This is a genomic window from Edaphobacter sp., from assembly GCF_028283685.1.
In the GTDB taxonomy this organism is placed as follows: Bacteria; Acidobacteriota; Terriglobia; order Terriglobales; family Acidobacteriaceae; genus Edaphobacter.
On record NZ_JAPWKF010000008.1, the window covers coordinates 401241 to 458911 of the forward strand.

Annotated in this window: 34 protein-coding genes (2 of these 34 cut by a window edge); 22 read left to right on the plus strand and 12 right to left on the minus strand. The window is 55.5% G+C overall.

Translation table 11 applies throughout. From position 1 onward, the window contains the following. From PW789_RS16675 to PW789_RS16685, 3 genes are all read right to left on the minus strand, one after another. A protein-coding gene (locus tag PW789_RS16675) for a cobaltochelatase subunit CobN (RefSeq protein ID WP_299378674.1) crosses the window boundary here: on the minus strand, window positions 1–1053 show its 5' portion. The gene continues 2934 nt to the left of window position 1, outside the view; the window shows 1053 of its 3987 coding nt (coding positions 1–1053); its start codon is at window positions 1051–1053; the stop codon falls past the left edge of the window. A 10-nt stretch (window positions 1054–1063) separates the two neighbouring features. Then, a complete protein-coding gene (locus PW789_RS16680) occupies window positions 1064–3295 on the minus strand; it encodes a TonB-dependent receptor (RefSeq protein ID WP_299378676.1) in 2232 nt (743 codons plus the stop codon). Window positions 3296–3993: 698 nt separating this feature from the next. Next, window positions 3994–5496: a hypothetical protein gene (locus PW789_RS16685; protein ID WP_299378678.1), complete on the minus strand. Its 1503-nt coding sequence runs from the start codon at window positions 5494–5496 to the stop codon at window positions 3994–3996. A 343-nt stretch (window positions 5497–5839) separates the two neighbouring features. On the opposite strand from PW789_RS16685, the gene PW789_RS16690 reads away from it, so the two are divergent. Beyond that, a complete protein-coding gene (locus PW789_RS16690) occupies window positions 5840–9490 on the plus strand; it encodes a carboxypeptidase regulatory-like domain-containing protein (RefSeq protein WP_299378680.1) in 3651 nt (1216 codons plus the stop codon). Between the two features lie 259 nt (window positions 9491–9749). Here PW789_RS16690 and PW789_RS16695 read toward each other — a convergent pair whose 3' ends face one another. Further along, window positions 9750–10676 (minus strand): aldo/keto reductase, encoded by a 927-nt coding sequence (locus PW789_RS16695; protein ID WP_299378682.1) that lies wholly within the window; start codon window positions 10674–10676, stop codon window positions 9750–9752. A 532-nt stretch (window positions 10677–11208) separates the two neighbouring features. Between PW789_RS16695 and PW789_RS16700 the strand changes: the two genes are divergently transcribed. From PW789_RS16700 to PW789_RS16730, 7 genes are all read left to right on the plus strand, one after another. After that, a complete protein-coding gene (locus tag PW789_RS16700; RefSeq protein WP_299378684.1) occupies window positions 11209–12543 on the plus strand; it encodes a hypothetical protein in 1335 nt (444 codons plus the stop codon). Between the two features lie 89 nt (window positions 12544–12632). Further along, window positions 12633–15977 (plus strand): TonB-dependent receptor, encoded by a 3345-nt coding sequence (locus PW789_RS16705; RefSeq protein ID WP_299378686.1) that lies wholly within the window; start codon window positions 12633–12635, stop codon window positions 15975–15977. A gap of 70 nt (window positions 15978–16047) precedes the next feature. After that, the gene (locus PW789_RS16710) at window positions 16048–17220 is read left to right on the plus strand and encodes an exo-alpha-sialidase (protein WP_299378689.1); all 1173 of its coding nucleotides are present in this window, start codon (window positions 16048–16050) and stop codon (window positions 17218–17220) included. 27 nt (window positions 17221–17247) lie between these two features. Continuing rightward, complete coding sequence (locus tag PW789_RS16715; protein ID WP_299378691.1) at window positions 17248–17919, plus strand: GDSL-type esterase/lipase family protein; 672 nt, start codon at window positions 17248–17250, stop codon at window positions 17917–17919. Continuing rightward, a complete protein-coding gene (locus tag PW789_RS16720; protein WP_299378693.1) occupies window positions 17840–19360 on the plus strand; it encodes a sialate O-acetylesterase in 1521 nt (506 codons plus the stop codon). The genes PW789_RS16715 and PW789_RS16720 overlap by 80 nt, the downstream gene beginning before the upstream one ends. A 246-nt stretch (window positions 19361–19606) precedes the next feature. After that, window positions 19607–20746 carry a carboxypeptidase-like regulatory domain-containing protein gene (locus PW789_RS16725; protein WP_299378695.1) on the plus strand — a complete coding sequence of 380 codons (1140 nt, stop codon included), beginning with the start codon at window positions 19607–19609 and terminating at the stop codon, window positions 20744–20746. Then, window positions 20712–22862, plus strand: a complete 2151-nt coding sequence (locus PW789_RS16730; protein ID WP_299378697.1) for a TonB-dependent receptor — start codon at window positions 20712–20714, stop codon at window positions 22860–22862. Before PW789_RS16725 ends, PW789_RS16730 begins: the two co-directional genes overlap by 35 nt. 89 nt (window positions 22863–22951) lie before the next feature. On the opposite strand, the gene PW789_RS16735 is transcribed toward PW789_RS16730, so the two are convergent. The 3 genes from PW789_RS16735 to PW789_RS16745 all read right to left on the minus strand — a co-directional run bounded on the left by PW789_RS16735 (window position 22952) and on the right by PW789_RS16745 (window position 25823). After that, window positions 22952–23611 carry a GntR family transcriptional regulator gene (locus tag PW789_RS16735; RefSeq protein ID WP_299378699.1) on the minus strand — a complete coding sequence of 220 codons (660 nt, stop codon included), beginning with the start codon at window positions 23609–23611 and terminating at the stop codon, window positions 22952–22954. A 98-nt stretch (window positions 23612–23709) separates the two neighbouring features. Then, complete coding sequence (locus PW789_RS16740; RefSeq protein WP_299378701.1) at window positions 23710–24930, minus strand: MFS transporter; 1221 nt, start codon at window positions 24928–24930, stop codon at window positions 23710–23712. Then, window positions 24927–25823, minus strand: a complete 897-nt coding sequence (locus PW789_RS16745) for a dihydrodipicolinate synthase family protein (protein ID WP_299378703.1) — start codon at window positions 25821–25823, stop codon at window positions 24927–24929. Before PW789_RS16745 ends, PW789_RS16740 begins: the two co-directional genes overlap by 4 nt. Window positions 25824–25997: 174 nt before the next feature. Between PW789_RS16745 and PW789_RS16750 the strand changes: the two genes are divergently transcribed. Continuing rightward, the gene (locus PW789_RS16750; protein ID WP_299378705.1) at window positions 25998–27167 is read left to right on the plus strand and encodes an AGE family epimerase/isomerase; all 1170 of its coding nucleotides are present in this window, start codon (window positions 25998–26000) and stop codon (window positions 27165–27167) included. Between the two features lie 73 nt (window positions 27168–27240). Here PW789_RS16750 and PW789_RS16755 read toward each other — a convergent pair whose 3' ends face one another. Further along, window positions 27241–28818, minus strand: a complete 1578-nt coding sequence (locus PW789_RS16755) for a DHA2 family efflux MFS transporter permease subunit (RefSeq protein ID WP_299378707.1) — start codon at window positions 28816–28818, stop codon at window positions 27241–27243. An 89-nt stretch (window positions 28819–28907) separates the two neighbouring features. Here PW789_RS16755 and PW789_RS16760 point away from each other — a divergent pair, with 89 nt between their 5' ends. Further along, the gene (locus PW789_RS16760) at window positions 28908–29648 is read left to right on the plus strand and encodes a helix-turn-helix transcriptional regulator (RefSeq protein ID WP_299378708.1); all 741 of its coding nucleotides are present in this window, start codon (window positions 28908–28910) and stop codon (window positions 29646–29648) included. A gap of 190 nt (window positions 29649–29838) precedes the next feature. Here the strand turns inward: PW789_RS16760 and PW789_RS16765 are convergent, their stop codons facing one another. Beyond that, window positions 29839–33267 (minus strand): SMP-30/gluconolactonase/LRE family protein, encoded by a 3429-nt coding sequence (locus PW789_RS16765; protein ID WP_299378710.1) that lies wholly within the window; start codon window positions 33265–33267, stop codon window positions 29839–29841. 539 nt (window positions 33268–33806) lie between these two features. Here PW789_RS16765 and PW789_RS16770 point away from each other — a divergent pair. The 4 genes from PW789_RS16770 to PW789_RS16785 all read left to right on the plus strand — a co-directional run bounded on the left by PW789_RS16770 (window position 33807) and on the right by PW789_RS16785 (window position 39185). Next, the gene (locus PW789_RS16770) at window positions 33807–35069 is read left to right on the plus strand and encodes a M20 family metallopeptidase (RefSeq protein ID WP_299378712.1); all 1263 of its coding nucleotides are present in this window, start codon (window positions 33807–33809) and stop codon (window positions 35067–35069) included. Next, complete coding sequence (locus PW789_RS16775) at window positions 35066–35722, plus strand: trimeric intracellular cation channel family protein (RefSeq protein ID WP_299378714.1); 657 nt, start codon at window positions 35066–35068, stop codon at window positions 35720–35722. Before PW789_RS16770 ends, PW789_RS16775 begins: the two co-directional genes overlap by 4 nt. A 371-nt stretch (window positions 35723–36093) precedes the next feature. Continuing rightward, window positions 36094–37029, plus strand: coding sequence for a substrate-binding domain-containing protein (locus PW789_RS16780; RefSeq protein ID WP_299378869.1), 936 nt, complete (start codon window positions 36094–36096; stop codon window positions 37027–37029). Between the two features lie 215 nt (window positions 37030–37244). Next, entirely contained in the window at window positions 37245–39185 is a 1941-nt protein-coding gene (locus PW789_RS16785; RefSeq protein ID WP_367182580.1) for a sensor histidine kinase, read from the plus strand. Here the strand turns inward: PW789_RS16785 and PW789_RS16790 are convergent. Beyond that, on the minus strand, window positions 39169–39813 hold the full coding sequence (locus PW789_RS16790) for a response regulator transcription factor (RefSeq protein WP_299378719.1): 645 nt from the start codon (window positions 39811–39813) through the stop codon (window positions 39169–39171). The two genes, PW789_RS16785 and PW789_RS16790, sit on opposite strands and share 17 nt — an antisense overlap. A 318-nt stretch (window positions 39814–40131) precedes the next feature. Between PW789_RS16790 and PW789_RS16795 the strand changes: the two genes are divergently transcribed. The 4 genes from PW789_RS16795 to PW789_RS16810 all read left to right on the plus strand — a co-directional run bounded on the left by PW789_RS16795 (window position 40132) and on the right by PW789_RS16810 (window position 48490). After that, a complete protein-coding gene (locus tag PW789_RS16795; protein WP_299378721.1) occupies window positions 40132–43710 on the plus strand; it encodes a TonB-dependent receptor in 3579 nt (1192 codons plus the stop codon). 137 nt (window positions 43711–43847) lie between these two features. Then, entirely contained in the window at window positions 43848–44795 is a 948-nt protein-coding gene (locus PW789_RS16800; protein ID WP_299378723.1) for a glycoside hydrolase family 43 protein, read from the plus strand. Between the two features lie 148 nt (window positions 44796–44943). After that, window positions 44944–46194 (plus strand): sialidase family protein, encoded by a 1251-nt coding sequence (locus tag PW789_RS16805; protein WP_299378725.1) that lies wholly within the window; start codon window positions 44944–44946, stop codon window positions 46192–46194. 127 nt (window positions 46195–46321) lie between these two features. Then, window positions 46322–48490, plus strand: coding sequence for a hypothetical protein (locus PW789_RS16810; RefSeq protein WP_299378727.1), 2169 nt, complete (start codon window positions 46322–46324; stop codon window positions 48488–48490). Between the two features lie 206 nt (window positions 48491–48696). Here PW789_RS16810 and PW789_RS16815 read toward each other — a convergent pair whose 3' ends face one another. Then, complete coding sequence (locus PW789_RS16815) at window positions 48697–49818, minus strand: histidinol-phosphate transaminase (protein ID WP_299378729.1); 1122 nt, start codon at window positions 49816–49818, stop codon at window positions 48697–48699. 145 nt (window positions 49819–49963) lie between these two features. Here PW789_RS16815 and PW789_RS16820 point away from each other — a divergent pair, with 145 nt between their 5' ends. Next, window positions 49964–50176, plus strand: coding sequence for a hypothetical protein (locus PW789_RS16820; RefSeq protein ID WP_299378731.1), 213 nt, complete (start codon window positions 49964–49966; stop codon window positions 50174–50176). 509 nt (window positions 50177–50685) lie between these two features. Here the strand turns inward: PW789_RS16820 and PW789_RS16825 are convergent. Further along, on the minus strand, window positions 50686–50931 hold the full coding sequence (locus PW789_RS16825; protein ID WP_299378876.1) for a hypothetical protein: 246 nt from the start codon (window positions 50929–50931) through the stop codon (window positions 50686–50688). On the opposite strand from PW789_RS16825, the gene PW789_RS16830 reads away from it, so the two are divergent. The 3 genes in view from PW789_RS16830 to PW789_RS16840 are tightly spaced (at most 24 nt apart) and all read left to right on the plus strand, a layout consistent with a single transcriptional unit that may run on beyond the window. After that, window positions 50818–55524, plus strand: coding sequence for a protein kinase (locus PW789_RS16830; protein ID WP_299378871.1), 4707 nt, complete (start codon window positions 50818–50820; stop codon window positions 55522–55524). The genes PW789_RS16825 and PW789_RS16830 overlap by 114 nt on opposite strands. Before the next feature lie 24 nt (window positions 55525–55548). Continuing rightward, window positions 55549–57144, plus strand: coding sequence for a phage baseplate assembly protein V (locus PW789_RS16835; RefSeq protein WP_299378733.1), 1596 nt, complete (start codon window positions 55549–55551; stop codon window positions 57142–57144). A gap of 12 nt (window positions 57145–57156) precedes the next feature. Then, window positions 57157–57671, plus strand: partial view of a hypothetical protein gene (locus PW789_RS16840; RefSeq protein WP_299378735.1) — the 5' portion only. The gene runs 676 nt beyond the window's last position; 515 of the gene's 1191 nt are visible here — the first part of the coding sequence; its start codon is at window positions 57157–57159; its stop codon lies beyond the right edge, outside the window.

A 57671-nucleotide genomic window follows, 5' to 3' on the forward strand; every position in this document is an offset into this window, starting at 1 on the left:
CCAGCGCTTGGCGCGCAGGGCGGCCGCATGAACCCGCTCCGGTATCGGCTCAAGATGGGATGGAACTCCCTTCGCACCGCCTTCAGTGGTTCCTATCATCATGGGCTCGGTTGCTCCGTATGCTTCGGGCGACGAGAGCATTGTGGTGATGCGGTCCGGCGTGACGCCTCTGTCCGTCGCCTCCCACTCGGAACGTGTCTGACGGCTCAGCATCAGGTTCATCACGTGGATGTTTTGTCTTTCGAGCATCGCGCGATCATCGGGCTTCGCGAGCGCAAGCGTGAACATCATCATCACTCGGATCGGATCATCCGCTGGTTGATTGAAGACAGAAACCAGACTTGAATGAGGCGAACCAACGATGCCAGCCGCCGCCATTCCTTGATGCTCCAGTTCGCGAATGAGGGAATCGACCACGGCAGTGTCGTTGTCTTTGAGATAGGTATAGAAGAAGTTGACCGTAACCAGACGGCCCTGGTTTGGTTTTGACTTGCGATACCACGCAAGATACTCGGCCATCGTCGGAAACAGATGCGGAGCGTCAGGATGATAGACGCCCTTGTTTGCCATCCGCACGGGGGGAGGAATCGAGATGCCTTTACCTCCGGCTGCGCTATAAAGCACCAGCAGGAAACTCAGCATGTTGTCTTCGCCACCGTTGTTCCAGTACGGCATCAGCCTGGTCGTCAGACGCATGGTCGGCTCTACGCTCCAGTTCCGCACGATGAACTCCGGGACATCCGTCGCCACCTGCAGGCCATTCTTCATGGCCTCGAGCGCTACGGGTTTCAGGTTGTCCAGCATCTCCTGAGAGGGATGTTGCATAAAGACGACCTTCGCCTGCTTGAGACGCTCCGGCGTCATGTCCTCCTCGCGCAGTACGGAGCATATGCACGCATCCCTGCCGACCATGGTTTGAAAACGGTCCATGGCGGCGGGCAGCGTCTGCGAACTGTGCAGCACAATCACAACGTTGGGCTTCTCTTGTTGTGCGATGGCAATGCCACTCACCGTAAGAAGCATGACGATGGAACTCTTGATGAAGTTCTTCATGGAACCCTTCCTAGAAGTGCAGGCGTATGCCGGCGAAGAGCGAGCGCCCCAGGCTGCGGTAGTAGAGGTAGTAATGACGATCGAGCATGTTGTCGGCGTTGGCGACAAACGTCACATTCTTTGTCGCGCGATAACTCACGGTCCCGTCCATTTCGAAGAACAGGTTGTAGCTCCCCGGAACTCCACGCACCGTGTCCGTGTTGGTGTCGGTGGAGTAGACCGGACTCACGTACCGGCCCGACCAGTTCACGATGAACTTCTTCGGGGTGGCATTCACCTGATAGCTCAGCATGTGAGCCGGCACGTATGGAAGCGTCTTGCCAATCGTGGCAGGCAGGCTCGGGTTTTCAAGGATGATCGAGTTTGTGTAGGTATAGCCTTGCCGCAACTCAAGCCACGGCATAATGCGTTCGCGGGTTGAGAACTCTGTACCCCAGGTACGACTCTTGCCTGCATTCACGAGGATCTTCGTGTTTCCCGTAGGATCTGTTGCGAAGTCGCTGGTGCGATAGATGAGGTCGGAGACGCGATTTGTGTACCCGGTGGCTTCGATCGAATATCGGTCCTTGAAGGTGTGCTGTACGCCCGCTTCGTATGCAAGCAGGTGTTCCGGTTTCTCATCCGGGTTCGCCACATACTTCGTCGTCGTGATTACGAAGTTGTAATAGAGTTCATAAACCGAGGGACCACGAAAGGCGTTTCCAATGCTTGCCCGCAGGTGCCAGTCGCCGGGAAGACGATAGTTGGCAGCGATCTTTCCGGTGAACGCATGAGCCGAGCGATCTCCATAACTCAACGGGCTGGCAGTCGCACTGGCTACGTTCCCGCCGTCATAGGTCTTCCAGTAGTCGAACCGCCCGCCGCCGACCAGATTGAGGCGCTCTTTCATTGCGACTTGATATTGGACGTAGCCCGACTGATCAATCGTCTTGCCGTGCGCCGAGAGCGTCGCGTTCGTCTGCGTGGATCGGTCCAACCAGCTCGTCAGATTTCTGGTGGTGGTGCTCGCGCGGTCGGCACGCGTCTCGCTTCCGAAGATCAGTGTGCCGAAGCGATCTATATGGCTGACGAGGATGTTGCCGTAGATCGATTGGCCGAACTGTTTCGACCACGTGCCGGGCCCGCTCGTGAGTGTCGAACCTGTTCCAGGCGTTACGTACCAGAACGTTGGATTTACATTCAGACCACTGGTGACACGCGCATCCCAGTGCGACGCTGGCGTGAAGACCACCTGCCCGTGGTAATAGTTCGTTGTCGCCCCGGAAGGACCACCGAGAAACGTCGTAGGCGTGAAGGTCAGTTTGCGGGTCGCACCCGACGCATCGACGAGGCTCACCAGGCCTGTATCAACGGTAGAACCGGAGCCGCTTCGAAGGTCATTGCTGTAGGGCCCGTAACCATCACCGCGGTGCATATGCAGATATTGCAGATAGGCAAATAACTTTGGGTTAAACGTGTACTCTGCGCGGGCCCGGAAGTCTTCGCTCTTGAACCACTGCGCACCACGCGAGCCGATCTGGTACTGCGTGCCACCAGTGCTTGTCGCCCACTGGTGAACTCCTGTGGCCGGAGTTGCGGCAGCGGGGGATGTCGAGACGGCTCCAAAGACCTCCTGCGGAGAGTAGCCGCCCGTCTTGTACCGGCTATACCCGAGGGTCAGGCCGAGCTTGTCAAAGTAGCGGTCCGAGACATGCGCGCTGAAGTTGTCGGTCGCTCGGCTTCCGTACTGGTAGAAGAAATCGCCGTGTCTTCCTTCCGGGCGTCGGCTGATCAGATTAATGACTCCGCCCATTGCGTTGCCGCCGTACAGCGACGAGAACGGTCCTCGGGCAACTTCGATGCGCTGGAGATCGGCAGGAGAGAAGATCGCCCAGTTGATTGAACCGTTGAAGGAGTTATTGATGGGTTGGTCGTCCAGCAGGATGAGCGTACGTACCTGGCCTCCTCGTCCAGCAAACCCGCGCAATCCGAGACCGAAGTCGTTGTCGGAGGCGCCGCGGGCACGAAGGCTGATGACGCCCGGCGTTTGCTCAAGGGCCTTATCGATCAGGCGAATATCGCGGTTCTCGATCTCCTGGCGCGAAACAATTGCCTGTGAAACAGGCGACGACTCCAACTCGATGGGGGTACGTGTTCCAGTTACGGTTACTTCGGTCTTGACCGGTGCGATCACTGTTTGCTGTTTCGGGTCAGGCGTTTGAGGCTGCGTGGCAGCCTGCGAGTGAACACGAACGGGCGACATCAAGAATCCGGAGAGAGTGAGTACAGAGACAGCAAAGCGAGCGCTTCGCGCCAATGGCAGGCGTGGCATATGTGTTCCTTTTCGTTTTTACGTAGAGACGAGGACGCTCAGAACATCCAAACCAATACCTCGATAAACGGGACTTAACGCCCGGCGCAGAGCAGATTAAAAGCAGCGATCTGCACTTCTATCGAAGAGGAAGAGGAGATGTTCGGGTATCGGGCTAAACGAAGAGGAAAGGAGGAGGGGGACGGACTTGCGGAACCGATGGCTTCCAGAGTGCGAGACGGATGTGCTTCTCGACAGAGCTTTGAAGTGAGACCGTCAGGCCCAGGAGAATAGCGACAACAGCCACACAAACTGCTATCAGCCCGGATGCAAGCTGGCACATCGAGCAGTGATCGTGCGCAAGCTGTTTCTCGGGGTGAATGTGCGATGCAGAGGCCACCATGGCCGCTATCACACACACGAGCACGACGAGCCATAGGAATTGGCTCAGCCTGCTATTTCGTTGGAAAGCGTTTTGCATCGATTTCTTCAGCATGACTTGGTAGCTGCACGCTGTCAAGGGACCGTTGGGCCTGAGAGTATTCCCGCTCGCTGGGAGGCGCGTCAGTAATCATTAGCTGGCTGCAGGAGTCACTACAAGAGGTGAGTTGGAGGTATAACCGCGCCTCGACATCTTCGACCGTTTACCGTTACCACACCTGAACGGCGACAACCTGCGGAGGGCCAGCCTTCCACCCGATGACATCAGTCGAAATAACAATTTGCAGGTTCTTCGTATCCCAATGCGGAGGTAAACTGCGAACCACGTTTTCCATCATCTTAGGATTGGTTACGAGCTCGCAGGCTGCTTCAGTTCCGCCATCTTGCAGGCCTGCTATTTTGACGAGGAATTCGCCAGTAGTGCCTTTTGGTTCGCGTGTGATCAAACCATAGTCTTTCGCTCCGCGCTCAGTGTATTCCGTTCGCCAGGTACGATTTGTCCCTTTCTCCTGGATGTACTGATAGGAGTTGTTATCGTGGATGCCGAAGTGAAAATCGCTGTCGAGATCGGCGGTCCAGCGGTTGTTCATGGCTCCTACGATGATTGAAGGTGAGTCGCGCAATTCGAGGAAGGAACCTTCGTCTCCAAATCGCACAGCGAACGGCTTGCCGATCTTCCCCATAAATGAAGCCAGAGTGAGACCTGCCCTTACGCCGCCGACCGCTGGACCTGAATTGCTCACGGCAGTCATGTCAGACCACTGGATGAATGTCTTGCCGTCCAGTGGCAGGAGTCTGTTATGTCGATCGACCCCTTTTGAGAAGGCTCCTGGGTGGCTATTCGCATATTCTTCGAATAAATGTGCGGACGGCGCATAGACGAAAGGTTTGCCGAAGTTAACGACAACGGGTTTCGGGTTCGACATAATCGGACCCCAGAACTCCGGCACTGCTTCTGCGGCGTGTTGCGGTGCTCGAGCCAGATAACCTATTGCGCCGCCGATCAGAAGCAGGGACAAGCAAAAAGCAATTGTCCTCCAAGAAAACACAGGTCTTGCCGATGCCGCAATCTCTGGTAAAACGAACACATGTCGAGAGGTCATCTCGGGCAGTGAATCGGGCAGCGGAGGGGGGCTGTTATTGGGAACGATAGCGACCGCATCCGTGGACTTCGGAGGTACCTCGGAGAAAACCTCTTGAGGTTTCTCTGGGATATCGGCGGCTGATTCTACCGCTTCTGATACTTGGCGGGTGCGAAAGACCGGGACATACGTTCCGATCGGGAGTTCCAGCCAGATATCTTCCTTCTCGTATTCGGCCCGGTACAGTTCCAACCGGCGGCGAACCTCGCCTGCCTGAACCCTGACAACGGGGTCATCGCCCGTAGCATAGTTAGACTCCCGCCCGAAGACCTCAATCCCTATCAGTCGTTCTTTAATGGACGATTCGTTTCCTTGAAGCTTCTGTTCGACAACATACAGGAGAAATTGCTGGCTCCGCTTACTGGAGCGGAAGTGTCGACTGGCGATGATTCGTCGCAGTTCGGCGCGCACGGCTTCTGGAGTGACGCCGAGCGACTCCGCGGACGGCTCATTCTCCTGTGCATGAACAGTAATCATTAGCTGCAAAAGTGTACCCCCGCGCGAATTCAATACGCAATTCATCTCGCGTATGTCTAAAAGCCCTCTTCTGTCGATGGGAGCGTTGTTCATTCCAAACAACTTATGGATTTTCCTTACCGTAAGAAACTGTGTTCAACCATGACAAGCATCAACGTGCCGCCATAGGAATTGATGGCTCGAAAAAACAGACGTAGATCGTGCTGCCGGTGTCGGGATCAACTCCGAGCAGGCGGAGGAACTTGAGAGGCGCTCCCAAGAGGGCGCGAAGAGTCCTCTGCGGAACGGCTGTTTAGCGGTGCATTGAATTGGGAGGCACGACCGAATGAGAACAAAACAACAGAACAAGACCCGGCTGGCAAGGATCGGTCTTTGCCAAGGGGCCAGACGTGCGCATCGTTTATTTTTTCTTTCATTTGGTATCGCCTGCCTCTTGATGGGCGGTAGCAGGCCAATATGGTCGCAGGGCAGCAACGCAACATTGGGAGGCCGGGTAACGGATCAGCACCAGGATGTAATCCCCGGTGCCGACGTGGCGGTGATTTCGGAGGAGACGGGTGTCACGACGCACGCGCGTACGAATGGTGCCGGACTCTGGCAGATCAACTCTCTCGTTCCCGGTCACTATCGGTTCACGGTTACCTCCGAGGGTTTTGCAAAGTTGGAACATTCCGCTGTCGATCTCCAGATCGCGGATGTAAAGTCCGTTGATGTCGCGATGAAGGTCGGCAGTGTGAATCAGGAGGTGGTGGTGAGCGCGGAGACGCCGCTGATTGACACGACGGCGGCGGTGTCGGGCGTCGTGCTCAACTCAAAGGATCTCGAGGAGCTGCCCACGATGACCAATTCTCCAACAGAGCTTGCATCGCTGGCGCCCGGTGTGTTCCTGGCTGCTCCAACCGGAGGAGCCGCCTCTCTCTGGTCGAACTCTTCGCTGTCGGGCATCAAGGTGAACGGCTCGGGTTCGGGCAACAACGCTGTGAATTATGTCCTTGACGGTGCGACGGACACGATCGTGTCGAGCGGTAATATTGCGTTCATCCCGCCCAATGATGCGGTCAGCCAGGTTCGCGTGATGACAAACTCATATGACGCTTCCATCGGACGTACGGCTGCCGGCACGATCAATATGTCGCTGAAATCCGGAACGGAGAAGTTCCACGGTGTTCTGTACGAGCGCAATCAAAACAACTTTCTGAATGCAAACTACGTGCAATACAAGGCCACAGGGACGCCAACTCCTACGATTCGCTTCAATGAATGGGGTGGAACGATAGGAGGCCCGGTGTGGATCCCGAAGGTGTACGACGGCCGGAAGCACGGCACCTTCTTTTTCTTTTCATATGATGGCGTTCATAACGTCTCTCCGGCCAAGACGAGTTTCCTCAGCATTCCGAATGAGGCGGAACGCAAAGGTGACTACAGCCAGTCTTTCAACGTTGTGAATGGTGTGTCATATCCCATCTCCATCTATGATCCCAAAACGATCGATTCGACAGGCAATCGCCAAAAGTTCCCCAATTCGATCATCCCTCAGGACCGCATCAGTCCAACGGCGAAGGCGCTCGTCGCTCTCCTGCCGTTGCCAAACGTACCCCACGATGCGGGCGGTTCCGATTCCAATAATTACCTCGAGACCAACCCGAAGATAGACAACTTTTATAGCTGGCTCATACGCGTCGACCAGGCATGGAACAACAATCACCATAGCTATGTCGATTGGCGACGCAACCAGCTCAGGGAGTTTACGAACGACAATTACGGGCCCAACAACCTACTGGCGGGTGAGAATCTGAATCGAGACAACTATGGTCTCACCGTAAACCATACGTGGGTCGTTAATCCGAATGTCATCGTCACCCTCAATGCGAATGCCACCGCATACAAGACCACCGACGGATCGCCTGCAGCCTCGGTCGATCCGACTCAGTATGGCTTCTCAGAGAATTTTGCAAATAGCCAGCCTCTGCGAGGACTTCCGCAGCTTACGAATGTTCTGGGACTAAGCAAGATTGGAACTACGGTCGGGCCGCTCTATGAGAACGATTATCAGTGGGAGGGTCGCGGTTTCGTGACACAGATCCTGGGGAGGCATACCCTCCGCTACGGCGCCGAGTATCTATTGCAACAGGAAGCAGACGGAAATAATTCTGGGGCGACAGGTATCTTTAATTTCAGCTCAATATGGACCTCGCCCAATCCCAACACCACAGCGCCTGCAGGGGCGGATACGGTAAATCCGTCCTTCCTGCTGGGCCTGCCAAGTTCGGGGTCCATCGCACAGAACGCGACCGCATTCTGGTCGCAGCCGTTCACTGGCGCTTTCGTGCAGGACGACTGGCGCGTCACTCCAAATCTTTCGCTGGATCTGGGCCTTCGCTGGGACATCCAGTTAGGTCTGAAGGAACGTCATGATCGCTACTATGCTCGCTTTGATCCCAATGCCAACATTGCACCCGTAACAAATTATGCTCAGCCGCAATATGCAAATCTGCTGGCAGGATCTTCGACGAGCTCAGGTGTCGCATTTCTGCAGCAGTACCGGAGCGATGCTTCGAGCTTCCAGGCCAGAGGCGCTATTCAATATGCGGGGCTCAATGGCACCGATCGCTCTCTGACGGATCTGCAGTATAAGTACTTCCAGCCCAGAATAGGTTTTGCCTACCAGTTCGGTCCACAGTCTGTGCTGCGTGGTGGCGTAGGTCGATTCGTACAGGCAAACTTCGTGGCAAATCACGGAGATCAACTTGGCTACAGCACGACAACACCGTTTACCGCATCGGATGACAACTATCGCACCTCCTCGGCAACGCTTGATAGTCCTTTTCCAAACGGCCTTGTGGCCCCTACGGGAAACTCTCTTGGAGCGCTAACCAGCGTGGGCTCTGTCTCAAGCTTCTATACCTCCAATGTGAAGCGACAGTATACGGATGATGTAAGCCTTCGCCTGCAACAACAGGTTCGCAACTATCTGTTTGAAATAGGGGGCGTCTTCGATCGGACCACGGGTCTTGGCGTCGGCTATCAGATTAATGATCCAAGCGTCGATGTCTGGCATGGGGCATTTGATCCAAAGTTTGATGCCAACGGCCGCCCTGTCGATACTCTGCCTGGCAATGTGGTCGTGGCTAATCCGTTCAAGGGAGCCCCGTATATTACATCGAGCCTGGAAACCAACTCGACGGTAAGCGCGTATCAGCTCGCTCGTCCGAATCCCCTTGTGGGCAACGCTACGAGCGGACTGACAGAGAATCTTTACAACGGCACTTCGCAGAATTATGCCTTACAGGCGCGCGTGCAACGGCGTTATAAGGATGGATTCGGCATCATCGCAAACTTCACCTGGGGCAAGCAGATGGATAAGACGGGCTACTTTACACCCTCTGCTTATTCGCAAGCCCTGCATCGCCAACTCAGCCCTGGAGACCGCCGTTTCCAGATCACCATCAGCCCGACCTACATTCTTCCATTCGGCCAGGGCAAGCTGATTGGAAGCCATGTCAATCATTTCGTGGATGGATTGATTGGAGGATGGGAGATCTCCGCAATCTACAAGTTCTACTCCGGAACACCGATCACACTGCCGACGAATACGGCCTTCTTCGAGGGAAGTGATCCTGCGGACGGAATCAACAAAAGCAAATCGAAATGGTTCAACACCGATAAGTTCCGAGCGTTCCCAAATCGCAGTACCACTGTCGCGCAACTGGCAGGCTATCCGTCATGGACCGGAGTACGGAATCTGCCTGGCTATAATTGGTCACCGACATCGTCTTCGGACCAATCGAGGAACGGTGTCTACAACGACTTCAAGACCTGGATCAGCGATAGGCCGACCACCTTCGGCTCAGTGCGCAACCCGTACACGAATAACTGGGACATCGGCTTGCGTAAAAACTTTCCGATCCATGAAAGCGTGCGACTGCAGCTGCGCATGGATGCATTCAATGCCCTTAATCACCCACAATTTGGCAATGTGGATACGAACCCGTCTGACACCTATTTCGGATGGGTGGGCGGATCGCCCATTCCGTCCCAGGTCAATACACCGAGAGCGATTCAGTTACAGGGCAAGCTCTACTTCTGAGTCCTTTATGTCGGCCAGCGGAGCGTATAGGCTTGCTCGCATGTCTGAGCAAGCCTATATGTCCTATCTCTTGCCCACAAAACTCGATCTGCGAGTTCCTATTGCAATTGCCATCTGGCAAGCGGACTAAGCGCCTTGATCGCAGGCCGGTCATGTATTGGTCGTGTGCGATCCCAAATGATTGAGCCCCTCCAATGACATCGTGAAAATGCCATGGTTGAAACATTGGTTGTGATGCTGCGGATGCATTCCAATTCGTTCAATCGATCCGGGCGCTAAGTTCATCGAGTTTAGTAATCAACTTCGGATCGAGCTCAGACTGCAATGCTTCGAGTGCATTTTGGATGTGCGCGACTGACGTTCCTCCCACCAATACTGAATCCACATCCTCATTGCGAAGAACCCATCCGAGCGCGAGCCGGGATGTTGGAATCCCGACTTGAGCTGACAGAAGCTTAAGTCCTTCGAGTATGGAGAAATTGGTGGGGGTGAAGTAGATGTCACGATGACCTGGCACGACATCGAATCGTGATCCTCGAGAGACCATGTTTGTATCACGCGAATATTTACCAGTCAGGAAGCCGGCGCCAAGCGGGCTATAGCTTGTCACTCCGATGCGGTTTTCACGGCAGTAAGGCAAGAGGTCGGCTTCAATCTGCCTTGCTACAAGGTTATACATCGGCTGCACCACTTCAAATCGAAAAGGTGCATTGTGGTTTTCGATGGTGCGGGCTGTCTGCATTTGTTCGATCGTGAAATTACTGCAGCCCGCGACCCCTATTTTTCCTGACCGGATAGACAGGGTCAAAGCATGCATTGTTTCTTCAAGCGGCGTCAACGAATCGAACTCGTGAAGCATATAGACGTCAATGTGGTCGACAGCCAATCTCGCGAGGCTTTCTTCAAGCGAAGCTCGAATGTGTTCGCGAGTATATCTGGGCTTTAACTTCGACTGAAGAACGATCCGGTCGCGACAACCTCGATCCCGAAGCCAGCGCCCGATAATTCGTTCCGATTCGCCACCGCCGTACGATCCAGCAGTATCGAAGAGGTTGATTCCTTGAGAGGTGGCATAGTCCATGATCTCAAACGAAGTCTTTTCATCGATCTCTCGTCCGAACGTGACGCACCCCAGCCCGATGCGGCTGACAGAAAGGTCCGATCTCCCTAAAGGCCTCTGATTCATAGGCTCGATCCGAGCATTAAAAATGCTTGACAGAAGTGTTATCGCTATATAAAAGATATTATCAATAAACTATAAAGAAGCGTGGTGCTCGAGATTGTCGTAGCAGGGCAACCTTCGGAAGGGATGCAGCGTGAGGAAAGACCGCACATTATGTTGTCTCTTGCTTCTTCTGTGTATTTCTGGGCATGCGCATGGACAAGGTCACGAAGATTCGCGGATCACTGCCGCGCTGAGTACATCGAATGAGCCCGTCTCTGCTCCTCAAGCAGTCAACGAGCAACGAGACCAAAGTGACACTCTTTACAACGGCATCCAAATCCCTGCGGTCTGGCCACCGCGAGATGAAGAACTCACGCGAGCACCTCAAGTAGTCCCATACCTTGTCTCGCCTCCTCGAGTCATTCCGATCGATCTTGGGAGGCAGCTCTTTGTCGATGATTTCCTTATCGAAAGCACTACGCTGACTCGCACCTTTCACTACCCTGAGCCGTATGCGGCCAACCCCGTTCTTTCCGCAAACAAGCCATGGGAGATGGGCAATCACTATCCAATGGCTGCTCCGTTCAGCGATGGTGTCTGGTTCGATTCCCATGACCACCTATTCAAGATGTGGTATCAGTGTGCGTCTCCTTCTCCCGCGCCGAAAAAAGCAATCTTCTACACCTGTTATGCGACGTCGACCGATGGCAAGCGTTGGGAAAAGCCTCTCCTGGACGTGATCCCGGGGACGAATATCGTTTTTCCCGTTGAGCACGACTCAACAGTCGTCTGGGTTGATGCAGACGAGCATGATTCCGAGCAACGATATAAGCTTTTTGTCTCTAAAGCGGACGGAGCCGTATCAACCTATTCGTCAAACGATGGAATCCACTGGAGCGCGACATCTGCCGAGCATCGTTACTCGTGGGTGGGCGATCGGAATACTGTCTTCTACAACCCCTTCCGCGGGGTTTGGGTCTACAGCATTCGGGATAAAAAACCATACCCTGGCCTGGGTCGTATTCGCTACTACAGCGAGAGTCCTGGCCTCTCCGCGGGGCTTGATCATTGGCAGCCACTCGCGTGGATAGGCGCGGATAATCGCGATCTCAGAAATCCGCACTATCCGGAGATTGAACCACAGCTCTACGCGCTCGACGCGGTAGCTTACGAGAGTGTCATGGTGGGTCTCTTCTCGATCTGGGAAGGCCCTGAAAACAAGGTCGCCGCAGCAAATCATATTCAAAAACGCAACCAGATTATGCTTGGCTTCAGCCGAGATGGCTACCACTGGGATCGACCAGACCGTCACCCCTTCCTCAAGGTCAACGAGACCGAAGGAGCATGGAACTGGGGAAATATGCAGTCAGTCGGCGGCGGATTTCTGGTTGTTGGTGACCAGCTCTACTTTTATTCAAGTGGCCGTCAGCGCAACGACGAGGAGTGGGACAGCCATTCCAGTTCCGGGCTGTTCTTTCTAAGACGAGACGGCTTTGCATCCATGGACGCGGACGCGCGGAAGGGTGTGTTGACGACGCGCTTGCTGACTTTCTCCGGGAGTCAACTCTTCGTTAATTTCGCCACCAGCGGTGGTGAAATGCGAGTTGAAGCGCTTGATGAGGAAGGAAGAGTGATCCCTTCTCTCGCGGCAAGCGACTGTATTCCCATCCAAACTGATTCAACTCACCATCTCGTTCGGTGGAAAGACCATGCTGATCTCTCGATGCTCTCCGGGAAAAAAGTGCGCTTTCGCTTTTTGGTGGAGCGAGGCGAACTCTATTCATTTTGGGTTAGTCCGGATCGTTCGGGAGCCAGCAGAGGCTTTGTAGCAGCTGGCGGACCGGGCTTTGAAGGATACAAGGACATTCCCTCGGCCAAACAAAGATAGCCCTATCTCGGGGCAGACTCTTGTCGCCGAAACATCATTCGATCGCATTGCAGCGCTTAGATCTGAACGCGGAAAATCAGGAGGACGTGATGAAAAATGCAATTGCCGTACGGAACGGGAAGACGTCGTGTCTCAAGTGTTTCATCTCAGCTCTGCTATTGTTTCTCGGTCTTTCCATGTCTCAGGTACTGCAGGCCCAGGTCCTTTATGGCTCGCTGTCCGGCACGGTTACGGATGCAAGCGGCGCAGTTGTGCCCAATGTCGTGGTGTTGATCACAAACACAGGGACTGGACAGATCATCACGGTCACCAGCAATTCTTCAGGTTCCTATCTGGCTTCAAACCTGCAGGAAGGCCAGTATGAGCTGAAGGTCACGGCAAGCGGATTCAGGACGTATATCAAACAGGCAATCGCAATATCTGTGAACGCGAACAGGCGTGAAGATATCAGCCTGGTCCTGGGACAAACGAGCGACAAGGTTACAGTGTCGGCGGACGCGCTGGAGCTTCAGACCGATAAGACAGACCTGCATACGGATTTGACGGCGAAAGATGTGACGGATCTCCCGTTGGGACACTACCGCAACTTTCAAAGCCTGATCAACCTGGTTCCCGGAGCGACCCCGGGAGTCATCGTGAACTCGATGCAGACGACGCCGGAGCGTTCACTGGATGTAAACGTCAACGGAGTGAATAAGAACAATAACGATACGAGGATCGACGGCATTCAGAGCGTTTATCTCTGGCTGCCCGATCATGTCGCGTATGTTCCTCCCGCCGAATCGATTCAGACAGTCAACATCTCGACCAATAACTTCGATGCGGAACAGGGAATGGCGGGTGGAGTTGTCACGAATGTGATTACCAAATCCGGCACGAATCAACTGCATGGGTCGCTCTTTGAGCTCGCGAACAATTCTGCCGTCGGCGCAAGGAATTTTTTCAATCGAACGGGATCGAAGAAGCCGCTGACGAATATCAACATCTTTGGAGGAACGATCGGCGGCCCGATCAAGAAGGACAAGCTGTTCTTCTTTCAAAGCTGGGAGAGCACGCGCGAGGTGCAGGGCTACACTGCGGTCATGACCGTGCCGACGGCCGATCAGCGGGCCGGCAATTTCAGCGCGTACAGCACCGTCATCTATGACCCGAGCACAGGAAACTCCGATGGATCGGGACGCTCACAGATCAAGAGCGGCACGACACCGAATGTGATTCCTGCGAGCAGAATCAGCCCAATCGCACAAGCTATTCAGTCGCAGATTCCTCTTCCAAACGGTCCTGGTGTCGCCAATAACTACACCAACTCCGGGTCACAGGTTTTGAATCGCGACAACTTCGATACCAAGGTGAACTATAACTACTCCAACGCCACGTCCTACTGGGTGAAGTACAGCCTCTCGCGGGCATCGACTGAGTGTCCTGCAGGACTGGGCGCGGCGGGTGGAGTTCCGCTGTGCTCGGGAAATATTGGCGTGTCCGACGGAATGACACAGGCCGCCGATATCGGCTATACCAAGGTCTTCACGCCGAACGTCGTGGCGGACGGAACCCTTGGTTATCTCCGCATGGGACAAAATGTCTATGGCTTCGGTTACGGACAGTCAATCCCTTTGACGAACCTGGGAATTCCGGGGACGAACGGCGGCAACTCCGCCATCACAAACAGCGGCGCACCGCAATTTATTATTGGTGGCTACTCGCAGGTTGGTGGCGACACCGACACACGCCCTTATCTTTACCACCAGGACACCTACGGCTTCACGCAGAATATCGGCTGGAGCAAGTCGAAGCACTACTTCCGGTTTGGCGTGGAAGGAATCCGGCACCACATGAACTTCTACGAGCCTGATGGCGGTGGCGGTGGTGGTCCGCAGGGGCAGTTCAACTTTACCGGCGGCCTCACCGCTCTTAATGGTGGCGCATCGCCAAATCAGTACAACGGATACGCCGACTTCCTGTTGGGTCTTTCGCAGACGAACAAGGAAACTCTCCAGTTCAGGCCGTATACCACATACAACTATGCGTGGGGCGCATACGCACAGGATCGTTGGCAGGTGTCGCCGGCATTGACGCTCTCGCTGGGCGTTCGGTATGAGCTCTATCCAATGATGACGCGTTCGGCTCCCGGCGGCATCGAGCAGTACAACCCCACGACCAACATTGTTACTCTGGGCGGTGTCGGCGGTAATCCGAGAGATCTGGGCATCACCAACAGCCGTAAGCTCTTCGCTCCGCGTCTTGGCCTTGCTTACAAGGTCACGTCCACCACTGTGCTTCGCGCCGGTTATGGCATCAGTTATGATCCATTGCCATTGGCCAGGCCGCTGCGTGGCTGGTATCCGCTGACAGTCACGTCTCTCTATACTGCTCCCAACTCTTTTTCGGCTTATGGAACCCTTGCGCAGGGAATTCCGACAATTGTGGCGCCTGACTTAACTCAGCCGTCGCTCACCGTTCCACTCAATGCCCAGGAACGCTATATTGATGGAAATCAGATCAAGAGAGGCTACGCTGAATCCTGGAATGTCGTCGTTCAGCAGGAACTACCGTGGCATTTCCTGACCTCGATTGCTTACGTTGGCACGCAGACGATTCATCAGTTTGTCGATCTTGATGTCAACGCTGGAGTTCCCGGCGGTGGTCTTGCGGGACAGCCTCTCTATGCTGCCTATAAACGTACAGCGATTACATGGGCATGGAATGGCAGGTTCAACGCGAACTACAACGGTCTGCAGGTCTCGCTCGACCGTCGCGTCAGTGCAGACCTGACGGTGAAGGGCGCCTACACGTTCTCGAAGTTTCTCAACTACACCGACTCGGATGGCTGGGCGCAGTTGATCTTTAACTCTCCGGGTTTTATCGAGAAGAACCACTCGGTGGCAGACCAGAATGTCCCGCACAATCTGCAGCTCGCCACGATGTACACGCTCCCCTTCGGAAGGGGAAAGAAGTTCTTTACGTCGGGAGCATCGAGTTGGTTGTTGGGCGGATGGCAGTGGAACAGTATCTTCTCTGCGCATAGCGGGCTGCCGTTTACCGTGACGGCCTCGGCGACCTCTCTTAACGCTCCGAACAATACACAGGTCGCAGACGTCGTCGGTCCCATCAAGAAGCTCGGAGGAAGCGGACCGGGAGAGCATCTCTACGATCCAACATCCTTTGCGGCTGTTACCACGGCACGATTCGGAACCTCCGGCAGAAACATGCTCTACGGTTCGCGCTGGGTAAATTTCGACACCAGCCTGTTCAGGACCTTTCCGATCAAAGACAGGCTTCAGGCCCAGTTCCGGGCTGAAGCGTTCAATTCGACCAATTCGCCGCACTTCAACGCTCCTAATGCAAACGTGAGTACACCCACGAGCTTTATGACGACCAGCAGCGCTAACCAGGACCAGCGCAATCTCCGCTTTGGTCTTCGGTTGGATTGGTAATTCGCGGATAGCTTGTCGCACGGAGGGGCCTTTGTAGAGGCCTCTCTAACCGATTAACAAGAGTTGTTGCATGCTCAAACCTAAAGAGGTGATTCATGATGAGTGGAGAGAGTCCTACCCGATGAAGACAAGTTTCAAGCTGCATATCTTCGTGATAGCCCTGGCCATGCTCTCTCTTCCAGTTGCCGCTCAACCGGGCGTCGCCGAGTTTGCGCAGATCGATCTGTTTCGCCAGGGAGATGGTGGAATCAATACCTATCGCATCCCTGCACTGGTGGAGACGGAGAAGGGAACCCTGCTCGCTGTTGCCGACGCGCGCTACGATAGCTCGCGTGATCTGCCCGGTCATATTGCTCTGGCGATGCGCCGAAGTTTTAACGGCGGCAGAGACTGGGAGCCGATGCGGATTATTCTGGCGGTCAAGAGTGGAGGTGTCGGCGATGCCTCTCTTCTGGTGGACCGTTCTACGGGACGCATATGGTGCTTCCACACGTATGGCCCTCCAGGAATCGGATTCCAGACAGCCAAATCCGGCGCGAAGACCGGCCCAGCGACACTGCAGTTTCACGCGATGTACAGCGATGACGATGGATCGACCTGGTCGGAGCCAATTGATCTGACGCCACAGGTCAAAGACCCATCGTGGCAGGCGATGTTCTCAACCTCAGGCACTGATATTCAGACAAGAAGCGGCCGCTTTCTTGTTCCGCTGGTGGTGCGCGACGACAAGGGAGTTATTCGTTCGCGCAATGCCTATAGCGACGACCATGGAAAGACCTGGAAGAGCGGCGAAGCGATCGGAGACGGAACCGACGAGAGCCATAATGTGGAGTTGAAGGACGGCATCATCCTGCAAAATATGCGCAACGGAAAGACGAGAGCGGTTGCTCAATCCAACGACGGCGGCGTGTCGTTCGGTCCCGTAGGCCATGATGCAGCGCTAATCGACCCGAGCTGCAATGCAGGAATTGCGCGTTACCGCAATGGCAAGACGGATGTGCTGCTCTTTACCAATGCTGCCAGTACACGGCGCGAAAACCTTACGATCAAGGTTAGCTATGACGAGGGTCTAACCTGGTCGCTTGATCGAACCATCAATCCCGGTCCGTCGAGCTATTCAACGGTGATTGCATTGCACGATGGAAGCATTGGAGTTCTTTATGAGCGGGGAGATACGTACGCCGCTGAGCGTATAACCTTTGCTCGCTTCAACTTCGATTGGATAGCTCAGTCGCATAAATAAATATTTTCCGGGAGCTAAGTGTTGCACATGACGAGGAGTCGTCGCGAGAGAAGGAAAAATCTCAGGGCTGTTCTATGCGCGTTCGGCTTTTTTCTGTTCTTTCTGACGGCGCAAAAAGCTTGTTGCGAAGTGGTTAAAGTCGCGTGCGTTGGGGACTCCGTGACTTATGGCAAGACGATTGAAGACCGGACGAAAGATTCCTATCCTGCTCAGTTGCAGCGGGCACTTGGGAATGGCTTCGATGTAGAAAATTTTGGAGTGAACGGTGCCACGCTCCTGCGCAAAGGGCATCGTCCTTACAGCTCTACGGATGCTTTTAAGGCGGCTAAATCTTTTCGCGCCGATATCGTGGTGATCCACCTCGGGCTGAACGATACAGATCCACGCGACTGGCCCGACTATCGCGATGATTTCAGGGCGGACTACAGCTGGTTGATCGCGCAGTTCCGTGAATCGAATCCAAAGGCGCAAATTTACGTTGGTATTCTGACTCCTATCTTCCCTCCACATCCACGGTTCAAGTCGGGTACGCGAGACTGGGCCCAGGAGATCCGTGATGAAATTCCCCGGATTGCAAAGGCAAATCATACCGGGCTGATCGATTTCGATACGCCGCTTCATGCGCGTCCCGATCTTTTTTCCGATGCAGTCCATCCTGACGCCGAGGGGTGCATCGATTCTTGCCCATTCTGTCTATGAAGCGCTTACGGGGAACTTCGGCGGCCTTCAGGTGGAAGAAGGTTACGGAGACCACATGGTTTTACCGCATGGAGAACCGTTACACCTTAGAGGGAAGGCCAATCGCGGAGAAGAAGTCACTCTTCAATTTGGAAAGTTGAGATTGCAGGCTATAGCCGATGTTGAAGGTGACTGGAGCATTTCTATCCCTGCGCAGAAACCGGGTGGGCCGTATGTGTTGCGCTTCAGCACGGCGAATAGAACCGTTGAGCTGCGCGATGTCTTATTCGGGGAACTCTGGCTGGCTTCGGGACAATCGAATATGGATTTTCCTGTGTCGAAGTCGTCGGAGGCTGGTGAGGCAATGCAGATGGCCGGCCAGCAGATCCGTCTCCTGCATTACAGGAACGCAGCACCAACGGACCCGATTGCCTGGAATCAGGAGACGCTGAAGAAGGTCAATCAACTCCATTATTTTTCCGGCGAGTGGGAGACGGCGAATGCCGGCAATGCGAGCGATTTTTCTGCGGTGGCGTACTTCTTCGCGCAGCGGCTCTATAAAAAACTGGGTGTCCCCATTGGGATCGTTCAGGTCTCGGTGGGCGGCTCCGGTGCCGAGTCCTGGATCAGCAGGCGCACGATAGAAGACGATCCTCAACTGGTGGATATGCTGGTCAACTGGAGAGATTCGGATTTCATCATGCGCTGGTGCAGAGAGCGCGCCGCAGAAAATCTGGCGCATGCCGGAAGCACACTGCAGCAGCATCCTTATGCCCCCAGCTATAACTTCGAAGCAGGAATTGCACCGATCCTGCATCTGCCGATCAAAGGCGTGATCTGGTATCAGGGAGAAAGCAACACGCAAAACCTGGAACTGTACGAACATCTCTTTCCGACTCTGGTAAGCGACTGGCGGAAGAGATGGGGCAGGGATCTTCCATTTTTTTATGTTCAACTTTCCGGGCTCAACAGGCCGTCGTGGCCGCGCTTTCGCGATGCGCAACGTCGACTGGCGGAGACGGTTCCCAATAGCGGCATGGTGGTAAGCAGCGACCTGGGAGAAGAAAATGACGTGCACTATCACCACAAGAAGGCTATTGGAGAACGCCTGGCCAACTTGGCGCTAGAGCGTATCTATAGAGTCGCCGACGTTCATGGCGAAAGCCCGATAGGATTCAAAGCCAGCCGAACCGGAAGGGAACTGAAGATCGAGTTCAAAAACAGCGGCGAGAGATTGCGGACCTCCGACGGTCTTGCGGCAAGGGGATTCGAGTTGCGGGACAGCGAAGGCAACTGGCACGTTGTCACGGCACAGGTCGCAGGCAAAGTGGTTTTGCTGGATGATGCATTGGTTGATGGCGCGGATGCTGTGGCATATGCCTGGCAGCCATTTCCCAATGCAAATCTGGCAAATGCCTATGGTCTGCCCGCGTCCACATTTTTCCTGGAGATTTCCCAGTAACCGCGTCCAGATTGTGTTGAGTGCCGAAGTCGCAGTGCGGTTCAATGGCGCGCGATGTATAGGCTCAAATCGAATCATCTGGCGGACTTGAAAGCCATTTCTCGCGGGTGCTTTACCCGTTTATGTATGTCTCTCAAGGAGATAGCACGGTTCGTTTGCGTGCAGGATATTATCAATAAAATGTTATAGACAATATCTGTTTTGTTAATTATTCTCCTCTCACCCTTCAAAAAAAGCAGAGGCCCTATGCACCGACGCAGACTTTTTTTATTTCTCATCATGTTCACGAGCCTGTTCGCCGGATCTCTCTGGGCGCAGGACACAACTGGCACTATCACTGGCACCGTGACAGATTCATCCGGAGCCGTGATCCCCGAGGTGGCCGTCAGGCTCACGTCACCGCAGACCGGCTATACTCGGCAGCTTCAAAGCAATCGTGATGGCGAATATAAGTTCACGCTGGTCCCCATCGGGTTCTACTCCGTTACGGCGGAAAAAACAGGATTCGCCACGAGGAAGGTCGACAACGTTCGCATCGAGATTCTCTCGACCGGCACGGTCAACTTCGCGCTGACTCCGGGAGAGGCAACCCAGGTCGTCAACGTAGATGCGCAGGGCGGTTCAACGCTCAATACGGAGACCTCCGATGCTGGAACTGCCATCAAGGGCGAACAGATCAACAATTTACCTTTGAACGTCCGGCAGTTCATGCAGCTGATCTATCTGGCTCCGATGGCAGTTCCTGCGGCGAACGATTTTCGTTCAACTGAGGTGCCGCGCAACGTCTCCATGCCGGCTGGTGCAGGCCAGCGTCCTGAGCAGAACAATTATCAGATTGACGGCCTCGCCAACCGCGAAACCGGTCGGGACAGCTTCGCCGTCTCACCTCCCGTTGACGGTGTTGGTGAGTTCCGTGTGCAGACGGGTCTTGCTCCTGCGGAGTTCGGCCGTGGTGGCGGGTCTGTCATCAACGTCGTCACGCGCGGCGGCACGAACCAGTATCACGGCTCTGTCTACGAATTTATTCGCAACGACATCTTCGATGCGAAGCCCTACTTCGCTTCCATCAAGAGCCCGCTGAAGCGCAACCAGTATGGCGGTTCCCTCGGCGGCCCCGTCCTGCATCAGAAGCTCTTCTTCTTTGGCAACTATGAAGGTCTCCGCCAGGCGTCCACAGGCAATCCGCCCACCGGGCTGGTGCCGACCGTCGCGCAGAAAAACGGAGTCTTCAGCACTCCTATTCTTGATCCTCAAAACAACTTTCAGCCCTTCGCGAATAACACCATTCCAACGGGCCGGATCGATCCCATCTCGGCGAAGCTGCTGCAACTCTTCCCCGATCCCAACAGCAGTGCCAATTTCAGCAGTCAACTTTATCTTCAATAATGTTCCCAGCGGACATCTTGCTTATGACAGTGCGGTCGCGCGTGTGGATTACAACATGGGTCCAAACGACACCATGTTTGGCCGTTATCTGTTCGACAAGGAAGTCACAACAACCTCTCCTACTCTCCCGCTGCCGGCGTACTCAGGAGGCAAGCAGATTAACCTGAAGGCACAGAGCATTGGCCTCCAGTGGAACCACATCCTTACGCCGAATCTCGTCAATAGCTTCAGCGTAGGCTACACGCGGTATCAGAATACTCTCGGCACACTCAACTCCTATCGCCAGGACTTCATCACCACCTCAGGAATCACGAACACGCTTTCGGCGACGGAACCGCTCTTCTGGGGCGTTCCTTCGATCAGTATTCCCGGCCTGCTCGCTCCCAGCGATGTCACCCCCAGCTATCGCACCATGAACGCTTACCAGATGCTGGAGAGCGTTGTGTGGACACACGGCAAGCACACCTTCAAGTTCGGCGGTGATCTGCAGAAGATCCAGACCGACATGTTCTACACCGGAGCCAATGGCAGCTGGACCTTCGCAAACTCCTATACCGGAAATAATTTTGCCGACTTCCTGCTGGGAGACGCCTCGGCGGTCAACAAGACGGCGAAGGCGACGAACTGGAATTCATGGGTCTGGTACCTCTCCAGCTTTGCGCAGGACGACTGGAAGATCTCCAAGCGCCTCACCCTCAATCTTGGAATACGCTACGAGGTTGAGTCGGCGCTTCGACAGTCCGATCATTGCGGCCTTGGGATGACGCTTCAAGGATCGCAAGCCATTCAGCTTGTCTCCAGCCAATGCACGTCATTGCCGCTGATTCAATCCTTCTCGGCAGATATCCGGCCGGATGTGCTCTACAGCGTCGTCACCAACCACAGCGCTCCGTATGATTCCGATACCAACAACGTCTCGCCTCGCTTCGGCTTCGCTTACTCGGTCAATGACAAGACGGTCGTCCACGGCGGCTATGGTATCTACTACGCATCACCGGGGGTCAGCAGCCTGGCATCGTCCAACGACTTTGCTCCGGACACGCTGCGTCCCACCTGGACAGCCAATCCCACCACGCCCAACTACGGCTGGAACCCTGAGGGCGCCAGCAGCGCACAGGCGGCTCTGAAGAATGCTGCTCTCACGGTCTTCCCGGTCCTCTCCCGCAGCCTTCCCTACGCGATGATTCAGGAATGGAACATCAACACGCAGCGCGACCTGGGGCACAACCTCACTCTCGACCTCACCTATCAGGGGAGCAAAGACGACCACTTATTCGGCTTCGACAATACGAACTTCCGCGCACCCGGTCCCGGAAATGTGCAGACATTGCTTCCGTATCCCCAGTACGCACGCATCCAAAACTTTGCGACCTGGGCTGCGGCCAACTATAACGGAGCCTCCATCAAGCTGGAGCAACGCGCCTTCAAGGGCCTCAGCTACATGGCGGCGTATACCTATGCCAAGTCCCTTGATCAGGGGTCGCAGCTGGAGCAGTCCGGACAGTGGTCCAATCCCCTCGATCACCGTACGGCCTACGGTCCCTCAGACTTCAACGCGACCAACCGATTTACTGTCTCTTACACCTACCAGCTGCCCTTCGGCCACGGCGCAGCGCTGTTCCATAACGTGAACAGTTTTACGAACAAACTCATCAGCGGGTGGGGAGTTCGTGGCATCACCCAGTACCAGACTGGCCTGCCGCAGACCCCGACGATGAACCTGTCGCGTGAGGGAATCTGTGCCACCGCCTGTATCGCTCGTCCGGACCGCGTCGGAAATGGCAACCTCGCACGCGGCTCGCGCTCGATCGGCCACTTCTATGATGTCAACGCCTTCCAGGTCCTCCCGGCAGGCGGCGTCTCGGGGCGCATCGGGAACTCAGGCCGTAACGTGCTGACCGCCCCTCCCATCAACTCCTCGGATTTTTCTCTCTTCAAGGAGACGAAATTAGGCGAAAGCCAGGCCGTCGAGTTCCGATGGGAGAACTACAACGTCTTCAACCATACCCAGTGGAGCGCACCCAGCGTCAATATGGAGGCACCTGCGACCTTTGGAGTAATCACGGGAACTGCCGACCCACGCATCATGCAGTTCGCTTTGCGTTACTCATTCTAAGCAGAGGTGGAGACAGAAAAATGGACGCCGTTCCTTGGGAGCGGCGTCCTTTTTGCATTTGCGAACATGTATGCCTGTGACGGTGTGAGCTAATCTGCGACGCTTGCGGGGATGGACAGTGCCGGATTGAGATGCTCGCGAATAGCCTTCGAGATGAGTTTCGGGTTGCCCTTGAGAAGAGTGTCAAGCAGGATCTCGTGGGAAACTGTTGCCAGCTTCTCTCCCGCCGCTCTGCGCTCGAGGCCGACGAAGGCATAAACAGAGACGCAGAGCCGGTCCAGTGTCTTTTCAAGGACGGTATTTCCCGAAGCCTTCCATACAATTTCGTGAAATCGGAGATCGGCTTCTGCAACACCCAGATGATCGCTGGCCTGGATGCGCTGCTCAAGTTGCTTCAGTCCTGCTCGCAGTTCGGCTTCAATCTCCGGCGTCATGTTTTTCGCGGCGAGGCGGAATGCGAGGTCTTCCAGGTGCGAACGCACGTCGATGAGTTCAACCATCTCTGCACGTGTGAGCTTCGTCACGTGGGTGCCTCTGTCCGGGACTCGTACGACCAGTCCGAGGTGCTCCAGCTGCAACAAGGCTTCGCGAACGGGAACCTGGCTTACGCTGAGCTGCTTTGCGATATGCGCTTCTTTGATGGCGGTACCCGGCAAGAGCTCTCCCGACCAAATGGCATTACGCAGTTTTTGAAAGACTTCGGCAGACTTACTTAGATTTTTAACTGGTGAAAACTCACTGATGACCATTCCATCTCCAAAACTAGGGAAGAGGTGCTTACCTCAAGATAATCAACTATCAATACTTGACCATCTGTAGTGGACTTGCAAGCTCAAAGCAAGAATACCTAAGCCCGTTCCTGCCGCCGTCCTGCGATCTTAAGAGAGGCGAGACAAAATGCCCCGAGAAGGATTGAGAGAGCCGAGAGTTGCAGTGCTGCGCCGAGCCCCATTCGATCCTTGAGAAACCCAGCCCCTGCGGCCATCACTCCTCCGGCGATGCAGGATGTTGCGTTGAGAACGCCATATGCGGTTGCCCGCAGCCGAGCGGGTACGATCTGGCAGAGTACCGGCATCAGGTTGCAATCGAAGAATCCTCGTCCAAGGCCGAAGACGACAAGGCATGCCAGCAAGGTCCACCACGAACCGGTGACACCGACCACAAACAGCGCAGGTGCAGCCAGCAGGAATCCGATGGCTTGGGTTAAGTATCGTGCGTTGCGGCTGGAGCGGGACCAGCTATCGGCAAGCCATCCGCCGAAGAAGATGCCCAGAAACGATCCGGCCTGGATGTAGAACGTGGACGAGAAACCTGCAGTCGTCAGACTTACATGAAAGCGCTCGAAGAGGAACGTCGCCATCCATCCGTAAACGCACCAGAACGCAATGGCAGCGAGACAGTTGGCGCAGACAACCAGCCAGAAAGACCTCTTGGCGGAAAGCTCTGCCAGCGAAGGAAGGAAAGGAAGCTTTTCCGCAGAGTTTTGGTTTGCCTGATTGCGTCCGGGTGCCTCCTTCAACTGGAAGAAGAGGATCGCCGAGTAAAGGACACCGAAGGCGCCAAGCACATAGAAGACCTGATGCCAGCCATAGTTCTGTCCTATCCAGCCACCTCCCCAGCCACCGAGTACGACCCCGGCATAGAGACCGCTCTGATGCAGGCCCACGGCACGCGCGCGTGTCGCTTCGCCGTGATAATCGGCGATAAGGGCGAGAGCAGCCGGCAAATAGCAGGCTTCACTGATTCCGAGCAGCGCTTGTGCCGCCAGAAGCTGCGGATAGCTGCGCGAAAGCCCAACCAGCAGCGTCACCGTGGACCAGACTCCGATGCTGAGGAGAATGACGGCACGACGATTGAAGCGGTCCGCCAGGTATCCGCCGAGCGGGCTGCAGATGCCGTAGACCCAGAGAAAGGCAGATCCGAGGAGACCGAGCTGCATGTTGCTCAGGTGCAGTTCGGAACGCAACAACGGAAACAGCGCGAAGATGACCTGCCGGTCAATATAGTTGAGGGCCGCTACCACCCATAGCAGAGCGACAACGGCCCAGGGATAGAAGGATCTCTTCATGACCTCACGGATGTTGCAAGAAGTGTTTGTCCGAGCTCTGTCTCCAGGGCGCGTTTCATCAACTCTGTCTGCTCCGCACCTGTGAGTTCGCGGCGCGGGAGAATGCAGCTTCCGCATTCAATTCCTGTCCACGAAAGAATCTGCTTGATCACGGGATGGACAGGATACTTCAGGATTGCCTGCAGAAATTCGTTGATCTGCTGCTGCGTCTTCCGCGCTTCTTCCCAGCGGCCATTTGACGTGTGCTCGTAGAGCTCAACGTAACTGCGCGGTATCAGGTTGTAGGTGCTCCCGATCCCTCCGTTTGCTCCCATTACCAGGCCGGCGATCAGCATCTCGTCGCTGCCATTGAAGACGACCGCGCCGGTCTGGCGGATGGACCACATGCGGAAGAGATCGGAGTCCGTGAACTTGAGTCCGATGACATTTGGAATGGCGCACAACTCCAGAACCTGCTCTGTGGTACGGATCGCCGGCGCCATGGAAGGGAAGTAGTAGACGAGAAGGGGAAGATCGGACGCCTGGGCAATCGCCTCGTAGTAGCTGCGAATCTCCTCAAACGAATAGTTTCCGGCAGGCGGCAGGCTGCTCACCATGTGAGCTCCGCTGCTGGCCGCATGGCGTGCGAGCGCGACCGTATCCGCCGTGGTGGGCGCGCCGACATGGACGATGACCTGGGCATGCTTCGGAGTGTTTTTTATGGCCGTTTCGGTGGCTGCGCGACGATCATTGAGCGACAGTTGAAAACCCTCTCCCGTCTGTCCGCACACGTACACACCGTTCACGCCGGCACTGTAGACGCGGTCCAGTAACTGTTCAAAGGGTTTTTGCTGAAACTCCCCAGCGTCATTGACGGGAGTTACGAGTGCGGGAATGATGCCTTGAATTTCCATGCGGTTTCTATGTCCTTGTCGAAAAGATCCATTGCAGGAGCGGTAACGGACAGGCCAGCGATTCCATGACATGCTTTCCCATCAGTTCTAATTATCTATAATATAATATCTAAAATTAGACAAATGCAATGTCTTTAAGTGCTACGTTTTTCTAATCAGATGAAGGAAGTGTCCATGTTCGAGCAATATATAGAGCGCTACCGCAGGGAGCTGTTCGAGTCAGTTATCCCATTTTGGCTTCAGCACTCCATCGATCGTGAGTATGGGGGGTACTTTACTTGTCTCGATCGCACGGGCGGTATCTATGACACCAGAAAATACATCTGGCTCCAGGGGCGAGCGGTATGGATGTTCAGCAAACTCTACAACGAAGTTGAGCGAAGACAAGAGTGGCTGGACGCTGCGGCAGGTGGTCTGTCTTTCCTTCACCAGCACGCCTTCGATGCTCAGGGACGGTGTTATTTCAGCCTCACGCGAGAAGGTCAGCCGGCGTCTTTTCAGCGGAAGCCGTATGGAGCAGTCTTCGTCGCAGCGGGAATGCTCGAATATGCTAAAGCTGTTGGCGACGGAAATCTTCGCCAGGACGGGATTGATCTGGTTGGCAAGATTCGGACATGGATTGCAGATCCAGGACTGCTGGGCCGTCCTGGTTTTGAAGGCCAGGCAGGAACGAGCAAGCTCGCCGATGTGATGGTGATGATGATGCTCGTGCTGGAGATACTGAGTGTCGATGATTCGCCGCAGCACCTGGACATGCTTGCGGGCTATATCAAAGCGGCCATGAAGCATCACGAGCCGGCCCGAAATATCTTCCTGGAACAGATCAGTGCCAAGGGGGACTTCCTGTTCGATTCGCCGGATGGGCGCCTGGTGAATCCGGGGCACTCCATCGAGATGGCCTGGTTTCTATTGTTGGCTCTGCGGCGGCTTCCCGATCCATCGATGCAAAAAGACGTACTCGGCATTCTGGCGAGTTCTCTGGAGTTCGGGTGGGATCAACAGTATGGCGGCCTCAACTACTTCATGGATATCGAGGCTCGTCCCGTGTTGGCGCTGGAGTCAACGATGAAGTTGTGGTGGCCGCATACGGAAGCCCTTTATGCCGTCATCCTTGCCTACACCTTGACGCGCGATAACTACTGGCTGGAATGGCTGGAACGTTTGGATACCTACTCGTTCAAGTATTTCGCGGATCCGAAGTACGGGGAATGGTTCGGCTATTGCGACCGTGAAGGCAATCGATCCAGTGAGTGCAAGGGTAATAACTACAAGGGGTTCTTTCATGTTCCCAGGGCTCTCCTCATGAGCATCCAGGAGATGGAAGCATTTGAGAGAGGACGATAAAGCTAGGAGCTTCGGAGCGCACGATCTGCGACAGACTTTGCAGGAAAATGCCGGTGATCTGGAACAGATCAAGTTATGTGCCCATGGAGTGCTTGTCAGCTGGGGCAGATCGCTCTCGGACAACGAAGAAGAATGTCACTGGCGAAAGCACAAGGGAAACCCACATAAGCAAGCGAAAACAGTCTTCGTAGCAGAGCAGAGCTGCTTGCCGATTCACCTCATTCTGGATCCATCCGAGAGCCCGCAGCATCGCATTGCTGCGGGAATCTCCAGCAAAGGCTCCGAGGTAGGAAGCCCGTGCCTGAACTGCAGCGGCTAATTCTGTCGACGATCCGGACAGGTTTTGGACCAGGTACGTTCGATGGATCTGTACGCCACGCACAAGCATTGTGTTCACGGCAGAGATGCCGATGGCGGAGCCCAGGTTCCGGAATAAGCCGTACAGCGAGGCAGCCGCATCGTTCTTGCCCGATTTCAAGTTAGAAAATGCCAGCACGCTGAGGGGAGTAAGAAAGAGCGCGACACCCGCGCTTTCAAGAATGCGAAGCTTCACGATGGTGCTGTAATCGACCTGCAGCGAGAGATGGCTCAACTGATGGAACGCAAGCGTCGTCACCATCAATCCGCTTACGATCAAAATGCGATTGTCGATGCGCTTCATGAGCCACGTAGTCAATGGCAGAAACAACAGCAAGACAAACGATCCCGGAGAAAGCACCATCCCGCTCTCAGTCGCTGTATAGCCGAGCATGCCGTGTGTAAACTCCGGAAGCAGTGTCGTGCTGGCGTAGCGGGCGAAGTATGTGAAGAAGATCATTCCGTTGGCCAACGCGAAGTTACGGTTCGTTAGCAGGCGAAGCTGAAGCACCGGATGTTTCGCACGGAAGACCTCGTGGAAGACGAGGAACAGGATCGCCACACAGGACAATACGGCTGCCGTGCGAATCGCGGGCGATGAGAACCAGTCTGCGCGTTCCCCGCGATCCAGCACATACTCCAGACATCCGAGGCCCAAGGCGATGCCGAAAAGCCCTGGATAGTCGATGGGGGCATCCTTGGTGTGAGCCTGCGGTGTCTCCGGTTGTAGGGCGCGATTGAGGAAGTAGGCCGCAATGCCGCACGGGATGTTCAGGAAAAATATCCAGCGCCATCCCCAGTGATCACTGAGCCAACCGCCCAGCACCGGCCCGAGCGTGGGAGCCAGCACGATGACGACGGAATAGAGAGTGAACGCAGCCGCAATTCGTTCCTTCGGAAAGAGATCGGCCAGGATTGCCTGTGTGGTTGGCTGCAATCCTCCTCCGCCGAGTCCCTGCAGCACGCGGAACAGGATAAGAATCGGCAGGCTCGGCGCAATGCCGCAAAAGAACGAACTCACGGTGAATAGGAGGATCGAGAGCAGGTAAAACTGCTTGCGTCCCATCCGGCCTGAGATCCAACCGCTAACCGGTAACACCACGGCGTTTGCAACCAGGTACGACGTGAGTACCCAAACTGCTTCGTCCAATGACGAAGAGAGATTGCCTGCGATATACGGCAGTGCGACATTTGCGATGGACGTGTCGAGCACCTCCATAAACGGCGCAATAATGGCGGCTCCCGCAATCAGCCATAGGGTGTAATTTGTGGGCAGATTGCGTTCGCCGCTCATATACTTGAAGCTTAGGGCGGCTGAACTGCGATATGCGGACAGAAACTATCGATATCAGGACAGACGAAATGCTTGCAGAATGTCTGGGAGTGGATCGTCCTGTTGCTGCGCTGTCCTTTGACTATGCTGCCGACGATCATGTTCCTATTCACGAACACGTCAAGGCACAGCTTCTCTATGCCATCGAAGGCACAATGGTCCTCTCCACACGGCAAGGCAAATGGGTATTGCTGCCTACGCGCGCGCTGTGGGTGCCAGCGAATACGCGCCACTCCATTCGTATGCGAGGCCCGGTTCGTATGCGTACGCTCTTTTTCGACCACACCGTGACTGCCCCAACGCCCAGTTGTGCGGCTGTCAGCGTATCACCTCTGCTTCGGGAGCTTATCGTCAGCATGCTGCAGGAACCGCGGTGGTACGCTCCCGCCAGCCGCGGAGCGCAGATGGCCGCACTCATCTCCAGCGAGCTTCACGTATGCCATACGTTGCCGTTATCTCTTCCGTGGCCCGGGGATGCCAAACTTCGCAGGGCCTGTGATGCAATGCAGCGGAACCCAACATTGGCTGGGGATATGGAGTATTGGGCTTCACGGTTGTCCATGAGCAGCAGAACGCTTGCGCGCCGCTTCCGGGCAGAGACGGGCATGAGTTTCAGAGAATGGAGAGCGCAGCTTCTCCTTTTGGAGGCACAGCTTCGCCTGGCACAAGGGCAGTCCAGTTCGCGAATTGCAAACGCATTAGGTTATGCCAGCCATGCGGCATTCTCCGCAATGTTTCGCAAGGCGACCGGTCTCACCCCCTCGGAGCGCATCTGGTCCAAACGTCATTGATCCCACCCACCGGCGAGCCTGAACGACACTGATCGATGGCATTCGTCGTCACAATCGACATAGCGGAAGTAATTAGTTTCCATCGCTCTGGATCATCCGTTTCAGATCTGAAGCCTGTGCCAGTGGGTTTGCACTCTTTCATACGCACAACGTCTTTATAGGCGACATCTTTGGTTGATCCGACGTTGGGTTAAGGCGTGGTGACGGACACGTTATCGAAGGTTGCCGTATTTACCTGAGAGGTGTTCCGGCTGCTGACGACCAGTCCGATGTAGACATTGCTCGCCATCGATATGCTAACCGTGCCCTGCTGGGTCCAGTTCACCCCATCCGGCGAAAAGTAGCTGGTGAAAGTGCTGCCGTTGCGCACGAGGCGAACCCAATAGGGGGCCACGAGGCCAGCGGTTCTGCTGCCACTGGTGCTGCCGTTGGTGGCCGTGCGATAGACCCAGGTGACGCCGTTCGCAGGTGTGACATTAATATTGGCCATCGTCGAACCGGTGCCGAGTGTCTCACGAATCATCACGCCTGCCTGCGCTCCGGTGTCGGTAGTGGTCATACTGACCATTCGGGCCGTGATTGTGTAGCTCGTGCCTGCGGCAAGGTACGCATAGTTGAACTGATCAGCCGTGCCGCTAATGCTGGTTCCGGAACCGTTCACCGTGAACGTGCCATTGCTGTAGCTGGCGCTGCCGGCGATGCCCACGCTTCCAATGTCTTGATCCGTCCAACCCGCCGGCAGACCACCTGTGGCTGCATTGACGACCAGGGTGACTGTAGTTGTGTGCGACACGCTGCCGCTGGTGCCTGTGGCTGTCAGTGTGTATGTTCCCGTCGGAGTTGTCGACGCTGTCGAGACCGTCAGAGTCGAACTCCCCGAGCCAGCTACCGACGTTGGGTTGAAGCTTGCTGTTGCCCCGGTTGGCAAGCCGCTCACACTCAGGTTAACTGTGCCGGTGAAGCCGTTCAGCGCACCGATCGCCGTTGTATAGGTAGTGTTGCTTCCTGGTGCCACCGTCTGCGAACTCGGCGTTGCCGAGATGCTGAAGTCCGGTGCCGACACGACCATTGTCACGGTTGTTGAGTGAGCTAAGGTGCTGCTGGTGCCAGTGATCGTCAGTGGGTACGTTCCTGTCGGAGTTGTCGACGCTGTCGAGACCGTCAGTGTTGAATTCCCTGAGCCACTGGCCGACGTCGGACTGAAGCTTGCGGTCGCACCGGTTGGCAGCCCACTGACGCTCAGGTTAACCGTGCCGGTGAAGCCGCTCAGCGCACTGATCGACGCCGTGTAGGTGGTGCTATTGCCTTGGGTCACCGTCTGAGAACTCGGACTTGCCGTGACGCTGAAATCTGGCGGTCCCAACACAACTAACGTCGCTGTGGTCGAATGCGACAGGGTGCCGCTGGTGCCTGTGATCGTCAGTGTGTACGTTCCCGCTGCAGTCGTCGTCGCGGTTGAGACCATCAGAGCCCAAGTCCTCGGGTTTGCGGCCGACGCCGCGATGAAGTTAGCTGTCGCTCCGGCAGGCAATCCGCTCACGCTCGGGCTCACCGTGTCGGTGAACCCATTCAAAGGGCTGATCGTTGTTGTATAGGTAGTGTTGCTCCCCTGTGCTACTGTCTGCGAATTTGGCGTTGCCGAGATGCTGAAGTCCGGCGTCGGCACGACGGTCATCCTGTGAATGATGATGGAGTTGTTGTTGTAATTGTCCTTACTGATCAGATAGTCGCCATTGCTGGTTTGGTAAGCCCGAATGCCATACATCGAATCCACATCGTTGCCCACTGCCACGTTGGCATCGGCACTGGTCATCGTCAGGTCATTGGCGCCGGTCGTCAGGTTGTAGGCGTCGATATCGGGTACGGTATGGACATACGAGATGAACAGATAATTACCCGCAGCCGCCCGCCCCTTGGGATTTTGGGTGGTCTTCAGGTTGAAGACCGGGTTGGGATTGGTGGTGTTGCCCGCCTTCCAGCCGTGGTACACCTCGACCCGGCTTCCCAGCGAGGTCCAATCGGTGCCATTGGCGGTCATCAGGACCATCGTGTCAGTGGACGGGATGTACTCGATGCCGCCCAGCGGCGCGATGGTCGACGGCGTTGGCGTGGTTGTCGGCGTTCCATAGATCGGCACGCCATTGGTGTCAAAGCCGGTCAGCGGATAATGGGTGATGGCGTTGGTCTTGTCCAGCCCCACCCAGATATCCCCGTTCGTATCGAGGCTAAACCCATTCCGGATGCGGGCTGTCGTATTGAAATAGTTGGTATAGCCCGCCGGACTGGTCTGGCCCGGCAGGGTGCCGAAGGGAACCGACGCATATTGATTGGTGGGGAAGTAGGAAAACAAGAAGATGTCGGAATTCTGGCCGGCGGCTGCGAGGATTCGATGGCCGTTGACGCTGGCCATCGTGCCAAAATCAAATCCGCGGCTGTTGTTGGTCACGTCTACGCGCGGGTCCGTCGGATAGTCGAGCGCATCGACACTGTTGCCAACGTATCCTCCCCCGCCGGAGCCGTTGAAGACGTCCTGACCTCCATATAAGTAGGCGCCGTCCGTGCCGGGGTCGAAAGCGGCGTTGCCTTCGAAGTTCAGCGCTTGCAACGTGTACTGGAGTACGCCGGAACTGTTGTAAGCGTGAAGATCGGTCTTCCCATTTCTGCCCAGATCCCAGGTCCCTCCCCAGGGGTTGTTGAGGACATACAGGTTTCCGGAGCTGTCCTTCCCGATACCGACTATGCGCGTGAAGCGTTTGCTCCCGGTCTGCCCCTTGACTCCTGCAGTCGTGTCCAGATATCCGCCCTGCACGCCGAAGGAGCCCACCAGGGATGGGGTGCTCGACAGATTTCCGTAGATTTGAATGTTCATGTTCGGTCCCTGGTCACCGGCCATCAACTGGTTATTGGCGCTGTCATAGTACAACGCTGAAGGACGCGTGCTGGAACCCATATTGATGGTGTTCAGCATGTTGCCTGATGGAGCGAATTCCTGAATCGTGCCCTCGTTCATCTGCGCGACCCATATGTTCCCCGATCCGTCGACCGCGATCGCGCCAGGATCCGTGAGGCTCCAATCCGATTGCCACACCCCGGCGGTTGTGTAGCACCGCACCAGGTTGTCGGGATGGTCGCTGACGTAAACGAGAGTGCCCGTGTCGGCGATTCCCGTGATGACGTCGGTGCGCCGCTCGGTCGTGTCCGAACTTGCCGACCACGTCAGATCCCGCGTACCGGTGCTTCGGTTATATCGGCCCACATAGCCGCTGCCGCCGAGGCCGGTATTGAATTGCAGTGCGACGAAGAGGTTGGTGGCATCGCCGCTGATTGCTCCACCCTGAGCTTCTCCATGAGCGCTGAAAGAGCCTGTCTTCTGGCCGTTCTGGTAGATGTTGATGCTTCCCTGACTTTCGTCCCACATGGACGCGGTATAGATGACGCCCTCCGGCGCTACCCACATTGACCGCATGGCATTCCCCACATACGTGGGGATAGTTGAATACGTGTTTCCCACCCACGTTGTCGTGTAGCTCACTTGAGCGTGACTGACCGTCGCATTAATCAGCAGAACGAAAAGCCAGGGGAGCGCGAAAAATGCTAGCCAACGCCGTTTCGAAAACATGGGGCCTCCTAAGCCTTCTGCTTATGGTCAGAAGGCTTTAGCATTGTGGTTCTGTAAATTCCACGAGCCTTGTAATCCGCGTGACAAAGGCGTGTCAATATGAACGCTTCGGCCAAGCTCTTCGACATCAGGCGTTTCATTTTTTAGGGTTGCGCTCCTGGTGCAGGTGCTTCTTTGCCTGAAGCAATTCTCAACAGAAACCTGGATCTTCCTGAACTGCGTTGTACCTGGACACGCGCCATAGGTGTCGCTTCAGAGCTTAGGTTCGTTTCATATAGTGAGACCCTCGGCCGTGGATGCAACCTCTTTCAGCCGGTTTGTTCTTCAATCAGCGTCACGCGAATTAGTTTCTGTGTTGAGCAATCCTGGGGATCATTCGTGGGCGATATCAGGCCGATGCACTCATCAAGGTCGAGGGTGACTTGGCGGCTCCGGCCTCCCAAAAAGAAGTTTTGCCGTACCTATACAAAGGCGCTTACTCTTCTCTTCGCGCTGTATTCTCATAGTGAACGATGCTTAGGCGCGTGAAGGAGATACCCATGACGCAACGGAAGCAGCTGACGGAAATTCTTCTAAATCTCGACGAGCTGCTTCCTGAGCTGGAGGCTGCCTACAAAGACATACACGCGCATCCCGAGTTATCGATGCAGGAGACGCGCACTGCGGGAATCGCTGCGAATCATCTCAAGAACAACGGCTTTGAGGTCACCGCCGATATCGGGAAGACGGGAGTCGTCGGTATATTGCGCAACGGGGACGGACCAACCGTAATGCTGCGTGCTGACATGGATGCATTGCCCATTAAGGAAGCGACCGGCCTTCCCTATGCCAGTACAGTGACAGCGACAGGTCCTGATGGCAAGACCACGCCGGTGGCTCACTCATGCGGACACGACATGCACGTTGCCTGTTTGATGGGGGCTACTTCGCTGTTTGCCAAAAGCCGCGATAGCTGGCACGGAACGCTCATGGCCGTCTTTCAACCAGGCGAGGAGACGGCACAGGGCGCGCAGGCAATGATTGACGACGGGCTCTTTAAAAGGTTTTCGAAACCAGACGTCGTGCTTGGCCAGCATGTGATGAGCATCCCATCCGGGCGCCTCGATTGGCGCACAGGAGTTGTGACGTCGGCTGCCGACAGCCTGCAAATTCGCATGTTCGGGCGTGGCGCACATGGATCGATGCCTGAGGCCAGCATCGATCCTGTCGTCATGGCTGCCTCGACCGTGATGAGGCTGCAGACGATCGTCTCGCGCGAAGTCGCGCCGACCGATTCTGCCGTGCTGACGATTGGCGTGCTGCAGGCGGGCACGAAAGAGAATGTCATTCCCGACGACGCGATCATTAAGTTAAATGTGCGGACCTTCGATGAGGATGTCCGCAAACATGTGCTGGCGGCGATTGAACGAATTGTCAATGCAGAGGCTGCTGCCGCAGGCGCGCCAAAGCCGCCGGAGATTACACCATTGGACCGGTATTCGCTGGTGACAAACGATGCCGATGCAACAAAGAAGGTCGTTGAGGCGTTTCGTCAGCACTTCCCAGACGGCTCCGTGGAAGAGACGAAGCCTACTATGGCGAGCGAGGACTTCGGATGCTTTGGAGCCGAGTGGCACGCTCCGGCGGTGTACTGGTTCTTCGGCGGCGACGATCCTGAGACTTATGCCAAGGCCAAGAAAGACGGCACGATCAGCTCGCTGCCGACCAATCACAATCCGCGCTTCGCACCGGTGATCCACCCAACCCTGGAGACAGGCGTAAAGGCTCTGGTCGTCGCAGCGCATGCCTGGCTGGCATCGTGAACGAAATTCTGATTCACGGACGGCACCTGGCGGGTCCCTTCCTGGTCGCGCTCGATCTGCTCGGAACGTTCGTCTTCGCACTCAGCGGAGCGGCAGCAGGTGTGAAGGGCAAGCTAGATATGTTCGGCTTGATGGTGCTTGCCTTCGCAACGGGGAACGCAGGCGGGATTACCCGAGATCTGCTCATCGGCGCTATACCACCCGCAGGCATCCGCGACTGGCGTTATTTGGGAGTCTGTATCCTGGCTGGTTTGGTGACGTTCTTGTGGTATCCCAATATCGACGTGCAGCGCAGACCTGTGCTGTTGTTCGATGGCGCGGGCCTGGCTCTGTTCGCCGTCACCGGTACGCAGAAAGCGCTGGCCGCCGGACTTAATCCCATGATGGCGGCAATTATGGGGATGTTGACCGGTATCGGCGGCGGAATGTTGCGCGATGTTCTCGTGAACGAGACTCCTACTGTGCTCCGAGCTGATCTATACGCTGTCGCCGCGCTTGCTGCCGGCATCGTGGTAGTTGCAGGACACGTGCTGCACTACCCATCTTTTGTATTCATGATTGCGGGTGCACTTCTATGCTTCTGGCTCAGAGTCATGGCCATATTCCGGGGCTGGCATCTACCAATTGTGGGGACAGCATCTCGATCAGGCTGACAAGGCCACGGTGCGCGAATGTCCGACCAAGCTGATGCGTGTCGATCTCTGGTTCTTAGAGGCTCTCTCAACTTGCCTAAGTAGCGGCAGTAAAATCGCCTGTCGGATTTGTTTCGGTTGATCGAGGGCTATGGTAGCCGGTCATCCTACCGGATTTATCTACCTCAGGGATCAGCAGATAAATCCGACTAGAGGTGCAGCCCGGACGAGGTGCGGGATGGGAGCTGTCTCTACGGTAAGCCCGAAATTCACTGCAAAGTTAGAGGCGCCTGGTGGCAACAAAATGACACTGCCAAACACCATCCAAAAAATGACATACTATCAGCGCGATGATGGGTTCCTCACGCAGCGGACTCCTGTGCCCTGCAATGATGTTTTTTGTTGGTTGGGGACTTCTCGGTTGTCGCCGAGCAGAACGCCCCCTGATTGCGATCATCCCACCAACAACTGCGCAGGAAGTTTGGGAGTCAGCGCATGTCGAAGCGGGGAGGATTGCAACCACGTGGGGTTGGGACACTTTTTGGAATGGGCCTAGCCGGGAAGATGATCTGCTCCGTCAGATTCAAATCATGGAGAAGGAGCTGGACCAGGGCGTTGCTGGCATTATTCTTGTGCCCGATCATGCCGTCGCCTTGATCAGTCCCGTACGCGCAGCCATGGAAAAAAACATTCCCGTTGCAATTCTCGATAACCCACTCGCCGCTTCTCCCAAGGAGGACGTGGTGTTTGTGCTGAACGACAATGCCGCCACAGGACACATCGCTGCAGAGCGTGTGTCCCACTATTTGAAGGGGACACACAATGAGGTTGCGATTCTCGGTGTTCACCCAAACTTTCTCGGAACGATTGTCGCAGCGAACACCATCAAGGACGATCTCCAGCGGTATGATCGCGGGATTCGTTTCATAGAGCAGGGTTCAACGTTCGGGTCTACCGAAGCAGAGGAATCAGCCGAGGAACTACTTGAGGCGCATCCCGGGGTGCGGGCGATTGTGGCACTGAATGTGATCCAGACGCGAGCTGCCTACGATGCTCTCTCTCGCGCAAAGCTACAAGGCAAGGTTGCGCTCATAGGATGCGAGCAGGATTTCGATATCATCTACCGGGTGCGCACCGGTGAAATTGATTCAGTCATCGCAAAAGACACGAGAACAATGGTGCGCGACGCCATGGAATGGATCCATCAGCGTCGCAAAGGCACCGTTACCGGCGAGACGATTGTTGTCCCCCCGAAGCTGGTGACGAAACAGAATGTCGATTCACCCGAAATTCAGTGGATCCTCGCCGTCAATGGGGGCGCCAACTGAGGAAGCCAGGACATCGCCGCGGCCTGCTGGCCATAGGGGTCGCACTTCTCCTCGTAGCTTCGATCTCACTCGCTGTTATCACACAGGTGCGCGCAGGCCGCGACAGTTATCACCTGCGTAATGACCGAATGAATAGTTGGACGTCTTACGGCGGCGTGTGGGCTCTCGACAACGGAGTATTTGACAACAACTCCGACGAACGCGGAGCCAAGCTCATGAGCGGCTCACTGGACTGGAAAAATGTTGCACTAAGCGCAGATGTACGTCTGGATCAAAGCGGTGGTGATGCTGGCCTGATGATCCGGTCGAATAATGAAGATCTTGGCGTGGACGCTTACAACGGTTACTATGCTGGCCTTCGTTCGCTCGAAGGAACTCTTATTGCTGGCCGCTCTAACTACAATTGGAGCGAAGTTTCGCCTGCGTCGCTGCCAGGAGGCGTGCATGAACATGTTTGGTATCACCTTCAACTGGTCATGTATGGATGCAGGCTCGGCGCCTCCGCAGAAAATCTCTCGACGCATCAAACTGCGTTTCTCTTACTCCAGGAGGATAAGTGTGTCCCCTCAGGACGGATTGGTCTGCGTTCTTTGTCAACTGGAGGTCAATGGCGGAATGTCTTTGTTGCACAAAGTACGGAAGCACAACTCGATGCGATCGCCGCACGGGCCGGGGGCGAAAGGAATCCTCAGCCGCTCACTACGGAAGCTACTTACGCGAAGCACTTCTCCCATTATGAACCGATCGAACCGGTGGAACACGAATGGGATGCGCAGCTCCGCGCGCCGAGCATGCACCTCGGCGATCTGGCAGGACTGCGGCGGGATGCTCCACCACGCGTATTAGTGCGTGGTGTGGTCACGTTGACTGAACCCGACATCTACATCGAAGATTCGACCGGTGGCGCGATGATCAAGCATCCGCAAGGGCCGTCTGTGAACGTAGGCGAGGGTGTCGAAGTTTCGGGTGAAGTCCACCCATTGCTCTACAGTGCGCAGCTCACGCAAAGCTCACTGCGCATCATTTCGACCGGAACGCCGGCCCCGCCACTTTCAGTCACTCCATGGCAGGCCGCCTCTGGTGCCTACGACGCCCGCTTCATTGAAACCCAAGGGCATCTCATGCATGAAGTGCATTCAGAAAACGGATATCAGGTACTTGATTTGACCGAAGGCGGGGAGGCTTTCCGTGCGTTATACCCGGAGCGCTACGGGCAAGCGCTGCATAGCTTGCGCGTGAACAGCCTGGTGCGCTTACGAGGCGTGTGCGTTCTCGGCACAGCCTATACACAGGACCTCATCCCTTTTCTGATTTTTCTACGTTCGTCGGATGATGTGCAGGTGCTTCAAGGACCGCCATGGTGGACACCGTGGCATCTTGCATTCGTTGCGTTCTTCACCGTGTTCCTTGCATGCTCGATACAACTTTCCTACTTCCGATTTCGGCAGTGGCAGAAAGATGCCATCTCGCGGGAGCGGGAACGTATTGCGCACGACATTCACGACACCATGGCCCAAAGTTTCGCTGGTATCGGATATCAGATTCAGGGACTGCGCACATCCATCATTCGCAATGCAACTGTCTCCCGCGAGGAGATCGCGCATGAATTGGCGTCGACGTCCGACCTGGTAAGCCGGTGCCATGCGGATGCGAGCCATACGATTGAAATGCTTGGTGCGGCATCGCCCGAAGAAGCAGGCGATCTTCTGGGGATGCTCGCAGAAAGGACCTACAAGCTTTCTGGAGGGAATATCCGGGTCTACAAAGAAGAACAGGGAACCGTTCGTCCTTTTAGTCTTCGTATTCGCGCGGTGTTGTTCCACATAGGGCAAGAAGCTATCTCGAACGCTATCACGCACGGTCTGCCAGCGACGATCAGATTCACCGTCCGCTATGAGAAGCGCTCTGCCACCATGATGATCGTGGACGACGGGCGCGGTTTTGATGCGACTCCAGAAGGGGAAGGATTCGGCATTCTCGGGATGCGCCACCGGGTCAGAGATATTGGCGGATCATTAGAAATTCTGAGTGCACCTGGTGTCGGAACTCGTGTCGACGTGACTTTTCCGTTGCCGCGACTTGATCTCGTCCAGCGGCTTATGCTGCATGGGCTCCTCCATCGTCGCCCGCGCGCAAGTATTATTCCTGAATCCTAATAAGGCCGCGCTCAATCGCACGTGTCACGGCCTCGGTGCGATCTTTCGCCTGGAGCTTTAGCAGGCAGCTTGTAACATGGTTGCGCACGGTTTTATCGCTGATGAACAATCGCTGCGCCACGTCCTTGTTCGCGCATCCCTGTGCAACGAGAGAGAGAACCTCGAGCTCCCGAGGGCTAAGCTCTTCACGCCCGATCGCTTCAAACAACCGTTGTGCAATATCTTTCGGAACATAGCGTTCGCTGCGGTAAACCATGCGTACGGCCGTAACAATCTCTCCCTGCGGGGTGTTTTTCAGCAGGTACCCCATTGCACCGGCCTGCGTGGCTCGCACGATGTATTCATCCGAACCGTAGTTCGTCAGCACAAGAATGCGGATATTCGGTCTGATTCGCCGTAACTCTACAATCGCTTCGGTGCCTTCCATCTCCGGCATACGAAGGTCCATGAGAACGACGTCGGGCTCCTTGTGCTCGAGCAGGCTGAGGGCTTCTCGAGCCGAGGCGGCCATGCCCATCACTACGAAGTCGGGTTCGCTCGACAGCATGGCGCGCAAACCCTGCCGCACGACCGGATGATCGTCCACAATCAAAATGCTTATCTGCTCTATTTCCGCAGCTTGCTCCAACTTCGAACCTCTCAGCGATTTGTGGATAATACGACCGTCCGGATACCGTAATCAATTCGTATCTTTGATAGTACATATGTCCCATCAAAGATTGGTCGATTCATCTGATTGTCAGTTGTAGTTACACCGTCCTAAGGTTCTCGCTGTTCCAAGCACTCTTGTAAACGTGAATGCGGCATCGTGTATGAGCTGCGATGCCTGCGCATGGGGACAGTGCTGGCCAGGAGGCAAACGCAAGTGAAGCAGAAGCAATATGTGCAAAAGGACGCATCGCGCATCATCCTTGCCCTATTCATATTTTTCGCCTGGATCGGAGTTATGTCCAGACAGGCTGCCGCACAGGACTACCGCGCCAAGATCACGGTGGAGGTCAAAGACTCTTCCGGCGCCATGGTGCCGGATGCATCGCTTAAGCTAACAAGGGTTAGCACGAACACGGCTATGCCAGCCACGACCGACGCATCGGGCGCGTTTATCTTTCAGCTTCTCGAGCCGGACACGTACACCCTGAATGTCAGTGCGCCGGGGATGGCTTCTGCGCAGATCAACAATATTGTTCTCGTGGCGTATGCCGCGACGAGCATCCCGGTGACGCTGAGGGTTGGTTCGCAGACCTCCGAGGTCACCGTGACAGAACAGCCTGCACTGCTGGAAACAGAGTCGGCCAGCCGTGCCTACAGCATCGAGCAGAAAGAAGTACAGGACCTGCCGGTCATCAACGGCAATCCGGTTATGCTCGGCCAGACGGTTCCCGGCGTGTTCATGCGTCCCCTGGGCGTGTATACAGATCCTTGGACGGTCACGTCGCAATTCCAGATCAACGGCGGCCTGATGTCCCTCAATGAATTTCTCATCGACGGTAGCCCGAACGATGCGGAGTTCGGGCTCAATACCTATGCCTACACACTTCCACAGTTCGCGGTAAAGGAATTCACGGTTAGCGCGAACAATTACGACGCACAGTACGGTCATACCAGCGGCGGCGCCATCAACATGACCACCGCTTCGGGCACCTCACAGTACAAAGGTATGTTCTGGAGTTCATTCCGTCGCACGGACTGGAACGCGAATACCTCGCAGAACAAGTATCTTAACTCGATCAATCAGACCAACCTCGGGACTCCTTTCAACACGCAGACGCAGCTTGGCTTCCAGGTGGGCGGTCCAATCTTTATCCCCAAGGTTATGCACAGATCGGAGAAATACAAGCCGTTCTTCTTCTTCGCCTTCGATCACTACAGCGAATTGCTGCCGCGGAGTCTTATCCTTTCCTATCCAACCGCCCGCATGCGCAGCGGTGACTTTGGTGAGCTGCTCAACCCAACGAACGGCTATGCGAATTCGATCGTGATCGCGGATCCTTTGACCACGCATCTTGACACCACCCCTGGCTCCCCTACTTTCAACCATTACATCCGTACCCCGTTCCCAAACAACATCATTCCTGCCGGCAGAATCAATCCCATTGCCGCGAAGGTTGGGGCACTTCTGCCTGCGGTGGGAGCGACGCCGAGCAATCAGCGGCCTGGCACCAGCAACCTCAGCATCCCGAACAACTACTACGACTGGCACTTTCACAACGTTGTCGGGCGGTTCGACTTCAACATCGGCGAAAAGTACAAGTTCTTCCTGCGCCCGTTCAATGCAGACTTCTCGGAGGTCAGCAACGCAGGCGGAGTTACTGGTCCAGGTGCAAACGGCGGTACGTTCCATCGCACCAGTAAGGGCTATCTCATCGATTTCGTCGATGTCATGAACTCGAAGACAGTCCTCAATGCCCGCTTCGGTTATGCCTTTTTCCGCGTGAAGTGGACGAGCCCGGATAACTCGAACTTCGATCTCACGGGCCTCGGTTATCCCTCTTCGCTGAACAGCGAGCAGCAAAGCTCGAACTTCTTCGGCCAGTATGCGTTCCAGAACTACAGCCCGCTCGGCTGGTTCCAGAACGTGGAAGATACCGGCACGTACTCATGGGAAGGCAACATCACTCGTCAGGTCGGTGCGCATAATCTCCACCTTGGATGGGACGTTCGCCTTGTTCACTTCAGTTTCATTAATCCCGGCAATTTCACGTTCACGTCCAATAGTGACTGGACCACAACGGACTACACCAACGCCAACGCAACTGCCACCAGCGGCGACGGTTTCGCGACTTTTCTACTGGGAACTCCGTCCAGCGGTGCAACGCCGTTCAATTCGACGTACCAGATTTCGAGCTGGTATACGGCACCGTACCTTCAGGATGATTGGCGTGTAAGCAACAAGCTTACCCTGAACATGGGCTTGCGCTGGGATCTGCTGACGGCGCCGATCGATAAGAAAGATCGGTTGAACGTCGGCTTCGACCCGAACATGCCAAGCGCACTGCAGGGTCAAATTCCCTCGAGTGTGACCGCATCGTTTCCGGCCGCGAGCAATCTAACTGGCGGATTGATGTTTGCTAACGTGAACGGTGCGCCCCGCGCTCCAATCCAAAACACGTATCACAACTTTCAACCGCGCTTTGGCTTTGCCTATGCGGCTACCGACAAGCTTGTCGTCCGCGGCGGATATGGGCTGTTCTACACCAACTTCCAAAACAACGCCATGATTCAGAGTCTTGGCTTCGCGCAGTCCACACCGCTGAACGTTTCCAATGACGGCGGCCTTACTCCAGTTCCGAACGTCCTCAACAACCCGTTCCCGAATGGAATCATTCAGCCTTCCGGTTCTTCTCTCGGCAGTCTCACGAGCATCGGACAGACCGGCGGCATTACCGCCTTCAACCGCAATTTCAAGGTACCCAGTGCCCACGAATTCTCGATGGGTATCCAGTACCGCGTGACAAAGACGAGTGTGTTCGAAGCAGCCTATGTTGGCAACCGTGGCCGTGGATTTGCCGTTTCCCAGGATGTAAACCAGGCTCCCTGGAGCTTCCTGCAGAAGTGCGACGAAGTCTACGCGAGCGGTAGCAACAGCGTCTGCACCGCGCAGCAGGCCAACCCATTCAAGGGCATTGCCGCCTTTAGCGGGACGCCGTACTACACAAACAGCACGCTCCAGGCGCGCGAACTCGCTCGTCCGCATCCGCAGTTCAGCACGATCACTCTGGCTGCATTGAACCGTGGCTACTCCTGGTACAACGGGATGCAGCTCTCCTATAACTACCGGATGTCCCATGGCGTGTCCTTCAACACAAGCTATGTCTGGTCCAAGATGATCAACCAGACGGGCTGGATGAGCCAGGCACTCAATATTCCGCAGCGCAGTGTGTATCAGTTTGGCGTTCCGAAGGTCTTCAAGGTCTCAGGTGTCTTCCAACTGCCCTTCGGTCGCAAGCGCCTCTTTGATTTCCACGGGAACCGAATCATCGATGGCTTCATCGGCGGATGGGATTTCTCACCCTCCATGCAGATCCAGTCTGGAGAACCTGCCACTCTGCCGACGAACGCGATCATGCTTCCGCATAATAGATTCCGCAAGCCTGACTGGAATAACTACACGAGGGCCCAGGCATGGGGCACCTGCGTAGCGAACAAGACTCCCATTACTGGAGCGCTTGTACCAACGGCGGCCAGCATCAATCGCGGCTGCGGGACGGATACAAGCAACTACGATTGGGCGATCGTTACCACGCAGGTCAACGAACAGACCAATCCGACTTACTCTGACACTGTTCGTATGAAGCCGGTCATTATGTCCGATGCTGCCGTACAGAAGTCCTTCACGGTTCGTGAACGGTACGTAGCGACGCTTCGTCTGTCTGCTTCGAACGTGCTCAACCACTTCAATCTGGAAACCGCGAAGTTTGTTACTGATCCAACGAACGCAAACTTCGGCACCATCAACCAGGGCACGACACCGACCACGGATTCTCCACCGCGTAACCTCAACGTTCAGTTCCGGGTTGCGTTCTAACCCGGACTTCGACAAACTCCAGGCGGATGTTGCTTCCTTCGCGCCCCAGTGCGCTACGAGCGCATCCGCCACTTTTCATATAAATATTTCGCCCATAGAAAGGACAGAGACGTTAGATGCGTGCATCGAGAATTGTAGTGATCTTGTTTGGAGCCATCGGTCTGGCCGGGATGGCTTATGCGCAGGCCGTTAATCCCATTCTTCCGCACGCCGATCCGTTCATTACGTACGATCCCGTTACGAGCGGCGGTCAGTATGTGTTGACAGCAACCGGCCGCGACATCACTTTGTGGAGTGGTCCGACGCCAGCCACTGCATCTGCTACTGCTCATGTCATCTTTACTCCTAAGGACGGTATGACGCAGACATGGTCGCCGACTGTATGGAAGATGGACGGCCATTGGTGGGTATACTTCACTGCGCAAATGCCTGGCGAAAAACACAAGATCTATGTGCTTCAGTCCGACACGGATGATGTGCTGAGCACGTACACCTTCAAGGGAGCGCTGGAAACCGGAAGGCAGTCAATCGATCCATCGCTGCTGATCGTCGGTAAGTCGCGCTATCTGATGTATGTGACTGTAGATAGTGGAGCGAATGACATCCATATACGTAAGCTCAAGACGCCAATGGAATTCGATGGAGAGGCTGCGTTGATCGCACATCCTGAAGCGGGCTGGGAGAAGGGCGAAGGTTCCACCAGAAATTACCCGGTCGATGAAGGGCCTACGGCTCTGTACCACAATGGCAAAACCTTCATCGTCTTCTCCGCGAGTGACACCGCCTCACCCCGGTACTGCCTCGGTCTACTGACGCTCACGGGGCGCGATCCTATGCTGCCCACGAATTGGAAGAAGACGCCGCACCCTGTCTTTGAGTGGTCTCCGGAGAACGGCATCTACGGCCCGGGCCGCGGAACCTTTTCTAAGGCGAAAGACGGAAGCATGTGGCTGCTATACGCCGCGAAGACCAGCGATGCCCCGAACGCTGCGCGACGCGAGACACGTGCTCAACGTTTCACATGGAACGCCGACGATACACCAAACTTCGGGGTTCCGGAGAAGGATGGGCCAATCAAGCCTTGAGCGCACGGTGTCTGATGTTTGTGTGGACCGTGAAATCGCATGGAGGAACAATGAACGGTCGATCGACTTTGGGCCAGCTAGCTGCCAGTGCCTGCGGTGCGATTGGCGGCCGTCTACATGGTCACTGGCTATTTGAAGGAGTTGAGTAATGGTAAGACAAGAGTCACTTGGCAAAATCAGTTGGTGGCTGATCTGCGGGATTGTCGTCTGCGCTTGTGTTGCGTTCTGCCTGCCGCTTCAGGCAAAAGCAGCTACAGGTACTTTGCTACCGCAAGGTGTAGGGTATCCCCGGCTTGTTCGCTTAGCGCATGGACCGACAGCGTCGAATGGGTGGATCGTCGCCAGTACGACCGGCAAACTATTTCTGAGCAAAGATGACGGCAAGACATTCACCTTTCTCACGGATGCACCGGCGCGAGAAGGGAGCAGGGTCAGGTGCTGCGAGGGCCTTTATGAGCTTCCTCAGGCCGTTGGCAAACTGCCTGCGGGGACACTTGTCTATTCAGCGACCTACGCGTCGGGAATTACTCCGCCCCCAGCGGGAGCACCTGCAACTCCCAGGCAAAGGAATCCGCGTGAGGAAGGTACCCCATCCATTGAGGTTTATACGAGCAGCGATCAAGGCACGACTTGGACCTATCATTCCACCCCGGTATCAGGCAGAGGAGAAAAAGGAAGCGGGGGTTTGTGGGAGCCTGAGTTTATCGTCTCCCGCGACGGCGCGCTTGTGATGTTCTGGTCGGATGAAACCTATAGCTGCTGCAGTCAAAAGCTATCTAAGATTCGTACCGTCGATGGCGTGACCTGGAAGGACTCTTCAGATGTTGTCGCTACGACAACGCAGGCTGATCGCCCCGGCATGATTATCGTGCGAAGGCTTCCGACCGGCGTCTATTTTATGTCTTACGAGATATGTGGGGATCCTAAAACAGGTCCGAGGTGCGCCGCCTACTATCGCATCTCCAGGGATGGCTGGAACTATGGAAATGCGAACGATCCCGGCAAGCGAATCGAGACGGCGAGTGGTCAGTTCTTCGAGCACGCTCCGGCGAGCATATGGAGTCCTTCTCCAATCTCTCCGAACGGTGTTCTTTTGGTCGTCGGTCAAGTCTTGCACAATGCCGATGGCTCCGTGGCGCAGCAGAACGGAAGGGTTCTGTTCATGAATGCGCTCCTCGATGGTTCCGGTCCATGGACTCCAATCCCTGCGCCCGTCGAAGTGCCAATCTCGTATGACAATCCCTGCCCGAATTACTCGTCTGCTCTGATGCCCGTACAGAACGGGGCCGCGCTTTTGGAGTTTGCATCGGATTTCTATGCGCTGAATAAATGTGGCATGTATTTCGCCACGAAACCGTGGACAGAGATGGTGCCGAACGTTGCAAGGACCTCGCCGTAACAATTCGAAAGCAAGCAGGATTAGTCGAAACGTTATCTTACAGGCTCATTGCATCAGGCTCGAGTGACGGTCAAAACAAGTGGAGAGTATCGCTGGACGGGAATCAATCGGATCCGACTAGAACTGCGTGAAACCGATCATCCGGTCAGAACAAAAGGGAAAGGACATGACGATGAACCGACGGGAGTTTGTGGTGGCGTCTGTGGCGGGCGCCGCGATGCTGCAGCAGAAGATGATGGCGCTCGAGCCATCGGGAGACTTGCGGGTTACGGTAGATGCGACCACGATCGGCGAGCCGGTCAACCCACTGGTTTTCGGCGGATACATGGAGCCGGCCACCACACGTGTGTGGGCCGAAATGCTCACCGACAGAAAGTTTTTCCGCGCAATTAACGACACTGCGCCCCCGCCACAGGGTTTCAACTCCGGCCGCGTTCAGCTGCACTATTGGAAGCCAGTAGGACCGGCGACAGCCGTGGAGATGGACAAAGCCGAGCCGTTCGTCGGTGACCACAGCCCGCGTATCACGCTCGATAAGACCGAAGAGCACGGTATTCAGCAGGAAGGCATACGGCTGGGCAACGGCAAGTCTTATGTCGGTCGAATCTATCTCGCGGGAGATCCCGGAACCAAGGTCGTGGTCCGGCTGGTGTGGGGACCCGGCGGAAGCGATTCGAAAGTCTTCACGATCTCTCCCCTTACGCGTGTCTACCGCAAGTTCCCGCTGACCTTCACATCACCAGTAGATACACAAGATGCCCGACTGGAGATCGTGGGAACAGGTAGCGGTAGCTTCCATATTGGGACTGTTTCCCTGATGCCTTCCGACAACGTGCAGGGTTTCCGTCCCGGAATGGTTAAGCTCTTCAACGATGTAGGCTATGCCATGGCCAAGTGGCCGGGCGGCAACTTCGTTTCGCAGTACGACTGGCGAGATGGCCTCGGTGATCGTGACAGGCGCCCACCCCGCGGCCGGGAATCCAACGATGTCGGCATCCACGAGTTTATTGCCTTCTGCAAACTGCTTGGAGCCGAACCCTATCTCGCAATCGACAGCGGATACGGCGACGATTATTCGGCTGCGCAGGAGGTGGAGTACGTAAACGGCCCTGCTGGCTCACCGATGGGTAAACTGCGCGCGGCCAATGGGCATCCCGAACCGTTCAACGTGCGCCTGTGGTGCATCGGCAATGAGATGTATGGCTTTTGGCAGGCTGGCCACATGTCCGCGAACCAGTATGCCGAGAAACACGTCCGGATCGTCAAAGCGATGAAGAAGGTTGACCCCACAATCAAGGTGACATCCGCGGGCGCCACCCCCGCCGAACTCTCCATGATGACCCAGGAGAACAAGCAGTTCATCCCGAATTTTTGGTGGCCGCCCTTCCCCAATGACCTGCCGTACAAGTTCGAAAGCATCAATGACTACGACTATTGGATGCTCAAGAGCGGTGCGGACTACATCGATCACATCTCTGAGCACACCTACGCCTATCCCGAATTGTCGTTCGATGAAAAGAAGCAGCTCTTTGTCGACCTCCACGATCCCCTGCAAACGCAGGCCCGCCGCATGACGAATCGCATGGGGCAGGCGTTTGAGGCGTGGGAGATCTATAGGGAGAAGCTGCCCGAACTGAAGTCGAAAAAGATCAAGTTCATCTTCGATGAGTGGGGAACCCGCTTCCCCAACGCAAATGGAACGGGAATGACGCGACGAACCGGGATGGTGATGCCTATGAGTTTCGCGCTATTCATGCACGAGATGTTCCGTCACTCGGATATGGTGGCGGCAAGTACCCCAACGTCGTCATTCAACCTGATCGTCACCGATGATACGGGCGATGGTGTGGGTCACACCGCCGCAGGATTGATGATCAAGCTCATGCGGGCTCACTTCGCCGGTGCGCTTCCTGTGCAACTCGGTGGCAACTCGCCTCAGCCGATGGTAAGCGGAACAGCATGGGTTGACACAGGAACAAAGCCAACCGGCAGCCCGACGTACCCCTTGGACGTTCTCGCAGCTTTCTCCGCAGACCGAAAGAAGTTTATTCTTTCGGTGGTCAATCCTACGATAGAAGCACAAGAGTTCACGCCTCAGATGAATGGGGTGAAACTGCGTGGGACGGGCAAGTTGTCGATACTGACAGCACCCACTGTGGAGGCGGACAATGAGCCAGGCAAGGAGCCTCTCATTAAAATCGTTGAGAATTCAGTGACGGCATTTCCAAATAAGGTACAGGTTTTACCCATTAGCGTTAGCATCTACGAGTTTGACGTCGGGAATGGTGATGGGTAGGACAGATTCCGCAAGCGGCGACTTTGATTATCAGATCGTCCGATTTTTCCGTTTCTGCGGGCAGCAGCCGGTTTCAAAACGTGTCCATCAAAACAGACTTTGAGCACTGAGCGGCGACGGATCGAGAAGAGAAGCCTCTTCTTCCACGGTCTTGCGAGGAACAGTGATGACGGCCTGCAGAGCTGAATCCATCACCTGAACACGCTTCAACCTTTGTTCTGTCGCAGTGTCTGACGCAAGGCATGCCGGGCGATTTCATTTTCGGTCGGCGTACCAATCGTGACTCTGACCCAGTTGCTATAGGGCGAGAAAGCACGCGCGACTTGCACGCCCTGTTCTTTCATCCTGGCCGCCACTTCGACCTGGGGACGGGCCGTATCGAAAAAAACGAAGTTTGTAACTGATTGGGTGTGGGGAATGCGCAGTTCTTCCAGCAGAAGGAACCACTTCTGCCGTTCGCTCGCGACGGCGATACGAACCCTGTCTGTGTGATCCCTATCTGAGAGGGCTGCGGAGGCAGCTGCCATGTTCAAGCGCCCCAGAGATTCCGCATCTCCTAGTCCCTGCCCGCGAAGCGTCGCAGCTAGTTTCTTTGGAGCCAGGGTGTATCCAATTGGCAGTCCGGCGAGTCCATGAATCTTGTCGAACGTACGGAACACCAGCACGTTTGCACCATCGCGAACGAGCGACACCGCAGACCTCGTCCAAAAGTCAGGAGTAAATTCCAGATAGGCTTCATCAACAATCACGGCGGCGTGATCGGAGGCATCACGGAGGAAGTCCTTGAAAGATTTGTCATCGCTCACCGTCCCGGTTGGATTGTGAGGGTTGATCAAATAAACGGCGCGAGTCTTCGCGTTTAGCTGGGCTCTCAATCCCAGTAGATCGTTTTCGTATTTCCCATTCAATGGAACAGGAACTCCGATCCCGCCAACGCGGGATGCCGAATCGATCAAGGCCAGATAACCGGGAGTCGAGTAGATAAATTCACCTCCAGGCCCTCCCTCGCTTCCGAGATAAAGTCCTAGAGCACCAAGGTTCTCTCCGAGGACGACTTGGGCCGGATCTACGCGTTCGTAATCCGCAATCTGCCCCGTCAACGCTTCAACGGCTTTGTTATCACCATAACGAGAGAGCCTCGCGAACTCTCGTTCGATAGCTGGACGAACCTTCGGTGAGGGACCAAATGCATTTTCATTCAAATTCAAATGCACGAGATCGCTTTGAGGAGGAGCTATGGGGCTAGTCACCCCACTACCAGGTAGGAACTCCATAGCCACAGCCAGACTCGATTTTTTGAGCAACGATCTCCGCGTCAAAGATTCCATCAGTTTTCCTTTTAGAAAGCTATGCGCAATCCCAACTGCAGATAGCGTGGGAAGTTTGCCTGCGTTGTAATTTTGCCGAACGTGGCGTTTCCGAAGGCGGTATTTGGGCCGGTGAAGTACGGCGTGTTGAATGCGTTGAAGGCCTGTGCTCGAAATGCTGGATATCTCGGTGTTCAAGAAATTCGCTCTTCGCGAGCACGTGAACTTCGAGATTCGTGGAGAGTTCTTCAACGTGATGAATACACCGAATTTCGGCGGTCCTGGTACGAGCCTGGGGAGTGCGACCTTTGGTGTCGTGACGCTGACGCAGGCGAATGATCCAAGGATCGGCCAACTAACTGCGCGAATCAATTTCTAACTGGTATTCAACACATATAAGTCATGGCATCAGGAGGATATCTTCGGCTGCCGCAAGGTCTACGTCGTCGGTGTTGCCGTTTTTGCTACCGCCTCTGCGCGGTGTGAGCTGGCTCGGGACATCAACACACTGATTCGGTCTCGATCCATTCAAGGTCTGGGAGCGGTTTTGCTGATACCCGGGAGCCTTGCGCACATAGCAGCCACATTTCAGGAGGGGACGCGAGGAGACGATCGGCACTCTGTCTGTAGGCAGGAAGTCGTTGGCCAGCCTTCTAGATAATCCATTTATCAACATCTGGCCCACCTGCAGGGCCTATCGAAAGAGCTGCAAAATTTTCGTGACTGTGTGGGCTTTTTGAGAGAGCCGTAATTTTAGACAATAAAGCGGCATTATGGGCAAGGCTGCTCAAGGACCGGGAGATATTCTGAGCTCAAGCTTCAGCCAGCACAGGCTCGCGTTTGCGGGTTGCTATTGCCTTGACGTGTGCCTTCGGAGGAAAAGAGCTCTTACGGCAGCTGTCGTGCGCCCGAATGGGAAAGGGACGTTCTCGTCTTCAGCAGTTGCTCCTGCATTTCCAAACCATGGCGAAGAAGACCAAAAGCCGCTACGAGTTGAAGGAAAAGCTGGGCGAAGGAGGCATGGGCGTTGTGTGGCGCGCCTTCGATACGGTTCTCAACACCGACGTCGCTCTCAAAGTCCTGCTGAATGCGAACGATACGACCGCTTTGAAGCTGTTCTACGAGGAGTGCCACAAGCAATCCGCTCTGGCACATCCGAATATTGTGGAGATCCGGGATGTAGGCAGCTTCGACGAGGATGGCATTCGTCAACCTTATCTCGTGATGCCGTTGTTACGTGGCATCACGCTTGCTTCCATCATCCGCTCGCCTCAGCCGCTTTCAACGGAGCGATGCATTGACATCTTCTCCCAGGTGGGTCGCGGATTGCAGGCGGCACATGATTTCGGCCTTCTTCATCGGGACATCAAGCCCAGCAATCTCTTCATCCTCGAAGACGATTCGGTAAAGATCATCGATTTCGGTGTAGCTCACAGGTTGGATGTAAGCCACACGGTGGGCCGCAAAGGCACGCTGCTTTATATGTCTCCGGAGCAGCTCTCGATGAAGCCGCTCACTCGCGCCTCGGATGTCTTCTCTTTAGCGGTGGTTTGTTATGAGGTGCTTACCCGGCGACAGCCCTTTCTCGCTTCAACCGAAGATGCGATGGTCGATGCCATTCAGCATCTCAACCCGCCTCCAGCTTCCTCCCTCAATCCGAACGTCAGCGTGTCCATTGGACAGGTGATCTGCAAGGGGATGGCAAAAGATCCCAGACATCGTTTCGCGAGCGTCAAGGAGTTCAGCGAATATCTGCGTCGGGCGCACCATGACGACTCTTTTCTTGTCTTTGACCCGCATAAGTTTGCGCCCCGGCTCGACAAGGCCTCTGAGGCATACCAGCAAGGAAATCTTGAATTTGCGCAGGAGCTGGTTAACGAACTTGAATCAGAAGGCTATCAAACACCAGAACTGGAGTCGCTGACCGCAGACATTAAGTCTGCCACGAGGAAGAGGAGCGTCGATCATCTGCTCGAGAGTGCACATGCACGTGTGCAGGACGGCGAGTATCGGCTGGCGCTGCAGAGGGTGAGTGAGGTGTTACAACTGGACCCTCGCCGCGAAGAGGCTCTCGTGCTGCAGCATGATATTGAAGCACTGCGCGCGGAGGCGGATATTGCAGACTGGCTTCGAGTCGGGCAGCAACACCTCGACAAGTTCTCGTTCTCCCATGCCCGTCAGGCGGCGCAACGCATTCTCGAAACAAAGCCAGGCGAAGAGCGGGCGCTTCAATTCCTGTCGCAGGTGGAGCGTCGGGAAGCGGAGGTGCAGCGGATCCGCGAGCACAAACGCGAGGCCTATGCTGTGGCGCTCGATGCCGAGCGTAGGAACGAGATTACGTCGGCGCTCAGCAAGATGAAGCTGGTGCTGGAGCTTGAGGCGCAGGCTCCCGAGCTGAAAGAGCCTGGGCAGATTGCGGCGTATCAAAGTCTCTACAACCGGCTGCATTCCGAACACGAGGCGATTGCTGCCAGCTATGGCGAGGCCAAACAGGCGCTCGAGCGCGGCGATTATGCCGCAGCCTCACAGCTCTGTGATAGATTCCTCGAGAAATTTCCTCAACACACGCTCTTCAAAGCGCTCAGGTTCGACATCGAACAGCGATGGCGCCGGGCGATCTCTATCCGCCTTATCGAGGTGGAGGAGGCAGTGGAGAATGAGCCGGATCTCGATCATCGCGTACAGATGCTCGAGGAAGTGGTGCGCGAGAACGGAGAGGTTCCTGAATTCGATCGTCTTCTTCAAGGGACCAGAGAGAAGCGCGATCTGGTGAACGGAATTGTGAGCCGGGCGCGTGAGCTTGAGGCGCGCGAGCTTCATGGAGAGGCGCTGGTGCAGTGGGAGACACTGCAGACCATTTATCCGATGTTTCCAGGACTGGGTTTTGAGATAGAGAACGTGCGCTTGCGTAGGGAGCTTGGCGAGCGCATGGCACGCAAGAATCACTGGACCACTCAGATCAGCCAGGCGGTAGAAGCGGGAGATTTTGAGGAGGGGGCGAGCCTTCTCTCGCCCGCGGTTGAGGAATTCCCGAACGATGCGGAATTCGCGGAGATCCACACATATATTCAGCAACATCGGGAACTGGCGGAGGAGGCGGAGAGGAAGATTCGCGATGGCCGCCAATTCCTGGATGAAGGCGAGATCGGTCAAGGTTTGGAGAAGCTGCGGGGCGCCTATGAGATCGGCTCAAAGGTGAAGCGGGCCAAGGCAGAGCTGGTTGAAGGCTTGCTCCGTGCCGCCCGCGCCAGTCAGGGCGATCCCCCGCAAGCCCGAATCTATCTGAAAGAGATTCTCAATCTGGACCAGGGGAACCACGCCGCGACTGGGTTGCTGCGCTTTCTCGACGAACAGGCCGAGCATCAGCAGGCAGATGAACTTCTTTCTCAGGCCCGGCAATTGCGGACCAACAACGACCTGGGCGGAGCGATCCGTCTGCTCAAAGGCGCATGTGCCGAATACCCGCGCAACGCCCGTCTGCGCCAGGCGTTGCGCGAGATGGATACGAGTCGCGACGAGATGCGCAGCCGCGATCTTGAAGTGGTACGTCGCAAGCGACTGGAAGCAGACACGCTCGTAAGTATTCCTTCTCTCCACGAACACATCGCCTCTGTTGAAGGCATTGCGGAACGCTACCGGGACGACGAAGAGTTCCAGAATGAGTCGCGTATGTTGCGTGATCGCCTGCATACGATCGCCGTAACGACCGTACCGCCGCCGGTATCATCCGTTCCCACCGCTGTCCAGGAGAACGTGACATCGATCAAGCAGATCAAAAAGCTGCTGCCGGTATTTTCCATCGGTGCTGCGGCACTTCTGCTTGTGATTCTGTGCGTGTTTTTGTGGCACCGGCCGGCTTCGCACAAGCAGGATGCGCCGGTCGCACCGATTGTGCCTCCGGACGTTACCGTTCGTTCGACTCCCTCCGGCGCGCACATCCTGCGCGATGGACAGGAGATTGGTGTTGCCGCGCCAACGCTGACCTTCAAGGCGTCCACGGAAAAGACTAGCCTCGAAGCGCGATTGGATGGTTACGAGAGCCAATCGGAGACGATTGACAGCTCCACTGGACACGGTAGAGAGATTAATTTTGCGCTGCGACCTTTAAGCCAGCAGCTTCGTATTGCCGGCAGAGGTACTTTGAGCCTGGATGGCGGTTCAGCTGCCGCTCTTCCCATGGGAGTTTTTTCCGGAGAACTTGCTGCCGGGAGACATACGCTCCACTGGCGCGGACGAGGTGGGTATGATGCGACCTTCGAGGTGAATGTCAGTGATGGGGCACCGGCTACACTTACCGCTCCAATACATGCCAGCCAATCCGGAGCTGCACTGGTGGTAAGCGTTGCTGCGCAGCAGGCCCATGTCTATACGAATCCTGCGATGTCCGTCATCGTCGACGGAGATGCGAAGGGAATCGCAAATGGTAGTGGTCTGGATACCCCGCTTTCGGCAGGATTGCATACGATCATAGCCAGGAAGAACTCTGTCGCTCTGGTCAGCAAAATAGTGAGCGGCTCGGAACGTCTGTTGTCCGTGACCTTTGAGAATGCACCAACCCCGGGGTCGTTGACGGTCCTGACGGATGTTGATGGCGTGGGTCTCAAGTTGTTACATGGCACAACGACGATACACGAAGGAACCAGCGTCGCCGGTAAGTTAGACATACCGGACCTGCCTGTCGGCAGTTATATCTTGCAGGCAACGACCGCGGCTTCGGCTCCTGTCAACGAGCAGAAGCTTGTGATCACGCAAGGTCAAAACACAACTGTGTCGTTTCATTTCAAACAGAAGCCTGCTTTGATTCCGCTTCGCGTGCGAACGTCGCCCGGTGCATCCATTCTGGTGGACGGCAAAGAGGCTGGAACCACCGGCACAAACGGTGTCCTGCTGATTTCGTCGCTTCCTGCGGGCGCTCACCACATTGAAGCTCGCCGTCATGGGAAGACGGCTGTGCTTGATGTGAATCTTGTCGAGGGGGATGACAAGGCCCATGCCGCCGAGCTGAAGCTCGATGCAGGCGAGGGGACGGTTTCACTGCAGCTGAATCCCGCTGATAGTGATGTGACCGTCTATGCCGCGAACGGGAAACAAGTACCGATTACAGGCACACACTTCGACCTTCCAGAGGGCAAATATCACTTTATCGCGCGTGCCAACGGTTATATCGATCGTGCCGAGGCCGTAGAGGTCACGGCCGAGAATTCGATACCGGTTAACCTCGCGCTCTCACTCATTGCGATCGACAAGGCGGCTCCCTCTATCACGGGTTGGCAGTCTGCTTCCTGGGCAATTGACGCACAGAGTCACGCACTGACACACACCGGTCCAGATATAAGTCTTTACAGCGCCCAGCCAGGCCATGGCCGATATATCTTTTCCGGCTCCGTCGGTCATGCCTTTTTATTTAGCAAGCCGAAGGTGGAGTGGGTCGCAGGTTATCGCGATTCGAACAACTATCTCCTCTTCTCGCTCGACCGGACGGGGTTGGAGCTCTTCACGATCAAGGATGGAAAGAGGTTGCCGAATGGAAGCAGGATTATCTTCGCGCCGGTATCCAAATATCAGATTCTGCTGCAGGTGCTTCCAGGTCACATCGTGACATCGCTGGGCGATGGTCATCAATGGAAGCTGCTCAGCGACTGGACCGGGCTTCCGGATGATGTGGATGCGGGCCGGTTCGGTTTCAAAGGGCCGGTAACGCTCAACAGTTTCAGCCATACGCCATAAAATGCGCGCGAAAGGGAGGGTCTTGTGTCAGCGATCGCACTGAATATTCTGATCGACGGAGCAGAACTGGAATCGAGCTGGAGCGGACGCCAGGGTACCGTTAGCCGAGTAGAGGTAGTTAAAGAACTCAATCGGCACTCCTGGTGTGAGATCGAATTTCACCAGACTGCGGATAGCCGTCCGCCGATCGATCGATGGATCGGACGTTCCATTTCGCTGCAGCCGACAGCCTCTGGAACCAAGATCTTCGTGGGCTTCGTTTTGGATGTGAAGCTGACGTACCAGGCTTCCGGAAGCTTTGTCGTCATCCTCAAGGCTGTCAGCGGAAGTTATAAGCTCGATCTCGCGCCTCGTCACAAATATTACGGACCGCTCACATTGGCCGATGTTGCGCAACAAATGGGCGGAGGCGGCGGGGTCAGTGTAACCGCAAAGACCGGGGGCGGCACCAAGGCAGCGTTGGATCTGGTGCAGTGGGACGAGACGGATTGGCACTTTCTATGGCGTCTCTGCGACGATTTTGGACTCTACCTGGTAGCGACCGACGACGGTGTTCGTATTGACTCAGGATTTTCCGAAGCGGGTCCTGACCTGCAGTGGCGCAGCGATCAGAAGGACGGGCTCGTTGAGTTCACCGTAGGTGGTTCGTTGGGCGTGGCCTCTATGGATGGCTGCCACTACGATTTCTCCACTTCAAAGAGCGAGAGTTTCCTGCAGGTGTCGCAGGACCCAGCGTTGAGTGGAGCGGTGGATACCTTTACAAGCGCAGTAAAGCAGCAGGCAAAATCGGTTTTGAAGTCCGGATACAAACCGTGGCGTAACCGGGTGAAGTCGATCAGCGATTATCAGACTTCGTTGCAACAGGAGTCGGAGTGGTCCATCGGCAGCCGTTTGTTGTGTGAAGGAATCAGCCGGTGCGAGGCGCTGTCTCCGGGGCAGAATGTGCAGGCGAACGGTATTGTCGATGGTGCGGGTAAGTACAACATTGTGCGTGTCGTGCATCGCTGGGACCCGGAGGGGTATACCAATCATTTTCACTGCACACCGTGGACAAAATACCGGTCGAACCCGCATCCCGTTCGACCCTCGATTGCGGGTGTCTATTCCGCACGGGTGGTGAATATTGATGATCCTCAGGGACAGGGTCAGGTGCAGGTGCAGTACTACTGGCAAGAGCAGGGGCAGACCACATGGATACGCCACCTGACCCCTTATGCTGGCGCAGACCGAGGATTGTTCTTCCGTCCTGAACTCGGCGATGAGGTGCTCGTCGCTTTCGAAGAGGGAGATCCGGAGAGACCCGTCATCCTGGGCTCGGCCTGGAATATGTCGGACGTTATTCCGAACGAGGATTTCTGGGGCGGAGAAACCCACCAGAACGACGTTAAGCGAATCGTTACGAAGAGCGGCCATCGCATCTCGCTCATCGATAAGCAAGGCGCGGAGTCGATCGGGATTGCAACGCCTATCCATGCGAAGTTGGTGCTGCACGAGAAGTGTGAGGAGACAGGCCGTCCGGCGATTGTGATGAATGTCGAGGAGGGCGATCTCATCTTCAATGCTCCCAATGGGCGCATTCATTTTCATTCAAAGTATTGGTCGCGAGAAGTGGGCAGCTAAGAGGAGAGAGACATGGCAGTCTTCGATGGAAGCATAAAGACAGCGCGGCGCGTGAAAGACCCCGTCACCGATAAAAGAGTTGTCTCGGTGGCGAGCATCACCATGACGGCAATCAATACTCCAGCTGCATTGCTGTATCCCGGAACGGATGTCTCGGTGGTTCACGGCGATCAGCAGCTGCACGTCGATCAGAATCGCATCATGAAGATTGGCATGAACCAAGACGTGACCATCGGCATGAATGAGATCTATCTGGTGGACATGAACCAGAACATCACGGTCATGCAGAATTACACCAGAGACGTCATGATGAATTCGCTGATCAATACGACGGGGAACTATACGAAAAACGTATTGAGCAATTATGAGAAAAATGTGACGGGAAGTTCGAGCAACACGATCTTCGGGTTTTACTCAAAGAGTGTGTCACTGGACTACATCAAAAATATTACCGGATCGTCGACGAATGCCATCACCGGCATCTATAGCAAAACGGTTCAATCAAACTATCTTAAGCACATACAGGG

Excerpts from the sequence above, each read along its gene's own strand:
- PW789_RS16680 (WP_299378676.1), bottom strand. The coding sequence starts at position 3,295 with ATGTCGCCCGTTCGTGTTCACTCGCAGGCTGCCACGCAGCCTCAAACG.
- PW789_RS16685 (WP_299378678.1), bottom strand. The coding sequence starts at position 5,496 with ATGAACAACGCTCCCATCGACAGAAGAGGGCTTTTAGACATACGCGAG.
- PW789_RS16690 (WP_299378680.1), top strand. The coding sequence starts at position 5,840 with ATGGGCGGTAGCAGGCCAATATGGTCGCAGGGCAGCAACGCAACATTG.
- PW789_RS16695 (WP_299378682.1), bottom strand. The coding sequence starts at position 10,676 with ATGAATCAGAGGCCTTTAGGGAGATCGGACCTTTCTGTCAGCCGCATC.
- PW789_RS16700 (WP_299378684.1), top strand. The coding sequence starts at position 11,209 with ATGGGCAATCACTATCCAATGGCTGCTCCGTTCAGCGATGGTGTCTGG.
- PW789_RS16705 (WP_299378686.1), top strand. The coding sequence starts at position 12,633 with ATGAAAAATGCAATTGCCGTACGGAACGGGAAGACGTCGTGTCTCAAG.
- PW789_RS16710 (WP_299378689.1), top strand. The coding sequence starts at position 16,048 with ATGCTCAAACCTAAAGAGGTGATTCATGATGAGTGGAGAGAGTCCTAC.
- PW789_RS16715 (WP_299378691.1), top strand. The coding sequence starts at position 17,248 with ATGACGAGGAGTCGTCGCGAGAGAAGGAAAAATCTCAGGGCTGTTCTA.
- PW789_RS16720 (WP_299378693.1), top strand. The coding sequence starts at position 17,840 with ATGCGCGTCCCGATCTTTTTTCCGATGCAGTCCATCCTGACGCCGAGG.
- PW789_RS16725 (WP_299378695.1), top strand. The coding sequence starts at position 19,607 with ATGCACCGACGCAGACTTTTTTTATTTCTCATCATGTTCACGAGCCTG.
- PW789_RS16735 (WP_299378699.1), bottom strand. The coding sequence starts at position 23,611 with ATGGTCATCAGTGAGTTTTCACCAGTTAAAAATCTAAGTAAGTCTGCC.
- PW789_RS16740 (WP_299378701.1), bottom strand. The coding sequence starts at position 24,930 with ATGAAGAGATCCTTCTATCCCTGGGCCGTTGTCGCTCTGCTATGGGTG.
- PW789_RS16745 (WP_299378703.1), bottom strand. The coding sequence starts at position 25,823 with ATGGAAATTCAAGGCATCATTCCCGCACTCGTAACTCCCGTCAATGAC.
- PW789_RS16750 (WP_299378705.1), top strand. The coding sequence starts at position 25,998 with ATGTTCGAGCAATATATAGAGCGCTACCGCAGGGAGCTGTTCGAGTCA.
- PW789_RS16755 (WP_299378707.1), bottom strand. The coding sequence starts at position 28,818 with ATGAGCGGCGAACGCAATCTGCCCACAAATTACACCCTATGGCTGATT.
- PW789_RS16765 (WP_299378710.1), bottom strand. The coding sequence starts at position 33,267 with ATGTTTTCGAAACGGCGTTGGCTAGCATTTTTCGCGCTCCCCTGGCTT.
- PW789_RS16770 (WP_299378712.1), top strand. The coding sequence starts at position 33,807 with ATGACGCAACGGAAGCAGCTGACGGAAATTCTTCTAAATCTCGACGAG.
- PW789_RS16780 (WP_299378869.1), top strand. The coding sequence starts at position 36,094 with ATGTTTTTTGTTGGTTGGGGACTTCTCGGTTGTCGCCGAGCAGAACGC.
- PW789_RS16785 (WP_367182580.1), top strand. The coding sequence starts at position 37,245 with ATGAGCGGCTCACTGGACTGGAAAAATGTTGCACTAAGCGCAGATGTA.
- PW789_RS16795 (WP_299378721.1), top strand. The coding sequence starts at position 40,132 with ATGTCCAGACAGGCTGCCGCACAGGACTACCGCGCCAAGATCACGGTG.
- PW789_RS16805 (WP_299378725.1), top strand. The coding sequence starts at position 44,944 with ATGGTAAGACAAGAGTCACTTGGCAAAATCAGTTGGTGGCTGATCTGC.
- PW789_RS16815 (WP_299378729.1), bottom strand. The coding sequence starts at position 49,818 with ATGGAATCTTTGACGCGGAGATCGTTGCTCAAAAAATCGAGTCTGGCT.
- PW789_RS16830 (WP_299378871.1), top strand. The coding sequence starts at position 50,818 with ATGGGCGTTGTGTGGCGCGCCTTCGATACGGTTCTCAACACCGACGTC.